The organism is Halopseudomonas nanhaiensis, assembly GCF_020025155.1.
GTDB classification, from domain to species: Bacteria; Pseudomonadota; Gammaproteobacteria; order Pseudomonadales; family Pseudomonadaceae; genus Halopseudomonas; species Halopseudomonas nanhaiensis.
In genome coordinates this window covers 1727742-1785412 of sequence record NZ_CP073751.1, presented here as the reverse complement: position 1 = coordinate 1785412, position 57671 = coordinate 1727742, and the positions used below count along the sequence as shown (strand labels likewise).

General features: G+C 60.0%; 53 protein-coding genes (2 of these 53 cut by a window edge). 23 read left to right on the top strand and 30 right to left on the bottom strand.

The genetic code is table 11. From position 1 onward, the window contains the following. The 8 genes from hflD to KEM63_RS08005 all read left to right on the top strand — a co-directional run. Positions 1–90 carry the 3' end of a high frequency lysogenization protein HflD gene (gene hflD, locus KEM63_RS08040; protein ID WP_223655731.1) on the top strand. Its footprint begins 531 nt before the window's first position, so 90 of the gene's 621 nt are visible here — the last part of the coding sequence; its start codon lies off the left edge, out of view; the stop codon is at positions 88–90. Then, positions 83–973 (top strand): DMT family transporter, encoded by an 891-nt coding sequence (locus KEM63_RS08035; protein ID WP_223655729.1) that lies wholly within the window; start codon positions 83–85, stop codon positions 971–973. The genes hflD and KEM63_RS08035 overlap by 8 nt, the downstream gene beginning before the upstream one ends. A 38-nt stretch (positions 974–1011) precedes the next feature. Then, a complete protein-coding gene (purB, locus tag KEM63_RS08030; protein WP_223655727.1) occupies positions 1012–2382 on the top strand; it encodes an adenylosuccinate lyase in 1371 nt (456 codons plus the stop codon). A gap of 85 nt (positions 2383–2467) precedes the next feature. Further along, the gene (locus KEM63_RS08025; protein WP_223655725.1) at positions 2468–3640 is read left to right on the top strand and encodes a ribosomal protein uL16 3-hydroxylase; all 1173 of its coding nucleotides are present in this window, start codon (positions 2468–2470) and stop codon (positions 3638–3640) included. Beyond that, entirely contained in the window at positions 3633–4643 is a 1011-nt protein-coding gene (locus KEM63_RS16920; protein WP_228744801.1) for a GNAT family N-acetyltransferase, read from the top strand. The genes KEM63_RS08025 and KEM63_RS16920 overlap by 8 nt, the downstream gene beginning before the upstream one ends. Beyond that, positions 4640–5449 (top strand): secretin N-terminal domain-containing protein, encoded by an 810-nt coding sequence (locus tag KEM63_RS08015; RefSeq protein ID WP_223655723.1) that lies wholly within the window; start codon positions 4640–4642, stop codon positions 5447–5449. Before KEM63_RS16920 ends, KEM63_RS08015 begins: the two co-directional genes overlap by 4 nt. Positions 5450–5880: 431 nt before the next feature. Continuing rightward, positions 5881–7479 (top strand): isocitrate lyase, encoded by a 1599-nt coding sequence (locus KEM63_RS08010; protein ID WP_223655721.1) that lies wholly within the window; start codon positions 5881–5883, stop codon positions 7477–7479. A 165-nt stretch (positions 7480–7644) separates the two neighbouring features. Beyond that, on the top strand, positions 7645–8091 hold the full coding sequence (locus KEM63_RS08005; protein WP_223655719.1) for a thioesterase family protein: 447 nt from the start codon (positions 7645–7647) through the stop codon (positions 8089–8091). A 55-nt stretch (positions 8092–8146) separates the two neighbouring features. On the opposite strand, the gene KEM63_RS08000 is transcribed toward KEM63_RS08005, so the two are convergent. From KEM63_RS08000 to ppsA, 6 genes are all read right to left on the bottom strand, one after another. After that, positions 8147–9142 (bottom strand): OmpA family protein, encoded by a 996-nt coding sequence (locus KEM63_RS08000; RefSeq protein ID WP_423747840.1) that lies wholly within the window; start codon positions 9140–9142, stop codon positions 8147–8149. A gap of 91 nt (positions 9143–9233) precedes the next feature. After that, positions 9234–9815: an RNA polymerase sigma factor SigX gene (sigX, locus tag KEM63_RS07995; RefSeq protein WP_223655717.1), complete on the bottom strand. Its 582-nt coding sequence runs from the start codon at positions 9813–9815 to the stop codon at positions 9234–9236. A gap of 30 nt (positions 9816–9845) precedes the next feature. Beyond that, a complete protein-coding gene (locus KEM63_RS07990; protein WP_223655714.1) occupies positions 9846–10667 on the bottom strand; it encodes a mechanosensitive ion channel family protein in 822 nt (273 codons plus the stop codon). Positions 10668–10669: 2 nt separating this feature from the next. Continuing rightward, positions 10670–10921: a hypothetical protein gene (locus KEM63_RS07985; RefSeq protein WP_223655712.1), complete on the bottom strand. Its 252-nt coding sequence runs from the start codon at positions 10919–10921 to the stop codon at positions 10670–10672. Positions 10922–11027: 106 nt separating this feature from the next. Beyond that, complete coding sequence (gene rraA / locus KEM63_RS07980; RefSeq protein ID WP_223655710.1) at positions 11028–11513, bottom strand: ribonuclease E activity regulator RraA; 486 nt, start codon at positions 11511–11513, stop codon at positions 11028–11030. 21 nt (positions 11514–11534) lie between these two features. Further along, entirely contained in the window at positions 11535–13904 is a 2370-nt protein-coding gene (ppsA, locus tag KEM63_RS07975) for a phosphoenolpyruvate synthase (RefSeq protein ID WP_223655708.1), read from the bottom strand. Between the two features lie 153 nt (positions 13905–14057). Here ppsA and ppsR point away from each other — a divergent pair, with 153 nt between their 5' ends. From ppsR to KEM63_RS07955, 4 genes are all read left to right on the top strand, one after another. Further along, entirely contained in the window at positions 14058–14876 is an 819-nt protein-coding gene (gene ppsR, locus KEM63_RS07970; protein WP_223655706.1) for a posphoenolpyruvate synthetase regulatory kinase/phosphorylase PpsR, read from the top strand. A 102-nt stretch (positions 14877–14978) separates the two neighbouring features. After that, on the top strand, positions 14979–16169 hold the full coding sequence (locus KEM63_RS07965; protein ID WP_223655704.1) for a benzoate/H(+) symporter BenE family transporter: 1191 nt from the start codon (positions 14979–14981) through the stop codon (positions 16167–16169). Positions 16170–16254: 85 nt separating this feature from the next. Next, a complete protein-coding gene (locus tag KEM63_RS07960) occupies positions 16255–16413 on the top strand; it encodes a YqaE/Pmp3 family membrane protein (RefSeq protein WP_223655702.1) in 159 nt (52 codons plus the stop codon). Positions 16414–16524: 111 nt separating this feature from the next. Then, positions 16525–16953 carry a DUF411 domain-containing protein gene (locus KEM63_RS07955; RefSeq protein WP_223655700.1) on the top strand — a complete coding sequence of 143 codons (429 nt, stop codon included), beginning with the start codon at positions 16525–16527 and terminating at the stop codon, positions 16951–16953. A 22-nt stretch (positions 16954–16975) separates the two neighbouring features. On the opposite strand, the gene KEM63_RS07950 is transcribed toward KEM63_RS07955, so the two are convergent. From KEM63_RS07950 to iscR, 10 genes are all read right to left on the bottom strand, one after another. After that, the gene (locus KEM63_RS07950) at positions 16976–17326 is read right to left on the bottom strand and encodes a YkvA family protein (protein ID WP_223655699.1); all 351 of its coding nucleotides are present in this window, start codon (positions 17324–17326) and stop codon (positions 16976–16978) included. Between the two features lie 35 nt (positions 17327–17361). Beyond that, a complete protein-coding gene (locus tag KEM63_RS07945) occupies positions 17362–18417 on the bottom strand; it encodes a GGDEF domain-containing protein (protein ID WP_223655698.1) in 1056 nt (351 codons plus the stop codon). Positions 18418–18574: 157 nt separating this feature from the next. Further along, entirely contained in the window at positions 18575–18994 is a 420-nt protein-coding gene (locus KEM63_RS07940) for a SufE family protein (protein ID WP_223655697.1), read from the bottom strand. 10 nt (positions 18995–19004) lie between these two features. After that, the gene (gene sufT / locus KEM63_RS07935; RefSeq protein ID WP_223655696.1) at positions 19005–19538 is read right to left on the bottom strand and encodes a putative Fe-S cluster assembly protein SufT; all 534 of its coding nucleotides are present in this window, start codon (positions 19536–19538) and stop codon (positions 19005–19007) included. 72 nt (positions 19539–19610) lie between these two features. Beyond that, a complete protein-coding gene (locus KEM63_RS07930) occupies positions 19611–19982 on the bottom strand; it encodes a HesB/IscA family protein (protein ID WP_223655695.1) in 372 nt (123 codons plus the stop codon). A 10-nt stretch (positions 19983–19992) separates the two neighbouring features. Next, a complete protein-coding gene (locus KEM63_RS07925) occupies positions 19993–21234 on the bottom strand; it encodes an aminotransferase class V-fold PLP-dependent enzyme (protein WP_223655694.1) in 1242 nt (413 codons plus the stop codon). After that, the gene (gene sufD / locus KEM63_RS07920; RefSeq protein WP_223655692.1) at positions 21227–22534 is read right to left on the bottom strand and encodes a Fe-S cluster assembly protein SufD; all 1308 of its coding nucleotides are present in this window, start codon (positions 22532–22534) and stop codon (positions 21227–21229) included. The genes KEM63_RS07925 and sufD overlap by 8 nt, the downstream gene beginning before the upstream one ends. Positions 22535–22537: 3 nt before the next feature. Beyond that, the gene (gene sufC, locus KEM63_RS07915; protein ID WP_223655691.1) at positions 22538–23287 is read right to left on the bottom strand and encodes a Fe-S cluster assembly ATPase SufC; all 750 of its coding nucleotides are present in this window, start codon (positions 23285–23287) and stop codon (positions 22538–22540) included. A gap of 50 nt (positions 23288–23337) precedes the next feature. Continuing rightward, positions 23338–24774, bottom strand: coding sequence for a Fe-S cluster assembly protein SufB (gene sufB / locus KEM63_RS07910; protein WP_223655689.1), 1437 nt, complete (start codon positions 24772–24774; stop codon positions 23338–23340). A 108-nt stretch (positions 24775–24882) separates the two neighbouring features. Beyond that, positions 24883–25368 (bottom strand): Fe-S cluster assembly transcriptional regulator IscR, encoded by a 486-nt coding sequence (gene iscR, locus KEM63_RS07905; RefSeq protein WP_223655688.1) that lies wholly within the window; start codon positions 25366–25368, stop codon positions 24883–24885. A gap of 236 nt (positions 25369–25604) precedes the next feature. On the opposite strand from iscR, the gene KEM63_RS07900 reads away from it, so the two are divergent. Next, positions 25605–27038, top strand: a complete 1434-nt coding sequence (locus KEM63_RS07900; RefSeq protein ID WP_223655686.1) for an aldehyde dehydrogenase family protein — start codon at positions 25605–25607, stop codon at positions 27036–27038. A 224-nt stretch (positions 27039–27262) separates the two neighbouring features. Here KEM63_RS07900 and KEM63_RS07895 read toward each other — a convergent pair whose 3' ends face one another. The 4 genes from KEM63_RS07895 to KEM63_RS07880 form a co-directional block, all read right to left on the bottom strand. Next, on the bottom strand, positions 27263–28684 hold the full coding sequence (locus tag KEM63_RS07895) for an NAD(P)(+) transhydrogenase (Re/Si-specific) subunit beta (protein ID WP_223655684.1): 1422 nt from the start codon (positions 28682–28684) through the stop codon (positions 27263–27265). Between the two features lie 3 nt (positions 28685–28687). Continuing rightward, a complete protein-coding gene (locus KEM63_RS07890) occupies positions 28688–29017 on the bottom strand; it encodes an NAD(P) transhydrogenase subunit alpha part 2 (RefSeq protein WP_223655683.1) in 330 nt (109 codons plus the stop codon). A 9-nt stretch (positions 29018–29026) separates the two neighbouring features. Next, positions 29027–30145, bottom strand: a complete 1119-nt coding sequence (locus KEM63_RS07885) for an NAD(P) transhydrogenase subunit alpha (protein ID WP_223655681.1) — start codon at positions 30143–30145, stop codon at positions 29027–29029. 202 nt (positions 30146–30347) lie between these two features. Then, the gene (locus KEM63_RS07880; protein WP_223655680.1) at positions 30348–31175 is read right to left on the bottom strand and encodes a metal-dependent hydrolase; all 828 of its coding nucleotides are present in this window, start codon (positions 31173–31175) and stop codon (positions 30348–30350) included. A 199-nt stretch (positions 31176–31374) separates the two neighbouring features. Here KEM63_RS07880 and KEM63_RS07875 point away from each other — a divergent pair, with 199 nt between their 5' ends. Beyond that, positions 31375–32787 (top strand): alanine/glycine:cation symporter family protein, encoded by a 1413-nt coding sequence (locus KEM63_RS07875; protein ID WP_223655678.1) that lies wholly within the window; start codon positions 31375–31377, stop codon positions 32785–32787. Positions 32788–32823: 36 nt separating this feature from the next. Here the strand turns inward: KEM63_RS07875 and KEM63_RS07870 are convergent, their stop codons facing one another. Genes KEM63_RS07870 through KEM63_RS07860 form a run of 3 tightly spaced genes read right to left on the bottom strand, consistent with a single transcriptional unit; the run spans position 32824 to position 36664 of the window. Next, positions 32824–33609, bottom strand: coding sequence for an SDR family NAD(P)-dependent oxidoreductase (locus KEM63_RS07870; RefSeq protein WP_223655677.1), 786 nt, complete (start codon positions 33607–33609; stop codon positions 32824–32826). Positions 33610–33611: 2 nt separating this feature from the next. Beyond that, positions 33612–34997 carry a cysteine--tRNA ligase gene (gene cysS / locus KEM63_RS07865; RefSeq protein WP_223655675.1) on the bottom strand — a complete coding sequence of 462 codons (1386 nt, stop codon included), beginning with the start codon at positions 34995–34997 and terminating at the stop codon, positions 33612–33614. Beyond that, positions 34997–36664, bottom strand: coding sequence for a glutamine--tRNA ligase/YqeY domain fusion protein (locus KEM63_RS07860; RefSeq protein ID WP_223655673.1), 1668 nt, complete (start codon positions 36662–36664; stop codon positions 34997–34999). Before KEM63_RS07860 ends, cysS begins: the two co-directional genes overlap by 1 nt. Positions 36665–36796: 132 nt before the next feature. On the opposite strand from KEM63_RS07860, the gene KEM63_RS07855 reads away from it, so the two are divergent. Together KEM63_RS07855 and KEM63_RS07850 are read left to right on the top strand one after the other, a co-directional pair. Further along, a complete protein-coding gene (locus tag KEM63_RS07855; protein WP_223655671.1) occupies positions 36797–37291 on the top strand; it encodes a peptidylprolyl isomerase in 495 nt (164 codons plus the stop codon). A gap of 7 nt (positions 37292–37298) precedes the next feature. Beyond that, positions 37299–38036, top strand: a complete 738-nt coding sequence (locus KEM63_RS07850; RefSeq protein ID WP_223655669.1) for a UDP-2,3-diacylglucosamine diphosphatase — start codon at positions 37299–37301, stop codon at positions 38034–38036. A gap of 577 nt (positions 38037–38613) precedes the next feature. On the opposite strand, the gene KEM63_RS07845 is transcribed toward KEM63_RS07850, so the two are convergent. Further along, complete coding sequence (locus tag KEM63_RS07845; RefSeq protein WP_223655667.1) at positions 38614–39543, bottom strand: electron transfer flavoprotein subunit alpha/FixB family protein; 930 nt, start codon at positions 39541–39543, stop codon at positions 38614–38616. 2 nt (positions 39544–39545) lie between these two features. Further along, a complete protein-coding gene (locus KEM63_RS07840) occupies positions 39546–40295 on the bottom strand; it encodes an electron transfer flavoprotein subunit beta/FixA family protein (RefSeq protein ID WP_223655665.1) in 750 nt (249 codons plus the stop codon). A gap of 298 nt (positions 40296–40593) precedes the next feature. Here KEM63_RS07840 and KEM63_RS07835 point away from each other — a divergent pair, with 298 nt between their 5' ends. Then, positions 40594–42258, top strand: coding sequence for an electron transfer flavoprotein-ubiquinone oxidoreductase (locus KEM63_RS07835; protein ID WP_223655664.1), 1665 nt, complete (start codon positions 40594–40596; stop codon positions 42256–42258). A gap of 182 nt (positions 42259–42440) precedes the next feature. On the opposite strand, the gene KEM63_RS07830 is transcribed toward KEM63_RS07835, so the two are convergent. From KEM63_RS07830 to KEM63_RS07820, 3 genes are read right to left on the bottom strand one after another with little or no spacing between them, the layout of a single operon-like run. Continuing rightward, positions 42441–43364: a transglutaminase family protein gene (locus KEM63_RS07830; protein ID WP_223655662.1), complete on the bottom strand. Its 924-nt coding sequence runs from the start codon at positions 43362–43364 to the stop codon at positions 42441–42443. A gap of 11 nt (positions 43365–43375) precedes the next feature. Next, positions 43376–45967 carry a circularly permuted type 2 ATP-grasp protein gene (locus tag KEM63_RS07825; RefSeq protein ID WP_223655661.1) on the bottom strand — a complete coding sequence of 864 codons (2592 nt, stop codon included), beginning with the start codon at positions 45965–45967 and terminating at the stop codon, positions 43376–43378. 57 nt (positions 45968–46024) lie between these two features. Continuing rightward, a complete protein-coding gene (locus KEM63_RS07820; RefSeq protein WP_223655659.1) occupies positions 46025–49354 on the bottom strand; it encodes a transglutaminase family protein in 3330 nt (1109 codons plus the stop codon). Positions 49355–49625: 271 nt separating this feature from the next. On the opposite strand from KEM63_RS07820, the gene KEM63_RS07815 reads away from it, so the two are divergent. The 3 genes from KEM63_RS07815 to KEM63_RS07805 are packed head-to-tail and all read left to right on the top strand — an operon-like array spanning position 49626 to position 53244. After that, positions 49626–51080: a circularly permuted type 2 ATP-grasp protein gene (locus KEM63_RS07815; RefSeq protein WP_223655658.1), complete on the top strand. Its 1455-nt coding sequence runs from the start codon at positions 49626–49628 to the stop codon at positions 51078–51080. 2 nt (positions 51081–51082) lie between these two features. Beyond that, positions 51083–52048 (top strand): alpha-E domain-containing protein, encoded by a 966-nt coding sequence (locus KEM63_RS07810; RefSeq protein ID WP_223655656.1) that lies wholly within the window; start codon positions 51083–51085, stop codon positions 52046–52048. 44 nt (positions 52049–52092) lie between these two features. Continuing rightward, positions 52093–53244: a zinc-binding metallopeptidase family protein gene (locus KEM63_RS07805; RefSeq protein WP_223655655.1), complete on the top strand. Its 1152-nt coding sequence runs from the start codon at positions 52093–52095 to the stop codon at positions 53242–53244. Between the two features lie 3 nt (positions 53245–53247). Here KEM63_RS07805 and KEM63_RS07800 read toward each other — a convergent pair whose 3' ends face one another. Next, complete coding sequence (locus KEM63_RS07800; protein ID WP_223655653.1) at positions 53248–53622, bottom strand: YkgJ family cysteine cluster protein; 375 nt, start codon at positions 53620–53622, stop codon at positions 53248–53250. Between the two features lie 206 nt (positions 53623–53828). Here KEM63_RS07800 and KEM63_RS07795 point away from each other — a divergent pair, with 206 nt between their 5' ends. Further along, positions 53829–55049 (top strand): serine hydrolase domain-containing protein, encoded by a 1221-nt coding sequence (locus KEM63_RS07795; protein ID WP_223655651.1) that lies wholly within the window; start codon positions 53829–53831, stop codon positions 55047–55049. Here the strand turns inward: KEM63_RS07795 and KEM63_RS07790 are convergent. Next, entirely contained in the window at positions 55028–55201 is a 174-nt protein-coding gene (locus tag KEM63_RS07790; RefSeq protein WP_223655649.1) for a hypothetical protein, read from the bottom strand. The two genes, KEM63_RS07795 and KEM63_RS07790, sit on opposite strands and share 22 nt — an antisense overlap. 116 nt (positions 55202–55317) lie before the next feature. Here KEM63_RS07790 and KEM63_RS07785 point away from each other — a divergent pair, with 116 nt between their 5' ends. Both KEM63_RS07785 and KEM63_RS07780 read left to right on the top strand, forming a co-directional pair. Then, positions 55318–56364: a M14 family zinc carboxypeptidase gene (locus KEM63_RS07785; RefSeq protein ID WP_223655647.1), complete on the top strand. Its 1047-nt coding sequence runs from the start codon at positions 55318–55320 to the stop codon at positions 56362–56364. A gap of 86 nt (positions 56365–56450) precedes the next feature. Continuing rightward, positions 56451–57671: the 5' portion of an alkaline phosphatase D family protein gene (locus KEM63_RS07780; RefSeq protein ID WP_223655645.1), read on the top strand. 549 nt of this gene lie beyond the right edge of the window; 1221 of the gene's 1770 nt are visible here — the first part of the coding sequence; its start codon is at positions 56451–56453; its stop codon lies beyond the right edge, outside the window.

Below are 57671 nucleotides of genomic sequence, written 5' to 3'. Positions count from 1 at the left end.
CTGTGGCGTCAGCTTGGGGGGCACCGCTGGCAGATGTTGCTGTCGCGCCGCAAGCTGCTCGATGCGGTGCAGAACGTCGGCTATGGTTGAAGCCGTACGACTGGATCATCCTCGGCGTGGAGCCGCGATGCTGGCAGTGTCGGCCCTTCTGTTCGCAGTGATGGGTGTGCTGATTCGGGAAGTATCGCAAACCGTCAACAATGAAACGGTCGTATTCTTCCGCAATCTGGTGGGGGTGTTCTTCTTCCTGCCGATGATCGCCTATCGAGGCTTCGGCCCGTTCCGCACAGAGCGACTGACCAATCATTTCCTGCGGACCTTCTACGGCCTCGGGGCGATGTACTGCTTTTTTTACGCCATCGCCCATCTGCCCCTCGCGGACGCCATGGTATTCACCTACGCGGCGCCGGTTTTCACCCCGCTCCTGGCCTGGTGGTGGCTCAAGGAAACACTGACATCCCGAATGGTGTTCATGGTACTTCTGGGCTTCGTCGGCGTGCTGCTCGTGGCCAAGCCTACGGGCGCGTTGTTCGAGGCCAAGGCTCTGGCGGGCGTCGGTGCAAGCCTGCTTGCTGCGTTCGCCTTCGTGTCGATCCGTGCCATGAGCAATACCGAACCGGCGAGCCGCATCGTGTTTTATTTTTCAACGTTTTCGGCGCTGCTTTCGTCGATACCGCTGCTGTGGGCCTGGCAGCCTCTTTCCCTTCCCGAGCTGGGGCTGTTGCTGGCTATCGGGTTGGTCGCCACGACCAGCCAGCTGGTGATGTCCAGAGCATACGCACTGGCGCCGCCGGGGAAGATCGGCCCGCTGAGCTATCTGGCCATCGTGTTCTCCGGCCTGTTTGCGTGGGTGCTATGGGGCGAAGTACCCGGGCTTTCGTCCTGGCTGGGCGCTGGCCTGATCTTCGCGTCAACGCTGATCAGCATGAGCATGCCTGCGAGCCGGCCCAAAAAAACCTCAACTGATGTATGATTTCGCCCTTTCTGCCAGCACATTGACGAGAGCCTCCTATGCAACTCACCCCCCTGACCGCCGTCTCCCCTGTTGACGGCCGCTACGGTAGCAAGACCAGCAGCCTGCGCAGCATATTCAGTGAGTATGGCCTGATACGGTTTCGCGTGCAGGTCGAGGTCCGGTGGTTGCAGTGCCTTGCCAATCACCCGGGCATCCCGGAGGTCAAGCCGTTCTCGGCGCAGGCCAACACGCTACTGGACTCGCTCGCGGAAGACTTCCAGCTGGAATGGGCCGAACGCATCAAGGAAATCGAACGCACCACCAACCACGACGTCAAGGCGGTCGAATACCTGCTCAAGGAGCAGGTCGCGGTGCTGGACGAGCTCAATGCCGTCAACGAGTTCATCCATTTTGCCTGCACTTCCGAAGACATCAACAACCTCTCCCATGCTCTCATGCTGCGCAGCGGGCGTGATGACGTATTGCTTCCGTTGATGCAACGTATCGCGGATGGCATCCGTCAACTCGCCGTCAGCTTTGCCGATGTGCCGATGCTGTCCCGCACCCATGGCCAGCCCGCTTCGCCCACTACGCTGGGCAAGGAAATGGCCAACGTGGTGTATCGCCTCGAGCGGCAGATTCAGCAGATTGGCGCGATTCCTCTGCTGGGCAAGATCAACGGCGCTGTCGGCAACTACAATGCGCACCTGTCGGCGTACCCCGAGATCGACTGGGAAGCGAACGCCCGCCAATTCATCGAAGGCACCCTTGGCCTGAGCTTCAACCCGTACACGACCCAGATCGAGCCGCACGATTACATCGCCGAACTGTTCGATGCCGTGGCGCGCTTCAATACCATCCTGATCGACTTTGACCGGGATATCTGGGGCTACATCTCTCTTGGCTATTTCAAGCAAAAAACAGTTGCCGGCGAAATCGGTTCCTCGACCATGCCGCACAAGGTCAACCCGATCGACTTCGAAAACTCCGAAGGCAATCTCGGAATCGCCAACGCCATTCTCCACCACCTCGCTTCCAAGCTCCCGGTATCCCGCTGGCAGCGCGATCTGACCGACTCGACTGTTCTGCGCAATCTGGGTGTCGGCTTCGCGCATAGTGTTATCGCATACGAGTCTACCCTCAAGGGAATCAGCAAGTTGGAGCTGAATTCTCAACGTATTTCAGAGGATCTGGATAACTGTTGGGAGGTCCTTGCAGAGCCGGTCCAGACGGTTATGCGGCGCTACGCAGTGCCCCAGGCCTATGAGAAGCTCAAGGAGCTCACGCGGGGCAAGGGTATCACCCCCGACGCCCTGCTCTCCTTCGTCGACGGACTGGAAATACCGGATGCCGCCAAGCGCGAGCTCAAGGCTCTGACTCCCGCCGGCTACGTCGGCAACGCGGCCGATCAGGCGCGCCGAGTCTGACCTGTCAGCGCTTCGCAACCCGCAGCGGCGACGTCATCCGACGTCGCCGTTTTCGTTCATGAACATGTATTTTTGAGGTAACGCCATGACCACTTCCCTCGCAGACGTATTGGGCGGCATGTCCACAGAACAGTTTCTGCTTGAATACTGGCAGAAAAAGCCGTTGCTGATTCGTCAGGCGTTTCCGGACTTCGAGAGCCCGCTTAGCCCGGATGAGCTCGCTGGCCTCTCGCTTGAGGAAGAGATTGAGTCGAGGATCGTGCTCGAGCATGGCGAGCAGCCCTGGGAACTGCGTCGCGGGCCGTTTGCCGAAGATGACTTTAAGACGCTTCCGGAGCGGGACTGGACCCTTCTGGTACAGGCAGTCGACCAGTTCGTTCCGGAGGTGGGTGAACTGCTCAGGGCATTTGATTTTCTCCCGAGCTGGCGTCTGGACGACGTGATGGTCAGCTATGCAACGCCCGGCGGCAGTGTCGGCCCACATTACGACAACTACGACGTCTTCCTGCTTCAGGGGCACGGGCGGCGTCGGTGGAAGGTAGGCCAGTTCTGCTCGAACGACACCTCGATGCTGGATCACGCTGATTTACGTATTCTCGCCGACTTTGATCAGCGTGATGAATGGGTGCTGGAGCCAGGCGATATGCTCTATCTGCCCCCGGGTCTCGCGCACCATGGCATCGCCGAGGACGAGTGCATGACGTACTCGATCGGCTTCCGCGCTCCCGCCCATCAGGACATCCTCGCCCATTTCACGGATTTTCTGGGTCAGTACCTGAGCGACCAGGACCGCTATAGCGATGCGGACATGGCACCACCGACCGATGCCGCCGCCATAGATGATGCTGCCGTTGAGCGACTGCGCGAAACGATCCTGGGATTGGTGGATGATCGCGCGGCCATGGCGGTCTGGTTCGGCCGCTTCATGACCGAGCCGAAATACCCTGAGCTGGTCCAACCGCAGCCCATCGAAACCGGGGAGTTACTGGAAGCGATCCAGGATGGACACGCTCTTGTACGCAATCCCAGCTCACGCCTCGCCTACCGTCTGGAAAACACCGACGACCTGATTCTGTTCGCCAGTGGCGAACACTGTCTGTTGACTGCTTCCCTGTTGCCCCTCGCTCAACTAATCTGCAATGAGGATTATCTGGATCCCGAGGCGTTACTGGCCTGGCAGCAGGACGAGGACGGCTGGATGCTGATAGAGCAGCTGTTCGCCAAAGGAGACCTCTTACTGGAAGAAGACGATGGCTGAGACATGGGTTCAGGTGGTCGACTGGGAAGAGTGCGGGTGGCTCCGCACGATTCGCCAGGCGGTATTCATCGATGAACAGCATATCGAACCCGAGCTCGAATGGGACGATGACGATGCGGTCGCAGTCCATTTTCTCCTGATCCATGACAACCACCCGGTCGGCACGGCAAGACTGCTCGCTGATGGGCACATCGGTCGCGTGGCGGTTCTGCCCGAATTTCGTGGCCGGGGACTTGGTGACGTATTGATGCGGGAGGTCATGGCACGGGCGCGGGCGCTCGGCCATGAGCGCTTGCTCTTGTCAGCCCAGACCTATGCGCTGGACTTCTATCGGCGGCTGGGTTATTGCCCTCAGGGCGACGAGTATCTCGAGGCCGGGATTCCGCATCGAGCGATGATCTGGGAAAGCGAGCCGGACGCGCTTCCTCCGATCGAGTTTTCCTCACCGGGGCGCTTCGCCATTCACAATCCGGAAGAAGAGCCGCGGCAGCGCTTTATCGCCGATCTCCCCTGCCGGCTCGGCGAGGGCCGTGATCTGATCGAGTGTGACGAAACAACCGCGCGTCTGCACGTGTGCCATATGGCGCAGCAGACGCGTCGCAATCTGATCATTCATGCTGCCGATCAGGCCGTCTGGCTGTTCAATCAGCGTGATTTCATCGACAGCTGCGAGCAGCTCATACTCGCCCAGCCCAAAGCGCGCATCAGGGTGCTGCTGCAGGACGTTCCGCAAGGCTTCACGCTTGGCCACAGTCTGGTGAAACTCGCTCAGCGATTTCCCAGCATCTGTGAGATTCGTCGAGCTCATCCGGACGTGCCCCGCGAACCACAGATTTACATGCTCGCCGACAGCGACGGAATCGTCATGCTGCCGCAACGGCATACGCGCACCGGCTTCGCCCGTTATCAGAGTCCCGACCAGGTGCGCCGCTGGAGCGGCGCGTTCGAAGAGTTATGGGCAACCAGCCAGACCGACCCGGCGCTACGGAGATTTCTGCTATGAGATATGTCTTCGGCTACCTCATGCTCAGCTCGGTGATAGCCATGCCCCTCGCGGCCGCGCCTACCACTGAGGTCATCACCCTTAATCACACGCTCGCAGAAGCCCTGTTGCCGGCAGTCGAAACCATGCTTGATAACAGCGAGCGCGCATCTGCTTACGGAAATCAGCTGATCATCCGTGCAGAACCGGACCGCATCGGCGCCATCCGTGAGGCAGTCAGCGAGCTGGACCGTCAGCCCGGGCGCCTGAGGATCAGCGTGGCGAGCGCCGAGACCGTGGATCTTGATCAACGGGGCTACGAGCTTGACGGGCGGATTCGGGCCGGCGGCGTAGATGTCATTACCCGCACCGACCGTAACGGCAACCAGGCGCGAATCATCCAGCGGCAGACCCGCGGCAGCAGCGATGGTGTGCGTCAGATAACGGCCAATGAAGGATATCCGGTCATGATTCAGCGCGGCAGCAGCGTGCCGATTACCACGACCAGCGAGAATGCCTACGGACAGGTCGTCCAGCAGACACAGTATCGCGATGTCGCCGAGGGTTTCTACGCGACGGTGCGGATCAGCGGTAATCTCGCGACAATCTATCTCAACGCCAACAATGACCGACTCAACCGCAACGACAACCGGGTCGTGGATATCCAGCGGGCAGATACGGTCGTTACGGCCCCGCTGGGTGAATGGATCACCATCGCCGGAACCGGCGATGCCCGGTCTGGCGATGACAGCGGCATAGGCCGGAGCCTGTCCACCCGCGGCGCCGACCAGAGCAGCCTGAGGCTGAAGGTGGAACGTCTCGATTGAGGATGTAGTGCAGCGATAAAAACACTACATGCGATTGACTTCTCCACGCTTTGGTCCCATTATTGCGTCGCTCCCGCTAGCCAGAGCCCTTGTAAGAGGTGCTCCGAGTCGTCTCCCCAACCACCGGAACGATTCGTGTCCTGACAGCCCAAAAGGCAGATTGACGAGGTTGCGACTGGAACGAAGTTGTCCTGAGGGACGGGGAAGCGATTTAAACGTATCAGCCTGAGTGACGGATCAGCGCCTGCTGTCGGACCTGCTCGTTCGGCTTGCAACGCCATTGCACGTCATCCACTCTGTTCGTCCACACCCCTCTCAGTTTCACTTCTCTTCTTCGCAACCTTTCGAGTCTTTTGCTGTCTCACACCGGCGCCTATGCGGGTTCAGGGTCGCAATCGTGCAGAACCAATCGCAAACTTGAAGGATTGACCATGTCAGCTTACCAAAACGAGATCAAGGCTGTTGCCGCGCTGAAAGAAGCCGCTGGTAGCACCTGGAGCGCAATCAACCCGGAATACGCTGCTCGCATGCGTATCCAGAACCGCTTCAAGACCGGACTGGACATCGCGAAGTACACCGCCGCCATCATGCGCAAGGACATGGCCGAGTACGACGCCGACACTAGCGCTTACACCCAGTCGCTGGGTTGCTGGCACGGTTTTATCGGTCAGCAGAAGCTGATTTCCATCAAGAAGCACCTGAAGACCACCAACAAGCGTTACCTGTACCTGTCTGGCTGGATGGTTGCTGCGCTGCGTTCCGAGTTTGGTCCGCTGCCTGACCAGTCCATGCACGAAAAGACTTCCGTTGCCGACCTGATCGAAGAGCTCTACACCTTCCTGCGTCAGGCTGACGCCCGTGAACTGGACCTGCTGTTCGTTGACCTGGACGCCGCTCGCAAAGCCGGCGACAAGTCGAAGGAAGCTGAAATCCAGGCGAAGATCGACAACTATGAAACTCACGTGGTGCCGATCATCGCCGACATCGATGCCGGCTTCGGTAACCCGGAAGCTACGTATCTGCTGGCCAAGAAAATGATCGAAGCAGGCGCTGCCTGTATCCAGATCGAAAACCAGGTTTCTGACGAGAAGCAGTGTGGTCACCAGGATGGCAAGGTTACCGTTCCGCACTCCGACTTCCTGGCCAAGATCAATGCTGTCCGTTACGCGTTCCTCGAGCTGGGCGTTGACGATGGCGTCATCGTTGCCCGTACTGACTCCCTGGGTGCCGGCCTGACCAAGGCCATCGCTGTGACCAACGAGCCGGGCGACCTGGGCGACCAGTACAACAGCTTCCTCGATGGCGACTACATCGAAAGTGCTGCAGACATTCAGAACGGCGACGTGGTCATCAAGGCCAACGGCAAGCTGCTCAAGCCCAAGCGTCTGGCTTCCGGCCTGTTCCAGTTCCGCAAGGACACTGGTGTCGAGCGTGTTGTTCTGGACTGCATCACTTCGCTGCAGAACGGTGCCGACCTGCTGTGGATCGAGACCGAGAAGCCGCACGTTGGTCAGATCGCCGACATGGTCAACAAGATTCGTGAAGTCGTGCCGGACGCCAAGCTGGTCTACAACAACAGCCCGTCGTTCAACTGGACCCTGAACTTCCGCCAGCAGGTATTCGATGCCATGCAGGAAGAAGGCAAGGACGTTTCCCAGTACGATCGCGCCAAGCTGATGAGCGTCGATTACGACGAAACCGAACTGGCCAAGCTGGCTGACGAGAAGATCCGTACCTTCCAGGCAGACGCTGCCCGCGAAGCTGGTATCTTCCATCACCTGATCACCCTGCCGACGTATCACACCGCTGCGCTGTCTACCGACAACCTGGCCAAGGGTTACTTCGCAGACCAGGGCATGCTTGCCTACGTCAAGGGCGTTCAGCGTCAGGAAATCCGCCAGGGTATCGCGTGCGTCAAGCACCAGAACATGGCTGGTTCCGACATCGGCGACAACCACAAGGAATACTTTGCTGGTGAAGCCGCACTGAAAGCCGGTGGTGCTGACAACACCATGAACCAGTTCCACTAAGAACTGAGTCATCCGGGATCATCCCGGCGTCAGAAAGAGGCCGCCCCAGGGCGGCCTTTTTTATTGTTCGGCTGCACTCTCCTCTCCACTCGCGTAGAATGCGCCCTCGAATTTACTCCCTCGCTTCGGCGACCTCTGTTTCTAGCACATCAAATCAGGTTACGTATGGCCCGCCTTCATCTCGAATTTCCCGAAGACCAATTCTATTTCACCACGCAGCTGACGGTGCGCATTACAGACATCAACGCGGGCAAGCATCTCGCCAATGATTCGATGATCTCGATGATCTCGGAGGCTCGGGCGCGTTTTCTGTATCAGTTTGGAATCGAGGAAGTAAGCGAGAATGACACCGGAATTATCGTTACGGATCTCGCAACGACATACAAGCGCGAAGCGTTCGCTCGCGATCCACTGATCTTTGAAGTGGGCCTGATGGATCTGAACAAATATGGCGGGGATATTATTTTTCGCATCACCAAGGCGGTGGGTGGCGAACTCGTTGCACTGGCGAAGTCGGGGTTTGTGTTTTACCACTTCAGCAGCTCACGGGTCGCACCGATGCCCGAGGACTTCCGGCTGCGCTTCCCGGGTGTGAATTACATCGCAGAATGAAGAGAGCATAAAAAAAACCCGGTCGATGACCGGGTTTCTTCAAACGGATTCGCGATTAGCGAACCTCTACCTCAGTTTCCACGTCAGCTTCTACGCGACGGTTCATCTGACGGCCTTCTTCGGTGTCGTTGTCAGCAATCGGACGGGCTTCGCCGTAGCCAACTGCTTCCAGACGCGAACCGTCAACGCCTTCTTCGATCAGAGCCTGGCGAACCGACTTGGCACGCTCTTCGGACAACTTCTGGTTGTACTGGTCGCTACCGATGGAGTCTGTGTGACCGGCAACGGAAGTGGAGACGTCCGGATAGGTCTTCATGAACTCAGCCAGGCTGCGGATATCATCACGATATTCCTGGCGGATAGTGGCCTTGTCGAAGTCGAACTTCACGTCGAGCTCAACCCGTACGTTCTGCATTTCCGGCTCGGGGGCAGGAGCAGGTGCTGGGGCAGGAGCCGGCTCGGGAGCAGCCTGAGCTACCGGGGCGGTGCTGCTGCCAAAATTCAGACCCAGACCTACGCCAGCCATCCATTCGGTGTTGGAGTGATCCAGACCGTGAAGGACGTCTACACCAGCGCGAACGAAGAAGTTCTCGTTGAGGTAGTTTTTGACACCGGCACCGGCAGTCAGCATGGTGGTCTTGTCGCGACCATCACGATCCCACTGATCCAGCTCCTGGTGACCAACACCACCGGAGATGTAAGGACGTACCGCACCTTCGCCGAAGTGGTAAACAGCTTTCAACGTAGCCAGACGGCCGTCAATGTCTTCGCCGGTGACATCGCTGTCCAGGTTGCGGTATTTGCCCAAACCCAGGTTCAGCGAGACGTCATCCGAAAGGAAGTAGCCCAAGCCACCACCTACCAGAGTGCCGTGGCTCAGATCATGAACGCTGTCGTCGGTGAAGTAGCGCTCAGCGAAGGCTTCCGCTTCCACGGAGCCTGCGCGGCTCACTTCGCCGCCACCCATGCCATATTGCGCCATCACAGGCATGGCGGAAGCCGAAATGACTGCGCCTACAACGAGACCAACAGTATTCTTCAATTTCATCATTCAATCCCCGTTTAATCCATTAGGATGTTAGGTTTGCGCAAAACACGGGCTCAGTATAACAGAAATACAAGAATTCCAATACCGAACACTTCTAAGCAGGCAGATCTATATGCTTGCGCAATTTTTCAAGCGCCCGTTTGTAGCGCATCTTTGTCGCACTTAGTCCCATTCGCATGATATCGGCAATCTCCTGAAACTCGAGTTCCGCTACGAAGCGTAATACGAGTATCTCTCGATCTACCGGATTCACATGAACCAACCAGCGGTCAAGGCCCCCGCGAGAGGCAAGCGGCTCTTCCGGTTCGTGAGCCTCTTCCTGGGTTTCAAGACTAAGTGCATCGGAAAGCCGCTTCTTGCGTTTTTCCTTCCTGTACTGAGTTATGCACTCATTATAGGTGATGCTGTACAACCATGTTTTGAACTTCGCCTTGCCTTCGAACTGCTTGAGTCCATGAAGGACCTTTAGCATTACTTCCTGACAGACATCGTCAGCGTCTCTTTCGTTCCCCAGGTAGCGGGCGCAGACATTGAAAAGTGTGCGCTGGTACCGTCGCATCAATTCTTCGTAGGCGATGGTGGTATGAAACAGCTCCCCGGCCGCCCGACCGGCCAGTTCCTCATCCGAAAGCTCGGCCGGCACATATCGGTTACGCGGTGCGCTATAGCTGGTCAAAACAGGTCGCCGTACAGGTTATCGGAAGAATCAACGCGACACGCGCTGATCGAGCAGCGTCGTGTTCGGAAGCGAGACTACCCGCCCCTCGTCGTCGATTAGCGACGTCTTGACCGTACCGATCTCGTCAATGACCCCTTCGGTTTCACCAACGCTGATTCGATCACCCACCTCGTAGAGCTCGCGAATGTAGATACCCGCCAGTATCTGCGAGACGACGGACTTGCTGCCCAGGCCCAGGGCCAGTGCAGCGGCCGCTCCAAACGAGACCAGCACAATGGCCACAACGGTGTTGAGCAGCGCCGTCTCGATCTGCAACTGGCCGATCACCAGCGACGCGGTGATGATCACCAGCAGCCCCTGCGCCAGTCGGCCCAGGCCCGCCGCGTAGTCGATACCGATACTCTCGCCGGCACCACGCACAACGCCGTTGGCGAAATGCGACAGCAACAGACCCGCCAGCAGGATCAAGGCTGCGCCAAAGACCTTCGGCAGATAAAGAACGAATGCATCGAGCGTGGACGACACACGGGCCAGCCCGAGCGACTCGGCTGCGGATATGAGGAAGGTCAGAACGATGAACCAGTAGACGACCTTGCCGATCAGCACCGACGGCGGTGCCGTGATACCACTACGGGCGATCATCTTGCTGACCCCTACCCCGGCCAGAAGCCGATCCATTCCCAGTTTGGCCAAGCCCTTGCTGAGGATGGTGTCGATCAGCTTGGCGACCAGAAAGCCGAGTACGACGATGAGTATCGCCGCGATCAGGTCGGGTATGAATGAAGCAAGCTTCGTCCACATGGTGGTCATGGCAGCAAGAAAGCTCTGGCTCCAGGTATCGAGTTCCATTCCTATTCCTCTTTCCGCGATGTCACAGTGGCGTCCTGCTGCGCCCGGCCTGCCGCGCGCGAGCGTCGTACCGAACGTGTGCCGGCTTCGGACAGCACCTCTCCCCAGTGGGCGAACAGCGTCAACAGATCAAGCGCTCCCCCGCGGACATGGGCCTTGTGCAGTACACGTTCCAGGCGTTCGTCGTCATCGCTCACGTCCTGCCCGCCATCGCGCATCAAACTGCGCAACCGCTCTTCCAACGGATCGCTCACGTTTGGCGCCTCCTCAAAGTGGATACCAATTTCAGACGCACCAAAGCCGGACGATGTCACCATCGTCCGGCTTTGTTCCTGATGCAGTTGGAATGCTGGCGGGAGATTACTCCGGCATGGACAGTGCAGCGGGTGAAACGATAATGCCGTTGTTATCGGCGTACACGTACTCACCCGGCCGGAAGGTCACCCCGGCGAACGTCACCGGAACGTTGAGATCCCCGATGCCTCGCTTGTCGGTTTTCATCGGGTGGCTGGCCAACGCCTGGATTCCAAGCGGAGTCTGCACCAATACGTCGACGTCGCGTACGCAGCCATAAACAATGATCCCTTCCCAGCCGTTCTTGGCGGCCTTCTCGGCGAGCATGTCACCCAGCAGCGCACGACGCAGAGAGCCGCCGCCATCGACAACCATGACCTTGCCTGTGCCGTCCTGATCGACCTGCTCCTTCACCACGGAATTGTCTTCGAAGCACTTCACCGTGACGATCTGGCCGCCGAAGGAATCATGGCCACCGAAATTGCTGAACATTGGCTCGACAACGTGAACATCCGGGTAGGCATCGCATAGATCGGGCGTGACGTAATGCATGGCGTTCTCCTTGATGTGAACTCAGACGTTGTTTTCCGCGAGGAAGAACCAGGTATCCATCACCGAGTCCGGATTCAAGGAAACACTTTCGATCCCCTGCTCCATCAGCCATTTCGCCAGATCCGGGTGATCCGAGGGACCCTGGCCGCAGATACCAATGTACTTGTCGGCCTTGCGGCAGGCGCTGATCGCGTTGGACAACAGTTTCTTGACCGCCGCGTTTCGCTCGTCGAACAGGTGCGCGATGATACCCGAGTCGCGATCGAGGCCCAGCGTCAGCTGAGTCAGGTCATTCGAGCCGATGGAGAAACCATCGAAGTGCTCAAGGAACTCGTCAGCCAGCAGGGCATTGGCCGGTAGCTCACACATCATGATCAGACGCAGCCCGTTCTCGCCACGCTTGAGCCCGTTTTCGCCCAGCAGCTCGACTACCTGTGCCGCCTCTCCGACCGTCCGTACGAACGGCACCATGATCTCGACGTTGGTCAGCCCCATCTCATCGCGCACGCGCTTCATCGCGCGACACTCGAGTTCGAAACAGTCGCGGAAGGATTCACTGATATAACGCGAAGCGCCGCGGAAACCGAGCATTGGATTTTCTTCTTCCGGCTCGTACAGGCGGCCCCCGATCAGGTTGGCGTACTCGTTCGACTTGAAGTCGGACAGGCGCACGATCACCTTTTTCGGCCAGAACGCGGCGGCCAGGGTGCTGACACCTTCGACCAGCTTGTCGACATAGAAGTCGACCGGGCTCGCGTAGCCGGCAATTCGCTTCTGCACGCTGCCCCTGACGTCATCAGGCAGGCTGTCGAAGTTGAGCAGCGCCTTGGGGTGCACGCCGATCATGCGATTGATGATGAACTCCAGTCGCGCCAGACCCACACCTTCATTGGGCAGGTTGGCAAAATCAAACGCCCGGTCCGGATTGCCCACGTTCATCATGATCTTGAACGGTAGTGTCGGCATGGCGTCGACGCTGTTCTTGCGAATATCGAATGACAACTGACCGGCGTAGATCAGACCGGTGTCACCCTCGGCACAGGACACGGTAACTTCCTGACCGTCCTTCAACTCGCTGGTGGCGTTGCCGCAGCCGACAACCGCCGGGATCCCAAGCTCGCGAGCGATGATAGCGGCGTGGCAGGTCCGACCACCGCGGTTGGTGACGATAGCGCTGGCGCGCTTCATGACCGGTTCCCAGTCCGGGTCGGTCATATCCGAGACCAGCACGTCACCCGGCATGACCTTGTCCATCTCCGCCACATCATTGACGATCTTTACCCTGCCTGCTCCGATACGCTGGCCGATTGCACGGCCTTCGACCAGGATCTGACCCTTTTCCTTGAGCAGATAACGTTCCATGACGTTGCCGGTCGCGCGGCTTTTCACGGTTTCCGGGCGCGCCTGGACGATATAAAGCTTGCCGTCGTCACCGTCCTTGGCCCATTCGATGTCCATCGGACGCTCGTAGTGCTTCTCGATAATTAGCGCCTGCTCTGCGAGACTGACGACCTCGGCATCGCTCAGGCAGAAGCGCGACCGGTCTGCGCTGTCGACGTCGACGGTCTTTACCGAGCGGCCAGCCGATGCGACTTCGCCGTAGATCATCTTGATCGCCTTGCTGCCGAGGTTACGGCGCAGAATCGATGGCCGACCCGCCTCCAGCGTGGGCTTGTGCACATAAAATTCATCGGGATTCACTGCGCCCTGTACCACCGTCTCACCAAGGCCATAGGCACCGGTGATGAATACCACGTCACGGAAACCGGATTCGGTATCCAGCGTGAACATTACCCCGGCGGTACCGGTTTCCGAGCGCACCATGCGCTGGATGCCCGCCGACAGCGCGACCAGCTTGTGATCGAAGCCCTGGTGGACGCGGTAGGAAATAGCGCGGTCGTTGAACAGGGAGGCGAAGACTTCCTTGACGGCGCGGATGACATTGTCCACGCCGCGGATGTTCAGGAACGTTTCCTGCTGACCGGCAAAAGACGCATCGGGAAGGTCTTCTGCTGTAGCGGAGGAACGCACGGCGACCGCGAGATTGTCATTCCCGTCCGAGAGCGAGGCAAAGGCGTCGCGGATGGCCTGATCCAGCGGAGCGGGGAATTCGGTTTCCATGACCCACTGGCGAATCTGAGTACCGGTGCGAGCCAGCGCAGCGACGTCGTCGACATCGAGCGCATCGAGCGCCGCGTGGATACGGTCATCGAGGCCGCTTTGTTCCAGAAATTCACGGAAGGCATCTGCTGTAGTGGCGAAACCGCCCGGGACCGACACCCCGGCATGAGCCAGATTGCTGATCATTTCTCCCAGTGAGGCGTTCTTGCCGCCCACACGTTCAACGTCTCCAGCACCTAGCTGTTCGAAGGACACTACGTACTCTAACAAGGTGATCTCTCCGTAAATCAATGAATTGAGCAGCGCATCCGGCAGACCATCTGGCCTGCATGTCACAAATGCGCCACAATGCCGAAAGTGAAGCCCGACAGGGTTCCCGATACCGCTGCACTCAGCCAATTACGACATATCAAGGCTACGCGCATGAAACGCACCGCTTTCTTCATATCCGATGGCACTGGTATTACCGCCGAGTCACTTGGCCAGAGCCTGCTGTCCCAGTTCGAGAACATCGAGTTCACAAAGCGGCTGCGTCCCTATGTGGACACCATCGAAAAAGCGCACGACATGGTACAACAAATCAACACGGCTGCCGAGCAGGACGGGGTTCGCCCGATCATCTTCGACACCGTTGTCAACTCGGATATCCGTAAGGTATTGGCTACGAGCAACGGGTACATCGTAGACATCTTTTCTACCTTTCTTGCTCCGCTCGAGATGGAATTAGGTGACGGTTCTTCGTATTCGGTGGGCAAATCCCACTCGATTCAGCACAACGCGCACTACAAGGACCGCATCGATGCCGTGCACTTTGCCATGGACAACGATGACGGCGCGCGCACGCTGCATTACAACGAAGCGGATGTCATTCTGGTCGGCGTCTCGCGTTGCGGGAAGACACCAACCTGCCTGTACATGGCGCTGAAATACGGGATTCGCGCCGCGAATTACCCGCTGACCGAAGAGGACATGGAGCGCCTGCAGCTTCCGCCCGCACTGCGCGAACACAAGGAGAAGCTGTTCGGCCTGACCATTGACGCGGAGCGTCTCGCCAGCATTCGCCACGAACGGCGACCCAACAGTCGCTATGCCAGCTTCGCGCAATGCGAGTTCGAAGTACGCGAGGTGGAAAATCTGTTTCGCCGCGAAAACATCTCGAATATCAACTCGACGCATTTTTCGGTCGAGGAAATCTCCGCGAAGATCCTCGTTCACAAGGGCATCGAAAGGCGCCTCAAGTAAGCCCCAGCAACTGTTGCGGCCAGTCGCCAGCCGGCTGTACCGCTCACCGAAACTGCCCCTCGATTAAGCTGTTGCGGTCATTCACCGCAGCAGGCTGGAACCATGCGTCAACCACTCTCCATGATGTCGAAGGTACTGGCCGATTTCAGCGCGTCTGCCGCTACTGCAGGCTTCATCGCCGTGGTCACCGGATATACCAGCTCGCTGGCGTTGATGGTCCAGGCCGGGCGCAATGCAGGCCTCGATGAACACCAGATCGGCTCCTGGGTCTGGGCGATATCCGTGGCTATGGGCCTGACAGCGATCGCCCTTACCTTTCGCTACCGGATGCCCGTGGTGGTGGCCTGGTCAACCCCGGGCGCCGCCCTGCTCGTGACGAGCCTCAGCGGCGTGAGTTACCCCGAGGCGATCGGCGCGTTCGTCGCCACCGGTCTGCTGCTCACGCTGACCGGGCTGTTCAGGCCACTGGCTGAACTGGTCCGGCAGTTGCCATCGTCGATTGCCGCGGCGCTATTGGCCGGGATTCTGTTTTCCATCGGGGTGGAGCTGTTCAGAGCCGTGGAAGACCAGACCGGTCTGGTTCTGGCCATGCTTGCGCTGTTTTTCCTTACCAGGCGGTACCGCCCAGTACTGGCGGTGCCGGTCGCGCTTCTGGCAGGCTGCACACTCGCCTGGTTCAACGGACTGGTCGTCTGGCCGCCCATTGACTGGACGCTGGTACGTCCGATCTGGACCACACCCGAGTTCTCATTCTCCGCAATGACCAGCATCGCCCTGCCGCTGTATGTCGTGGCGATGGCTTCGCAGAACCTGCCCGGGCTTGCCGTCCTGCGTGCCGACGGCTACGAGCCACCGCCTGCTCCGTTGATCGCGACAACCGGGCTGGCTTCGCTGATCTTTGCTCCGTTTGGATCGCATGGCGTCAATCTCGCCGCAATCAGCGCTGCACTCTGTACCGGTCCGGGTGCCCATGCGGACACGAAGCGACGCTACCCTGCCGCCCTGGTGTTCGGCGTTCTCGCCATCGGCGTTGGCTGCTTTGCCGTTGCGCTCACGGCCGTATTCATGGCACTTCCCCACGCCCTGGTGATGTCTGTCGCCGGCCTGGCTCTGCTCGGCTCGATTGGTAACGGGCTGGCCCAGTCGATGGGAGATCACGATCGGCGTGAAGCAGCGCTGGTCACCTTCATGGTCACTGCCTCCGGGGTGTCGCTATTCTCCATCGGCTCAGCATTCTGGGGCCTCGTTGCCGGGCTGGCTGTCCTGCTTCTGGCCCGACCACCGAATCACTGAACTGGAACGGCTCCGACTCCCGGCGGTCACAGCAGTAACCCTGCTGGTACTGCGGCAGATCAAATACTTAGTCCGGGAGCTGACCATGGATATCATTCGACTTATTTTCGCCATCATTCTTCCCCCTGTGGGCGTGTTCCTTCAGGTGGGCTTCAGTGGCGCATTCTGGCTGAACATCCTCTTGACCCTGCTGGGGTATGTGCCCGGGATCATCCACGCGGTTTACATCATCCTCAAGCGTTAAGACCGCCGCCCGACCCTTGCGCCTGGTACAGATTGACTGTAACCGGGCGTTGCACAGTCATTGTTCAGGCGTCCTCGCGGGATTATGCTCTCGGCTCTTCAAGGGGGGCGCATGAGAAAACTACTCGCATCTTTACTGTTGTTTGCAGGCAGCGTGCAGGCCGCCGATGCCTTGCAGATCGATGTGTACCGTGACCCCAACTGCGGGTGCTGCAAAGCCTGGATCAGCCATATGACCGACAACGGGTTTGTCGTGTACGACCACGTCAGGTCCGACATGCCTGCGCTGAAGCACCAGCTCGGCATACCGGCCGAGTTGGCGTCCTGCCATACGGGCGTAATGGACGGGCGCTATATCGAAGGTCACGTCCCGGCCAAAGACGTCAAACGCCTGGCAGAGATGCCGGAGGCCGCGGGCCTTGCCGTACCGGGCATGCCGATCGGGTCCCCGGGGATGGAGATGGGCTCGCGCCAGGACCCTTATTCGGTTGTCGTCATCGGCAAGGATGGTGATCGCGCGGAATTCTCGCGCTACCCCTGACCTGCCCCCCTCCGCCTGATCTTTACCTATCGGCCTCGATGATTTCGGGGCCGAACCATTTTTCGGTAGTCGCTCGCGCCCTGCGCTTGACCTCGTCATTGATATACAGGGAAACCAGTGCCAGAGCGGCAGCCATGACGGTCAGATCGTCGCTGAACCCAATGAACGGAAGCAGATCCGGGATGGCATCGATTGGCGATATGAAGTAGGCCAGAGCACCGAAGATCGTTGTCTTTGCCCATGTGGGGGTCTCCGGGCGCCTTGCCGCGTAATACAGGCACAATGCACGCTCGACTACCTCACGCCCTGCCTTGCGGGCATAACGATGAAGTTTGTCCCAGAATTGGCTGTCGGAGAAGGATTGCCTGGACATGTGGTCTCCTGGAAGCATGGTAAGCACAATCAGGGTCAGTCCTGAACGGCTGCTTCCGACGGATTCGACAGCGACGTTGATGAATTCGATCCCTGATCGAAAATGATCGCCTGGTCGCGGCCCAGTGCCTTGGCCCGATACAGCCGCTCATCGGCCTCGTGCAACCAATCCTCGATAGTCGAATGTCCGGATAACAGTGCGCCGCCGATGGATACGGTGACCGGCCCACCGGGACCGTTCAACCGCCGACGAATGTCCGCAAGAACGTTGTTCGCCAACCGGGACAGGCCCCGCTCATCAACCTGGGGAACCAGCAGCACGAACTCTTCGCCGCCAAGACGAAAGAGTCGGTCCGATTGCCGGCAGGCGGCCCGGACTACATCGACAAAGTCGACCAGTACCTCGTCGCCAGCCCGATGGCCGTACCGGTCGTTGACCAGCTTGAAGTGATCGAGATCAAGGATGAGCAACCCGTAACCCACCCCATAGCGCTTGTGCTCGTTGAATGCGATCTCCAGTTCGCTATCCATGGTGCGCCGATTGCTGGCCCCCGTCAGCGGATCGATGGTCGCCAGCTCGCTCAACTTCTGGCGCTGCTCACGGCCGCGGTAGGCGAAGGCAAAAGCGAAAAGACTGCACAGCAGACTGGTTACCAGGAAGGACGTCAACTGGAAAGCCGAGTCGAACAACGCGCCGGGCTTCGCAACGCCGTAAGCGCATAGAATGCCCAGAACCGACACGGTGGCAATCACGCTTTGCAGGGGCGGTACGACGAAGAAGTTGAAGAGAATCAGGACGTAGACCCAGAAGAGGCCGTTCATGCCGAGCTTCGTGACGATGACGATTGTGCCGATACAATAGAGCAGCGCCAGATACTGACCGGGTCGAATGGTGTCCCCGGTGCGCCAGGCGTAGATCACCGCAGCCAGCGTATTGAGCACCAGCGAGGTGTCCACGAGGCTGACCAGCCAGTTGCCGTCGTACAGACGATAAACCGCGTAGGGAGCAATGCCCGCTACGGAGCATACGCCCACCATGGTAATGATCGACAGCTGGAAATCGTCGCTCAGCCGCTTCCAGGCATTGTGCATGGGGTCGCCAGTATTATTTTCGGGTCTCGGGTCAAACAGATTGACCCGCCGAGACTGTAGCGGCTAAACGGACGACAGGCAATATCTATATGCCATCACTCAGCGGCTCACTGGCGAGACAGCAGCGATTCGTGAACAAGTCGATGTTTTGTGTCGATCAGGCAGCGCTAGCCGTGCCCTGTATGCGGGTAACCATGGCACGCAGCCCGTTTCCACGGGTAACACTGAGGTGCTTCATCAGGTTCAGCTCCTCGAAGTAGCCGTCAACATCGAAGGCGAGAATCTGTTCTGGCGTTTTGCCGTTGTAGGCTGCGAGAACCACTGCAAGCAGACCTTTGACGATGAACGCATCGCTGTCTGCGTCAAAATACAAGCGATCGCCTTCCCGTTTGCTCACCAGCCACACCTGGCTCTGGCACCCGCGCACGATGTTCTCATCCGTGCGCTGATCGGTTTCAAGTGGAGGCAGCTCTTTTCCAAGGTCGATGATGTACTTGTAACGGTCTTCCCAGGAGTCGAAGAAGGACAGCGAATCGATAATGTCTTCGCTGGTTATATCGGTGCCAAACTGGCTCATGAAACACTCCTCAAAAGAACATTCCGGTCTCGAGCTGAGCCTCTTCACTCATCATTTCTCGGCTCCAGGGCGGATCGAACACCAGTTCGACCTTGACCGACTCGACGTTGGGAACCCTCTTGACGCGATACTCGACGTCTCCAACCAGCACGGGCCCCATGCCGCACGCCGGCGCGGTCAGCGTCATCTTGATGTCGACTCGCTTGAGCGCCTGATCAACCGAAACACTGTAGATAAGGCCGAGATTCACCAGATCGACAGGAATTTCGGGATCATAGACAGTGCCCAGTGCTTCCCAGACCTGATCTTCATGGATCCGGTCGTCGACCGGCTCCGGAAAACTCAGCAACTCAGGCTCAAGCCCGAGACTCGCCGCATCCGTCCCGTCGACGCGGACCATCTGGCCATGATAGGTCACGGTATAGTTGCCACCAAGCGCCTGGGTGATGGTCACAAAAGTGTCCTTGGGAATGGTCAACGGAGTACCATCCGGAACACGGCGTGCAGGACAATCCGCCTGCGCCACTACCATGCGTCTTTCCATCTCGAAGCCTGGCTCCTCTTGCCAACCGACCTTCGCGGTCAGTCGGCCGTGTTATACGGTTGAGTTCGGCGGTCAGGCAACGTTGAAGCTTTCGCCACAACCGCACTCATCTTTCACATTAGGGTTGAGAAACTTGATCTGGCGATTGATGCCTTCCTTGACCAGGTCGATCTCCGTGCCACTCACGATAGGAAGCGCATCGCGCGCCACGCGCAGTTCAACCAGATCGTCCAGCTGATACCGGACATCGTCATCCGGGCCGCTCTCGACCAGGTCGATGACGTACATGAAGCCGGTACACCCGCTTTTCTTGATGCTCAGCCGGACCGATTTTTCGCTTTGAGCGGCAAGCTGGCGACGAAAGTGCGCCAAAGCCGCCGGCGTAACGGTGACCGCTGGGCTGCCAGTGGCAGCAGATTGCGGATCAAACGATTCTACGCTCATGCTTCGACTCCTATAGGAGAAACTGCCGGGCCTTGTCGAGCGCTTCGAACAGCCGATCGACGTCGCCCCGGGTGTTGTAGAAACTGAAGCTCGCCCGCACGGTACCCGGAATGCAGAACTGGTCCATGATGGGCTGGGCGCAATGATTGCCGGTGCGTACAGCCACGCCCTGTTGATCCAGCAGCATACCGACGTCATGCGGATGCGCGCCCTCAAGCAGAAAACTCATGACACTTGTCTTGCGAGCCGCGGTGCCGATCAGTTTGATGCCTGGGGTGGCACGCGCACGCTCTTCGGCGTATTCAAGCAAATCCTGCTCGTGTCGCGCCGCTGCCTCTCGATCGATGGTCTGCAGATAGTCCACTGCTGCACCGAATCCGATCACCCCGGCAATATCCGGCGTGCCGGCTTCAAACTTGTAGGGCAACTGATTATAGGTGGTGCCCTGGAAGCTGACCGTTTCGATCATTTCTCCACCGCCTTGATACGGCGGCATGCTCTCGAGAATCTCTAGCTTCCCGTACAACACGCCCAGGCCAGTCGGCCCGAACATCTTGTGCGCCGAGAACACGTAGAAGTCGCAATCGAGGGCTTGCACGTCCACGGCCCAGTGACTGATAGCCTGAGCCCCATCAATCAGACAGAGCGCACCCACCGAATGGGCAAGGGCCACGATCTCCTCCACCGGATTGATCGTGCCCAACGCGTTGGACACGTGACCGCAGGCCACCATGCGAACCCGCTCATCAAGCATCTCTCGCAGAGCATTCAGATCAAGTGTCCCCGAAGCGTCGACCGGTATCGGCTCGACTGTCGCGCCCTTTTCGGCCGCCACCATCTGCCATGGCACGATGTTGGAGTGATGCTCCATCGCCGGGACCAGAATACGGTCGCCGCTTTTCAGCTCGCTACGGCCCCAGGTCGCCGCGACCAGATTGATGGACTCCGAGGTACCGCGTGTCCAGATGACCTGACGCGAGGCCGGCGCATTGATCAGACCCGCAACCTTCGTGCGTGCGGACTCGAACTTCTCGGTGGCCCGGTCGGCCAACGTATGGGCGCCACGATGAACGTTGCTGTTGTCGTGGCGGTAGTAGTCGACGATCGCCTGGATCACCGCTTCCGGCTTTTGCGTCGTGGCGGCATTGTCCAGATACACCAGCGGGTGTCCGTTGACCTCCTGATGCAGGATCGGAAAGTCCAGTCGTATCCGCTCGGCATCGAACGGTTCAGGTCGCCCGAGATCATTCATAGGCAAGCTGCCCGACCTGTTCATTGCCTTCACCAAACAGGGAGGTCAATCGAGGGCGCAGGTAGTCACGCACTGCGGCCTCCGGGGCCTGGTTGATTACCTCATTGATGAAGCCAAAGCTGAGCATGGTTACGGCATCAGCGCGAGACACGCCGCGGCTCATCAGATAAAACAGCGAGGTTTCATCCAGCTGGGTGATGGTCGCGCCGTGCGCGCAGCGCACGTCATCGGCATAGATTTCCAGCTCCGGCTTGGTGTCGATCTCAGCCGTACGCGAGGTCAGGAGGTTGCGGTTGCTCAACTCGGCCAGCGTTTTCTGCGCCTGCGGGTGGATATGAATACGCCCGTTGAAGACGGCCCGCGCCGAGTCACCGACGATCCCTCTGAACACTTCGTTGGTAGTGCAGCAGGGCACACAGTGTTCGACCGTTGTGTGATAGTCGATCAACTGGCGATTGCGCGGCAGATAAACGCCGTTCAGATCAAGATGCGCGCCCTGGCCACGATGGTACACGTGGTAGTCGATGCGCTTGAGTCGGCTGCCCTGGGCTATGGTGAACCCATGGAAACGAGCGTCGCGCTGGAGTGCGACGTGTACGCCGCCAACGTGCAACAGGTCTTCCTGTTCGAGGTTCAGGCGGTAGTGCTGAACCTGAGCATTGGCGCCGACGACCACCTCGGTCAGGCTGTTGACGAAACCATTCTGCTGGCGATCGCTGGACACATAATGCTCGATCAGTTCCGCCTCGCCACCCTCTTCCACCACGACCAGCAAACGCTGATTGCTGGCTGCGGGCTGCGCTTCGGGAACCGAAACATTCACTACATACAACGGCTTGGCCAGGCGCGTATTGCGAGGAACGTACAGCAGGACACCATCAGCGGCCCAGGCGTTACTCAACGCCGCAAACAGATGCCGCTCACTATCCACCACCGAGCCCAGATGCTGGCGTATCAGATCCTGCTGCGGGGCACTGGCATCGGCAAAGCGGACCACCTCGGCGGGCAAGGCACTTGAGTCGGACGGCGAGAACTGGCCATTGACGAAAACCAGCCGGGTGCAGTCAAGATGCAGGGTCTCGATCTCGTCCTGCCAGGCGGACTCGACAACCGTAGCCCATCGAGCCGGGTTGTCGTTCTGCAGCGGTGCGAGAGACGTGTACTTCCACGCTTCGGTCTTGCGCCCCGGCCAGTTGGCCGCGGTCCACCGGGAAGCGCCGAGCTGGCGGACGTCAGCGAGCCAGTCAGGACTGTTCTGCTGAGCAGCCAGCTGCAATGCGCTTTGCTTGAAGTCTGTCATGCGTCAGGCCACCTCGTTTTCGATCCAGCCATAGCCCTTGGCTTCGAGCTCCAGCGCCAGGCTCTTGTCACCAGACTTGACGATCCGACCACCCGCGAGCACGTGGACGTAGTCGGGCACGATATAGTCGAGCAAACGCTGATAGTGGGTGACGACGATGAAGCTGCGCTGGCCATCGCGCATGGCGTTGACCCCATCAGCGACAACCTGCAGCGCGTCGATATCCAGGCCGGAATCGGTTTCATCGAGTATGCAAAGCTGGGGTTCAAGCAGCATCATCTGCATGATCTCGTTGCGCTTCTTCTCGCCACCGGAAAAGCCTTCGTTAACGCCGCGCTTGAGGAAGCTCGCATCCAGATTGACGCGCTTGCTGGTTTCGCGGGCCAGCTTCATGAACTCGACCGACGACAACTCGGGCAGACCCTTGTGCTTGCGCTTGGCATCGACCGATGCCTTGAGGAATTCCATGTTGCTTACGCCGGGAATCTCGACCGGGTACTGGAATGCCAGGAACAGCCCGTCACGCGCACGCTCCTCGGTATCCATTTCCAGCAGATCCTGACCATTGAACATAATGCTGCCGGCAGTGGCTTCGTAACCGGGGCGACCGGACAGGATGTTGCCCAGGGTGCTCTTGCCCGACCCATTGGGGCCCATGATCGCGTGCACTTCGCCTGGCTTTATCTCCAGGTCAAGGCCCTTGAGGATATCCTTCTCTTCAACTTTAGCGCACAAGCTTTTGATAGATAACATAATTAACGCCTGATCCTGTGTATTCGTTTGCATCGCCAAGGTGGAGCCGATCAGCCCACCGAGCCTTCAAGGCTGACTTCAAGCAGTTTGCCGGCTTCAACAGCGAACTCCATGGGCAGCTCCTTGAATACCTCACGGCAGAAGCCGTTGACGATCATGGAAATGGCTTTCTCCGCATCCAGGCCCCGCTGCTGACAGAGGAACAGCTGGTCGTCGCTGACCTTCGAGGTGGTCGCCTCATGCTCGATCACCGCGGTCGGGTTCTTGCTCTCGATGTACGGGAAGGTATGCGCTCCGCAGCGGTCGCCGATCAACAGCGAGTCACACTGGGTATAATTTCGCGCGCCTTCGGCGCCCGGATTGATGCGCACCAGACCGCGATAGGCGCTGTCGCTGCGCCCGGCCGATATGCCCTTGGCGACGATGGTCGACCGGGTGTTCTTGCCGAGGTGGATCATCTTGGTACCGGTGTCGGCCTGCTGGAAATTGTTGGTCAACGCGACTGAATAGAACTCACCCACGCTGTTATCACCCTTGAGGATGCAGCTGGGATACTTCCAGGTGATGGCCGAGCCGGTTTCGACCTGGGTCCAGGAAATCTTCGCATCGGTGTGAGCAACGCCGCGCTTGGTGACGAAGTTGTAAATGCCACCCTTGCCTTCCGCGTTGCCCGGGTACCAGTTCTGCACCGTGGAATACTTGATCTGTGCGCCGTCCAGCGCGACCAGTTCCACCACTGCGGCATGCAACTGATTCTCGTCGCGCATCGGCGCCGTACAGCCTTCCAGATAGCTGACGTGCGAGCCTTCGTCCGCGACGATCAGGGTGCGCTCGAACTGTCCGGTGTTCATTTCGTTGATGCGGAAATAGGTCGACAGCTCCATCGGGCAGCGAACACCCTTCGGGATGTAGACGAACGATCCATCGGAGAAGACCGCCGAGTTCAGCGCCGCGTAGTAGTTGTCGCGCTGCGGCACGACGCTGCCGAGATACTTGCGGACCAAGTCAGGATACCGCTTTACCGCTTCGCTGATCGGACAGAAGATCACACCCGCTTCCTCGAGCTTGGCGCGGAAGGTGGTAACAACAGACACCGAGTCGAATACCGCATCGACGGCTACACCCGCGAGCATCTCCTGCTCGTGGAGTGGAATGCCAAGCTTCTCGTAGGTGGCGATCAGCTCGGGGTCGACTTCGTCCAGACTCTTGGGTTTGTCCGCCATGCTCTTGGGCGCGGAATAGTAGGACACGGCCTGGAAGTCGATTTCCGGATAGTGTACGTGCGCCCAGGTCGGCTCTTCCATTTCCAGCCATGCGTGATAGGCCTTGAGGCGCCACTCGAGCATCCACTCCGGCTCTTCTTTCTTGCCGGAGATGAAGCGGATGACGTCTTCGTTCAGTCCCGGTGGAAGCGTGTCAGACTCGATGGTCGAATGAAATCCGGCCGCGTAGTCCTTCCTGATGAGACTTTCGACTTGTTCGCTCACGGTATCACCTCATTCTGCGGCCATGTCATTCCCGACATCCCGCGCTTTGTCTCAGGCTAGCGGCAACCTCCCTGGGCTACCGCACTGTTCGGACGGCTCTGGGGCCGCTTAGATGATGCGTTCCAGCTCGGCTACGGCCTGCCTTGCGCCATTGCAACCACGGCTATCCTGGCGGGTGCGCACTCGCTGAATATCGTCACGCGACACCAGTTCGGCGAGCGTGATTTCGTTGAGAAACTGACGCAGTCTGTTACTCAGATCGGACCACAGGTGGTGCGTCAGACACACCTCGCCGTGCTGGCAGTCGCCCTTGCCCAGGCACCGCGTCGCATCCATCGAATCATTCACCGCTTCGACGATCTGCGCGACGCTGATCGAGTCGGCCCCGCCGGCCAGCCGATAACCGCCACCGGGGCCACGCACACTCTGCACCAGCTTGCCGCGGCGAAGCTTGGCAAAAAGCTGCTCCAGATAGGAAATGGACACACCCTGGCGAGCGGAAATATCGGCGAGAGTAATAGGTCCCTGCTCCTGGTGCAGAGCGAGGTCGAGCATGGCCGTGACGGCGTAGCGACCCTTGGTGGTAAGACGCATAGATGCTCCCGGAGCCGGTTTTACATGGGCGCAACTATGCAATATCCAACTGATTTAGTCAACTATTACACCAGAGATGGCGCACGTATTATAAGGCCATTCGCGCGCCGGCTTGAAGCCGACCCGATGCAGGAAAATCACCGCAACTGATCGAAGACAAAACGGATGATACAAAACGGCGTACAGTGCTATCGTTTCGCCTATTACTCGAACGGTCAGACAGGAGCCTTGTAGCTATGAGCCATCACAGACAATTCTACATCAACGGCCAGTGGGTAGAACCCAAAGGTCAGGGAACCGTTGATGTGGTCAACCCCGCCACCGAGGAAGCGGTCGCCACCATCGCGCTGGGCAACCATGAGGATGTCGACCTTGCTGTCGCCGCGGCGCGCAAGGCGTTCGAAACCTATTCCCAGACCAGCCGCGAGGATCGCATCGCATTGCTGGAAAAGATCATCGCTGTGTTCCAGAAGCGCATGGGTGACGTAGCAGAGGCCATCTCGCAGGAAATGGGCGCGCCCGCAAAGCTTTCGAAGATGGCGCAAGCCCCTTCCGGACTGGGTCATTTCGCGGTCGCTCTGGAAGTGCTCAAGGATTATCAGTTCGAAGAGCAGATCGGCAACACCATGGTGGTCAAGGAGCCGATCGGCGTCTGCGGCCTGATCACCCCCTGGAACTGGCCAATGAACCAGCTGACCTGCAAGGTCGCTCCGGCGATCGCTACCGGCTGCACCATGGTCCTCAAGCCTTCGGAAGTGGCTCCGCTGTCAGCCCTGCTGCTTGCCGAGATCCTTGACGAGGCTGGCGTTCCGGCTGGCGTGTTCAATCTGGTCAACGGCGACGGCCCGACCGTGGGCGCAGCGATGTCGGGGCATCGTGGCATCGACATGATGTCCTTTACCGGCTCGACCAATGCGGGCCGTCATGTCATGCAAAACGGCGCGAACACCATCAAGCGTGTGGCTCTGGAGCTGGGCGGCAAGTCGGCCAACATCCTGCTGGACGACGTCAACTTCGAGAAGATGGTCGCCCATGGCGTGATGTCGTGCATGAACAACAGCGGCCAGTCGTGCAACGCACCGACGCGCATGCTGGTACCAAGCAGCCGGATGGATGAAGTAGTGGCAATCGCTCAGGCAGTCGCTGGCAAGGTCAAGCCGGGTGATCCGAACGCGGAGGACACCGTCATCGGGCCGGTTGCTTCTAAGGCGCAATGGAACAAGATCCAGGATCTCATCGCCAAGGGTATCGACGAGGGCGCCAAGGTCATTGCCGGCGGGCCGGGACGTCCCGAAGGCGTGAGCAAGGGTTACTACGTCAAGCCTACTGTATTCGCCAACGTCACCAACGAGATGACCATTGCGCGCGAAGAGATCTTTGGACCGGTACTGTCGATCATTGGCTATGAGAGCGAGGATGAGGCAGTACGCATTGCCAACGACACACAGTACGGTTTGTCCGGCTACGTCTCGTCCGGCGACATCGAACGAGCCCGCAAGGTGGCCCGTCGCATCCGGACCGGCATGGTCCACATCAACGGTGCGCCGTTGGACAACCGCGCTCCGTTCGGTGGATACAAGGAGTCAGGGAACGGTCGCGAGTGGGGTCACCATGGCTTCGAAGACTTTCTGGAGATCAAGTCGATCTTCGGCTACGTCGCGAAGGGCTAGCGCTTCGCAGCGGCAAGCTTCAAGCTGTAAGCGACAAGCTAGAAGTTCCAAGCAGCAAGCAAAAACCCGGCGAAAGCCGGGTTTTTTGTGAGCGTGCGTCCGTCTGATACGGTGATGCGCTTTCCAAACATCATGCAAACAAAAGCCCCGGTTCGATACCGAGGCTTCTGCGCTTGCACTTTCAGCTTGCTGCTTGTGGCTTGCAGCTTGCCGCTTCCCTGGGCTTAGCCCAGGGATTTGACCGCTTCGATCATCTGCACCATGACTTTCTGTGCGTCGCCATAGACCATGGACGTGTTCTCGGCGAAGAACAGCTCGTTCTCCACGCCGGAGTAGCCCTTGCCCTGTCCGCGCTTGACCACATAGGCCTGCTGCGCGTAGTCGACGTTCAGAATCGGCATGCCGTAGATCGGGCTGGACTTGCGGTGACGGGCGGCCGGGTTGACCACGTCGTTGGCGCCAAGAACAATCGCCACATCCGCCTGCGCGAAGTCTTCGTTGATGTCTTCCAGGTCAAAGATGATGTCGTATGGCACGCCGGCTTCGGCGAGCAACACGTTCATGTGACCAGGCATCCGGCCGGCAACCGGGTGGATCGCAAACCGCACGTCCACGCCCTGCTTCTGCAGCAGTTTCACGAACTCATAGAGCTTGTGCTGAGCCTGAGCCACCGCCAGACCGTAGCCCGGGACGATGATCACCTTGCTGGCGTAGTACATGGCAATCGCCGCATCGGAAGCTTCAGCCGACTTCATGGAGCCTTCGATGTCACCCTCATCACCATCCCCGCCTTCACCGAACTGGCTGAAGATGACGTTGGAAACCGGACGGTTCATCGCTTTGGCCATCATCAGCGTCAGCAGTGTACCGGCCGAACCCACCACGGTACCCGCGATGATCATTGCCGGGTTCTGCAGCACGAAGCCTTCGAAAGCAACCGCCAGACCGGTGAACGCGTTGTACAGCGAGATCACCACCGGCATATCGGCACCGCCGATCGGAGTGGTGAGCAGTACGCCGAGAATCAGAGCCAGTACAAAGAATACCGCGATGAGCAGCATCGGCACGCCGGCTTCTGCACCCATGGTGGTGATCGCCGCGCCCAGGGCAAGCGAAGCAAGGAACAGACCGGCATTGATCCACTGTTGAGCAGGCAGACGCAGCGTCTTGTTCATGCGCCCATCGAGCTTGGCCCAGGCGATCAGCGAACCGGACAACGCAACCGAACCGATCAGACCGCCGAGCACAGCGAGAATGGTGACAACGGTGCCGTGCGCCTGAGCATTTCCGGAGAACAGCTCGCTGGCAGCAATGGCGGCCGCAGCACCGCCGCCCATGCCGTTATACAGCGCAACCATCTGCGGCATGTCGGTCATGGCGACCTTCTTGCCGCTGAACCAGGCCCAGCCGGTACCCAGGGCGAGCGCCACGATGACCAGGATGATGTTGACGGTCAGATGCTCTTCGGCACGCGGAGCGACGTCGAGGCCGTAGAGAAAAGCGGCGACGACCGCAATGATCATGCCCCAGCCGGCAACGACAATACCGGAACGCGCAGTGACCGGACTGGCCATGCGCTTGAGACCATAGATGAACAGCAGCGCGGCAATGAAGTAAGCCGCTTCGATAATGAAGTTCGCGTACATTGATTAATCCTTGTCGGCGGTCGCTTCTGGCTTGCGCTTGTCGCTCGCCTTGAACATTTCCAGCATGCGCTCGGTTACCACGTAACCACCGGCTGCGTTACCCGCGCCAAGCAGTACACCGAAGAACCCGATCGCCTGCTCCAGCGGAGTGCCTGCATTGAGCAGCGCCCACATTGCGCCAACAACCACGATGCCGTGAACGAAGTTCGAGCCCGACATCAGCGGAGTGTGCAGAATGGCTGGCACGCGGCCGATGATCTCGTAGCCGGTGAAGGCTGCAAGCATGAAGATGTATAACGCTACGAAACCTGTAATGGCTGTAGTGACGTCCATGGGTGCTCCTTAGCTCAGCTCGACGGCTTTGCGCGCCGTTTCGTTCTTGATTTCGCCGGCGTGCGTGAGAACAGCCCCGGCCAGAATGTCGTCTTCCCAATCGAGATTGAGTTCGCCGTCCTTGATCATCAGGCCGACCAGATTGAGCAGGTTGCGCGCGTAGAGCTCAGACGCGTGCTCGGCCAGATGGCTAGGCACGTTCAGCGGAGCGACGATGGTCGCCGGTCCCACCTCGACCGTTTCGCCAGGCTGGGTCAGCGGCGTATTACCACCCCCTTCAGCAGCCAGGTCGATGATCACTGCGCCCGGCTTCATGCCGCGAATCTGCTCTTCGCTGATGATCTTCGGGCTCGGGCGGCCCGGGATGGATGCAGTGGTGATCACCGCGTCAGCGTTCTGGATGTGGCGCGTCAGTACTTCGGCCACCTTGGCCTGCTCTTCGGCGGTAAGCTCGCGCGCGTATCCACCGGTGCCGGCAGCCGAGACGCCGGTGTCGACGAATTTGCCGCCCACGGACTCGACCTGCTCCTTTACTTCCGGACGCACGTCGTAACCCTCAACCATTGCACCGAGGCGCTTGGCTGTCGCCAGTGCCTGCAGACCGGCCACACCCGCCCCCATCACCAGAATCTTGGCCGGACGCAGTGAGCCCACAGCCGTCGTCATCATCGGAAGAATTCGGTTGAGGCTGGAGGCAGCCAGCAGCGCTGCGTAGTAGCCAGCCAATGCGGCCTGGGAAGACAGCGCATCCATCGCCTGGGCGCGCGTGGTGCGTGGCACCAGTTCCATCGCAAAGCAGGTGATGTTGCGGTCACGCAGTGCCCGGACGATCTCCGGCTCACGGTGTGCGTAGACGAAGCAGCACAACACGGTGCCCGGCTGCATCTGACCGATCTGCTCGACCGACGGCGGTTGAACGCTGAAGACAAGCTGCGGTGCAGCATCAACGCCGATCACGGCGCCTGCATCAACGAACGCGGAATCAGGAATACGGGCAGCTTCGCCAGCACCTGGTTGAAGGCTGGGCTCGATTCCGAGCTTGACCAGTTTGGCAGCAACAGAGGGAACCAGAGCAACGCGCTTTTCGTGCAGCCGCGTTTCCCGGGGGACGTACAGTTTTACCGGCATGGAGACTCCTGGGCAAATGACTAGCCGTTTTTTTGCGCTACAGCATAGCCGAAGCGAGACAGAAGCTCAGCATGGATTCGATGTGAACAACAAAAAATTACTTATCGAAGCGAGACAGCGTTGTTATTGCGCAACACTGTCTCGAGGCAAGCAGCAATTATGCAACGGTGGCGGAACGCCACCGTCAGGGTGGGCAACGACTTCAGCGCACCAGGCCTGCATTGAATTCTGCGGCGTGCGACTGCATCCGTTCGGCATTGTCATGCTGCCACGGATGGAAGCCGTCCTTGTAGAAGTCGCGATAAACGGGGATCAAACGTGTGAAGAAGCCATCACGCCCCCACAACCAGCGCATGCCCCTGGCCCAGGTCGAGAAACTGGCACAGCCATCACGGCGCAGCATGTGCCAGGTTCCGATGGTCACGTCCTTGAGAAAGAAGAAGGTCGCCTGACGCATCGCCTTGCGCAGCAGATCGCGATCACCGCAGACCTGCATGTAGACATCGAAAGCCACCGCCTTGTGTTCGGTTTCCTCCAGAGCATGCCAGCGCCAGATCTGCCTCATTTCCGGAATTGCCCCGTCTATCCAGTGCGGTTCGCGTAACAGCGCATCGGCGAGGATGGCGGTGAAATGTTCCATCGCCACGGTCCCGGCGAGCTGACGTTCGGGGGTGAACTGTTTCTGTACGAAGCGGATGCGCTTCTTGACCGGCAGTTCGAGACGGTCGATATCGTACCCCAGCGCGCGCAGCCGATTGTTGTACTCGACGTGTTCGCGGCTGTGGTGGCCTTCCTGTCCGATAAAGCCGCGAATCTGTTCCTGCAGCGCTGGATCGCTGACCCGGTCGCGGAACAACCGTACCGAGTCGATAAAATAGCGCTCCCCATCCGGGAACAGCACCGACATGGCATTGAAGAAATGCGTTTTGAACGGATCGTTGGAATGCCAATGGCGCGGCAACGGCTCAGGCAGCGCAAAATCCATGCGCCGGGGGACGATCTTGAGGTCGGCGGGCGTCAGCGATGTCATTGTTGGTGTCCTTTTGGAGATTGACGCAGATACACCAATATAGTCCCGCTGCGCGCAGGCCGATAGCACCATAAAGCGCCAAATCACATGGCTATCGCGGCCACCGGAGCGAACCGCGCCCGTTATTCTCTGGCGTAATCAATCGTGCCGACTACATTAAGAAGTGATTATTACCGTCAACGGGAATGGCGAGGCAGACATGACCGCAATTATCGATTTTCTCAACAACATTTTCTGGGGCTACATCCTTATCTACGGACTGCTCGGGGTGGGCATCTTTTTCACTATCCGGCTCGGACTGATCCAGTTCGTCCACTTCGGTGAAATGATCCGTGCGATCAAGGGTTCGCGACACAGTGACCAGAACGGCATATCGCCCTTTCAGGCGCTGTGTACCAGTCTGGCATCAAGGGTCGGCACCGGTAACCTGGCGGGCGTAGCGGTCGCGCTGTATCTGGGTGGAGCCGGTGCCATTTTCTGGATGTGGATGGTAGCGCTGGTGGGCATGGCTACCGCCTATGCGGAAAGCACGCTGGCTCAGCTGTACAAGGTTCGCGACGGCAAGGGGCAATACCGTGGAGGTCCTGCGTTCTATATAGCCAAGGGATTGCGCGCGCCGTGGGCTGCGGTGATCTTCGCGCTCGCGCTGATTCTGTCCTTCGGCCTGGTGTTCAACGCGGTGCAGGCCAACTCCATCGCCGATGCGATGGAAGGTGCGTTCGGCATACCCAACATCTGGGTCGGACTGGCCGTCGCGGTTCTTGCCGGCATCGTGATCTTTGGTGGACTGCGCTCGATCGCCCGTTTTGCCGAGCTGGTAGTTCCGCTGATGGCCGGCATCTATGTACTCATGGCCCTGTACGTCATTGTTGTGAACATCACCGAGGTGCCGGGCGTGCTGGCCACCATCGTGCGCAGTGCATTCGGTCTGGAAGAGGCCGCGGGCGGGGTGGCCGGATCGGTTGCCGCCGCGATGCTCAACGGCATCAAGCGCGGTCTGTTTTCCAACGAAGCCGGTATGGGTTCGGCGCCCAATATCGCAGCAACCGCGACACCCATGCCGCATCACCCGTCCTCCCAGGGGCTGGTCCAGGCCCTCGGGGTATTCATCGACACCATCGTCATCTGTACCGCAACCGCCGTGATGATTCTGCTGTCGGGCGTCCTCGAGCCCGGCTCAGGTGTGACGGGCACCCAGCTGACACAACAAGCGATGGAAGCCCATATCGGGCCTGCCGGCACCTACTTTATCGCCGTGGCAATCTTCTTCTTCGCCTTCACTTCCATCGTCGGCAACTACACCTATGCCGAGAACTCGCTGATCTATCTCGGGGCGGGCAATACACTGGGTCTGACCCTGCTGCGGGCTGCCGCGCTGGCGATGGTGGTGTGGGGCGCGTATGAGGCGGTCGGAACGGTATTCAACGCCGCCGATGCGTCGATGGGTCTGATGGCGACCATCAACCTCGTCGCAATCGTGCTGTTGTCGGGTACGGTAGCCAAGCTGACCAAGGACTATATGGCGCAACGAAAGAGTGGGGAGATTCCGAAGTTCCGTGGCAACGATTACCCGGAACTGCGTGAGAAGATCGATACCGATATCTGGCGCTGATTGCAGCGAGGCGCTCCGGGTACGGAGCGCCTCGTTTCAACCTTTCATTTCCTGGAGGCTGTTGCCACCATCTACCACCAGCATCTGGCCTGTGACATAGCTGCACCCTGGGCTGGCCAGAAACAGCGCCACCCGAGCAACTTCTTCAGGGGTGCCTGGACGCCCTACCGGCGTGCGTCGCCCGGCCTGCAGTTCATCTGGCAGACTCGAATGTGTGGCAATCCAGCCCGGCGCCACGGCGTTCACCGTGATGCCCTGCCCTGCCACCTCGTGGGCGATCGACCGTGTCAGCCCGACCATCGCGGATTTTGCGGCACTGTAGCCAGCGGTACCTGGAAAGGTCACCAATGGCCCCGTCACCGACGCGACATTGACGATGCGGCCGTACCCGGATTTGAGCATATGTGGAAGCACCGTCTGGGTTACATGCACACAGGTGTTGAGGTTGAGGTCGATCTCACGTTGCCAGTGTTCGAACGGCATTTCGTGAAAAAGCTTTGACTCGAATTCTTCCGCGCCGGACTGCGTCATGCCGGCGTTGTTGACCAGTACGTCGATGCGACCGAAACGCTCGATGATCCGATCGACCAGTTCCTGCGCCTGCTCCGGGTGAGTCAGATCGGCCACCAGGCCTATGCTGCGCTCGCCATTCGGATCCAGCGACTTCTGCCGTTCGAATATCCGGTTTGTGGTCGAGGTGAGCGCGACACAGGCGCCGGCCTCGAACAGCAGCTTCGCTGTGGCGAAGCCGATACCTTCCGCGCTGCCAGCGCCCGTCACCAGCGCTACGCGATCGCGCAGATCAATCAGAGAAGCAGGCATAGTCAGTCCGCCAGTCGCCATGTTGTACCGCCTTTGCCGTCTTCCAGCACCACACCCATGGCCGTGAGCTGATCACGTATCCGGTCCGACTCGGCCCAGTTTTTTTCCGCTCGGGCCGCCAGACGGGCCTGGATCAGACCGTCGATTTCAGCCGCATCGATCTTGCCTTCGGCGCCAGACTGCAGAAACGCATCGGCTTCAAGTTGCAGGATGCCTAACGTTTCTGCCAGTTCGCGCATACGTCCGGCCAGGCCGGCGGCAGCGCTCATGTCGGCTTCCTTGAGACGGTTGACCTCGCGCACCATTTCAAACAGCACCGCGCAGGCTTCAGGGGTATTGAAGTCATCGTCCATCGCTGCAGCGAAGCGTTCGGCGAAACTGTCTCCGCCTGCCGGCTGAGCTGATGGCAATCCCTTCAGTGCCAGGTAGAAACGTTCCAGCGCACCTTTGGCTTCACGCAAATTGTCTTCGGAGTAATTGATCGCGCTGCGGTAGTGACTGGACACCAGCAGATAGCGCACCACCTCCGGATGGTACTTTTCCAGCACTTCGCGAATGGTGAAGAAGTTACCCAGCGACTTGGACATCTTTTCGCCATCGACGCGCACAGCCCCAGCGTGCATCCACGCCGCAGCGTAGGGCTTGCCGGTAGCCGCTTCGCTCTGCGCGATCTCGTTCTCGTGGTGCGGGAAGACCAGGTCCGGGCCGCCACCATGGATGTCGAAGGTGTCGCCCAGGCAGCAGGTCGACATGACCGAGCACTCGATGTGCCAGCCCGGCCGGCCGGCACCCCATGGCGACTCCCAGCTTGGCTCGCCTGGCTTGGCCGCTTTCCAGAGCACGAAGTCCAGCGGGTCTTCCTTGGACTCGTCGACCTCGATCCGCGCGCCGATTTTCAGATCTTCGATGCGCCGGCGCGAGAGCTTGCCGTAACCCTCGAATTTGCCGACGCGATAATACACATCCCCATTCCCGGGCGCGTAGGCGTACCCCTTGTCGATCAGCGTCTGGATCATGCTGTGCATGCCGTCGATGTGATCACTGGCGCACGGCTCCTGATCAGGGCGCAATACGTTCAGCCGGGTCTCGTCCTCATGCATCGCCGCGATCATGCGACCGGTCAGCTGCTGGAACGTCTCGCCGTTTTCATTGGCACGCCGGATGATCTTGTCGTCGATATCGGTGATGTTGCGCACATACGTCAGTTTATAGCCGCGATAGCGAAACCAGCGGGCGATCACATCGAAGGCGACCATCACGCGGGCGTGACCGATATGACAGAAGTCGTACACGGTCATGCCGCATACATACATCCGCACCTGATTACCGACCAGAGGCTTGAAGGTTTCCTTGTTCTTGCTGAGCGTGTTGTAGATCGACAGTGTCATCAGCCGCCCCACGAGTCGCGCAGGGTGACGGTACGGTTGAACACCGGTGCATCTGCAGTCGAATCCTTCGAGTCAAGGCAGAAGTAGCCTTCGCGCTCGAACTGGAACCGGTCCTCGGCGGTGGCTTGAGCCAGCGACGGCTCGGCGCGGCAACCCTTGAGCACAACCAGCGACTCGGGATTGATGTTGTCCAGGAAGGTACCACCCTCCTCGCCCTTGTCCGGGTTCGGCGCACGGAACAGGCGATCGTACAGGCGCACTTCACACTCGACGCTTTCAGCGGCAGGAACCCAATGAATCACGCCCTTGACCTTGCGACCCTCGGGATTCTTGCCCAGGGTGTCAGGATCGTATGAGCATTTGAGTTCGACAATGTTGCCTTCGGCGTCCGTAACGGCTTCATCCGCGCGAATCACGTAGCTGCCGCGCAAGCGGACCTCGCCGCCCGGCTCGAGACGCTTGTAACCCTTGGGCGGATCGATCATGAAATCATCACGGTCGATGTACAGTTCGCGGCTGAACGGCAGCACACGCACGCCCATGTCTTCCTTCGGATGACGCGGCAGCTCCAGGCGTTCGGTCTGCCCCTCGGGGTAATTGGTAATGGTCACCTTCAGCGGACGCAGCACGCACATGGCGCGCGGCGCGTTGGCGTCCAGATCTTCGCGGATGCTGAATTCGAGCACGCCCATGTCGACCACGCCATCGGAGCGGGTGACGCCAATGCGCTCACAAAAGTTGCGAATCGATGCGGCTGTATACCCTCGGCGACGGAACGCGCTGAGCGTCGACATGCGCGGGTCGTCCCATCCATCCACGTGCCCTTCATCGACCAGCAGCTTGAGCTTGCGCTTGCTGGTCACGGTGTAATTGAGGTTCAGACGTGCGAACTCATACTGGCGCGGCGTAGCCGGCACCGGCAGATTGTTGATGAACCACTCGTACAGCGGGCGGTGATCTTCGAACTCCAGCGTACAGATGGAGTGGGTGACGCCTTCAATCGCGTCCGACTGGCCGTGCGTGAAATCGTAGCTGGGATAGACGCACCATTTGTCGCCGGTCTGATGGTGGTGGGCATGACGGATGCGATACAGAATCGGGTCGCGCAGATTCATGTTCGGCGCGGTCATGTCGATCTTGGCACGCAGCGCGCGAGCCCCGTCGGGGAATTCGCCAGCAGTCATGCGCGCGAACAGATCCAGGTTCTCCTCGACACTGCGATCCCGGAACGGGCTGTTCTTCCCCGGCTCGGTCAGCGTACCGCGGTATTCGCGCGCCTGCTCCGGCGACAGATCATCGACGTACGCCTTGCCGGCCCTGATCAGCTCGATGGCCCAGGCATGCAACTGGTCGAAGTAGTCCGATGCGTAGTGGATGTCGCCGGCCCACTGGAATCCCAGCCACTCGACGTCGGCCTTGATTGCGTCAATGTATTCCTGCTCTTCCTTCGCCGGATTGGTATCGTCGAAACGCAGATTGCACTCACCGCCGAATTCCTGCGCCAGGCCGAAGTTCAGGCAGATCGACTTGGCATGACCAATATGCAGGTAGCCATTGGGCTCCGGGGGGAACCGCGTGACGATCTTCGGGTGCTTGCCGCTCTCGACGTCGGCCTTGACGATCTGCCGCAAAAAATGAGCTGGCGGGGTGCTGTCCGGTTTGTTCATAGGGTTGAGCGACTCGTTACGGGCGAGCACCGAATAACGGCGCCCGCGGATTGTGGCTAGGCCATGCAGGCCAAAGCGCTTATCATACCGCAACAACGAACCCCTGTTTACATCCAGCCGAGGATTGCCTGCATGGTCAAACTGCACACGAATTATGGTGTCATCACCCTGGAACTGTTCGCCGACAAGGCGCCGGAAACCGTGGAGAACTTCAAGCAGTATGTCCGCGACGGCCATTACGACAACACCATCTTTCACCGTGTGATTTCCAACTTCATGATCCAGGGCGGTGGTTTCGAGCCCGGTATGAAGCAGAAGGAAACCCGCAAGTCAATCAAGAACGAAGCCAACAACGGCGTCTCCAACAAGAAAGGCACCGTAGCCATGGCGCGGACCATGGAGCCGCATTCGGCCAGCGCACAGTTCTTCATCAACGTCGCCGATAACGATTTCCTCAATCACAGCGCACCGACCGTCCAGGGCTGGGGCTATGCAGTGTTCGGTCAGGTGACCGAGGGGATGGACGTCGTTGAGAAGATCAAGTCGGTCTCGACCACCATGCGCAACGGCCATCAGGATGTGCCGGCCGAGGACGTGATCATCGAGCGCGCCGAACTGGTCGACTAAGCGCCGCATGCGCTACCTCTTCCTGTCGGATCTGCACCTGGAAGCTGAACGCCCGGACATAACCCGGGCGTTTTTGCGTTGCCTCGACGAGCGCGCACCCGCTTGCGCGGCTGTATACATCCTTGGCGATTTTTTCGAAGCATGGCTGGGCGACGACGACCCTAATCCGCTGGGAGACCAGGTCGCGGCCGCGCTGGCCCGACTTGCCGATACCGGCGTCGAGATATACTTCATGCACGGCAACCGGGATTTTCTGCTTGGCAAAGGGTTCTGCAACAAAGCCCGAGCCACCCTGCTTCCCGATCCGTCCCGCGTGACCCTCAACGGCGAACCGGTGCTTTTGATGCACGGCGACAGTCTGTGTGTGGACGACGTCGCCTACATGAAGATGCGCCGTTGGCTACGCAACCCCGTATCGGTTGCGGTACTCAATGCCCTACCCCTGTCCACCCGTCATCGCATCGGACGCAAGCTGCGCAGCGAGAGCCAGACGCGAACGCGGATGAAGGCCAGCGACATCACCGACGTGAACCAGCAGGCGGTCGAAGCCGTCATGCGCCGACACGGGGTGCGCACCCTGATCCACGGCCATACCCATCGTCCAGCCGTACATGAACTGCAGATCGAAGGCAAAGCGGCGCAGCGCATCGTGCTCGGGGACTGGGATCGCCAGGGTTGGGTGCTCGAAGTCGACCAGGACGGGTATCGGTTGGAGTCGTTTGAGCTGAACGGCAACGGTACGTGAAGAGGGGTACAGGTTATAGGCACCGTGCATCCTTGTTCACGGTCAGGCCTCCGCGGCCCCGCCCCTCCTACGGATAGGTGCAGCCCCCCTGATGTAGGAGCGCACCTGGGCGCGAAAGCGGCATCGCAGACACCGCCGGGGTATGATCCTGGATACCGTGCATCCTTCTTCGCGGTCATGCCCGCTCCTACCGGCCCAGGCACGATGTAGGAGCGCACCTGGGCGCGAAAGCGGCATTGCAGACACCGCCGGGGTATGGTCCTGGATACCGTGCATCCTTCTTCGCGGTCATGCCCACTCCTACGGGCCCAGGCACGATGTAGGAGCGCACCTGGGCGCGAAAGCGGCATTGCAGACACCGCCGGGGTATGGTCCTGGTTACCGTGCATCCTTCTTCGCGGTCATGCCCGCTCCTACAGGATTCGATATGCACACTCTGATGCAGGAGCGCACCTGGGCGCGAACGCGTCATCGCCGGCAGCGCGAAGTCCTGTGTTGGAATCGCGCTACCCATCGCCGTGCGCCAACAAAAAACCCGGCCAAGGCCGGGTTTTTCTTACTGCGTGCTGCGCACTGCTCAGATCTTGCTTTCCAGCTCGGGGATCAGCTCGAACAGATCGCCGACCAGGCCGTAATCGGCTACCTGGAAGATCGGTGCTTCTTCGTCCTTGTTGATCGCCACGATCACCTTGGAATCCTTCATGCCGGCCAGGTGCTGGATGGCACCGGAGATGCCGACTGCGACGTACAGGTTCGGTGCAACGATCTTGCCGGTCTGGCCGACCTGCATGTCGTTGGGGACGAAGCCTGCGTCAACCGCTGCGCGCGAGGCACCCACCGCTGCACCGATCTTGTCGGCCAGCTTGTACAGCATCTCGAAGTTCTCGCCGTTCTGCATGCCGCGCCCGCCGGAGATGACGATCTTGGCACCCGCCAGTTCGGGACGGTCGGACTTGGCCAGCTCTTCGCCGACGAAGCTCGATACACCGGCATCCTGCGCGCTGGAGACGTTCTCGACGCTGGCGCTGCCGCCTTCGGCTGCGACCGGATCGAAACCGGTGGAACGCACGGTGATGACCTTGATCGACGCGCTGGACTGCACGGTGGCCATGGCGTTACCGGCGTAGATCGGACGCACGAAGGTATCCGCGCCTTCCACTGCCGAGATCTCGGAGATCTGGTCGACGTCCAGCAGGGCGGCAACACGCGGCATGTAGTTCTTGCCGTTGGTGCTGGCGCTGGCCAGGATGTGCGAGTAGTTCTTGCCGAGTTCTGCGATCAGCAGGCCCATGTTTTCCGGCAGCTGGTGCGCGTAGGCCGCGTTGTCAGCCAGCAGGACCTTGGACACGCCCTCGATCTTGGCAGCAGCGTCAGCCACGGCCTGGCAACCTTCGCCAGCGACCAGCACGTCGATGTCACCGCCGATGGCCTTGGCCGCGGCGACGGTGTTCAGAGTCGAGGCGATGAGCTCGGCGTTGTTGTGTTCTGCAATAACCAGAGTTGTCATGTTCAGATCACCTTGGCTTCGTTCTTGAGTTTGTCGACCAGCTCGTCGACGCTCTTGACCTTGATGCCGCCCTTGCGTGCAGCCGGCGACTCGACCTTCAGAGTCTTGATGGTGGAGCTGGTGCTCACACCCAGGTCGTCAGGCTTGACGGTTTCCAGCGGCTTCTTCTTGGCCTTCATGATGTTGGGCAAGGAGGCGTAGCGCGGCTCGTTCAGGCGCAGGTCGGTGGTGACGATGGCCGGCAGCTTCAGGTCAACGGTCTGCAGACCGCCGTCGATTTCACGGGTGACCTTGACGCGCTCGCCGTCGACGGCCACTTCAGAGGCGAAGGTGCCCTGGGCGTAGCCGGACAGCGCAGCCAGCATCTGGCCGGTCTGGTTGTTGTCCGAGTCGATCGCCTGCTTGCCGAGGATGACCAGCTGGGGCTGTTCCTTGTCGACCACGGCCTTGAGCAGCTTGGCGATGGCCAGCGAGTTCAGCTCTTCGCTGCTCTCGACCAGGATCGCGCGGTCGCAACCCAGTGCCAGCGCGGTACGCAGCTGCTCCTGGGCAGCGGTCGGGCCAACCGATACGGCGACGATTTCAGTCGCCACGCCTTTCTCTTTCAGGCGCACGGCTTCTTCCACGGCGATTTCGCAGAAGGGGTTCATCGACATCTTGACGTTGGCGAGATCGACACCGGTGTTGTCCGCCTTGACGCGAACCTTGACGTTGTAGTCAACGACGCGTTTAACCGCTACTAGTACCTTCATGGCAGCCTCGTTTGAATGATTCGACACAGCAGTGAATGGAAGCGTGTGGCTAATTTGTGACTGAAACAGGATAATCGTTCACAAAACCAACGAACAGAAGCGCTTCATTCAAGATTTGTTATCATGCCGACCGCACTCTTTAGGGTCAAGTTGGGTCTAGATAAAAAGTCGTATTGAAGGCGCGACACATCTTTGCGTTGGAGCGACTTATTCGGGCTGATATAATGCCCGGCTAAACCGATCACGGAAGATCTCACGACAAATCGATTTTGATTGGGCCTAAAGTAGGAGATACATAGTGGAACGCGAATTCATGGAGTTTGACGTTGTCATCGTCGGTGCCGGCCCGTCCGGTCTCGGCGCGGCCTGTCAGCTCAAGAAGCAGGCAGCCGAGAAAGGTCAGGAAATCAGCGTCTGCGTTGTGGAAAAAGGCTCCGAAGTGGGCGCCCACATCTTGTCTGGCGCGGTTATCGAAGCCCGTGCACTGACCGAACTGTTTCCTGACTGGAAAGAGCTCGGCGCCCCGCTGAACACCGAAGTCACGCGCGACGACATCTATTTCCTGACCGGTCCGGAAAACGCCAGCAAGCTTCCGAATTTCCTGGTCCCGAAAACCATGCACAACGAGGGCAACTACATCGTTTCCCTCGGCAACGTGTGCCGCTGGATGGCCCAACAGGCGGAAAATCTGGGCGTAGAGATCTATCCCGGTTTTGCCGCGCAGGAAGCCCTCATCGATGAAGAAGGTATCGTTCGCGGGATCGTGACCGGTGACCTGGGCGTCGACCGCGAAGGCAATCCGAAGGAAGGCTTCTATACCCCGGGCATGGAACTGCGTGCCAAGTACACGCTGTTCGCGGAAGGCTGCCGCGGTCACATCGGCAAACAGCTGATGGCTCGCTATAACCTCTGCGACGAGTCCGATCCGCAGCACTACGGCATCGGCATCAAGGAAATCTGGGATATCGACCCGGCCAAGCATGAGCAGGGTCTGGTGGTACACACCGCCGGCTGGCCGCTGGACGTCATGGGTAACGAGAACACCGGCGGCTCGTTCCTCTACCATCTGGAAAACAACCAGGTCGTAGTGGGTCTGATCGTTGACCTGTCCTACAGCAACCCGCACCTCTCCCCGTTCGATGAGTTCCAGCGCTACAAGCACCACCCAGTGATCAAGCAGTATCTCGAAGGCGGCAAGCGCGTCTCCTATGGCGCTCGGGCGATCTGCAAGGGCGGCTACAACGCCCTGCCGAAGATGGTCTTCCCCGGCGGCGCGTTGATCGGCTGCGACCTTGGCACCCTGAACTTCGCCAAGATCAAGGGCACTCACACTGCCATGAAGTCCGGCATGCTGGCTGCCGACGCGATTCTCGAGGCACTGGCTGGTGGTAGCGAGGGCGGTGATCTGCTCAATGGCTACGTCGAGAAGTTCAAGAGCAGCTGGGTCTATGACGAGCTGTATCGTTCGCGCAACTTCGGCCCGGCGATCCACAAGTTCGGCGCCTTCTTCGGTGGCGCGTTCAACTTCGTCGACCAGAACATCTTCAGCGGCAAGAGCCCGGTCACTTTGCGCGACCTGACGCCTGACTACGCCTGCCTGAAGAAGGCCGACGAAGCGCCGAAAATCGAGTATCCCCGTCCGGATGGCGTACTGAGCTTCGACAAGCTGTCTTCGGTGTTCCTGTCGAACACCAACCATGAAGAAGATCAGCCCGTTCACCTCAAGCTCAAGGATCCGAGCATCCCGATCGAGAAGAACCTGCCGCTGTACGACGAACCGGCTCAGCGCTATTGCCCGGCCGGCGTCTACGAAGTTGTCGAGGCAGACAACGGTGGCAAACGCTTCCAGATCAACGCGCAGAACTGCGTGCACTGCAAGACCTGCGACATCAAGGACCCGTCCCAGAATATCAACTGGGTGGCACCGGAAGGTACCGGCGGTCCGAACTACCCCAACATGTAACGTTGGTGGCATAAAAAAACCCGGCGCAAGCCGGGTTTTTTATGGGCGAAGATGAAACGAGAGCTCACCGTACTCCCGGATTGAGGGCGCTCCCCCTGCAGCGGCGGGCAAGACCGTGATAAAGGTTGCACGACTTCGCTACGGCGCACCGGAGCGGACCGGGCCATGGAACACGCACCGGATCAGCTATTCGCCAACAATCCGTCAGCCGCTTGCTCGTAGACCGGCATGACGTCAACCGCCACGGTCAGGGTGTGTTCCCCTCCCCCTGTCATGACACCCTTGAGCGGGGTGACATCCGCAAAGTCTCGGCCCCAACCGAGAATTACGTAACGCTCATCCGGCAGGCAGCCATTGGTAGGATCGATCTCCAGCCAACCCCAGCCCGGTATAAACACTGCTACCCAGGCGTGGGTCGCGTCGGCTCCGACCAGTTTCTGCTGCCCCTCGGGCGGCATGGTCTCCATGTAGCCGCTGACATACCGCGCAGCCAGGCCCAGCGAGCGAAGGCAACCAATGGCCAGGTGAGCAAAATCCTGGCAAACGCCCCGCCGGTTGGCCAGAACCTCGCGCAGTGGCGTGGCCACCGTGGTCGATTCAGGATCGTAGGTAAACTCGCTGAAGATGCGATGGTTCAGCTCGAGTACGGCATCGAGCAGATAGCGTCCCGAGCCAAAGCTGATGATGGCCAGATCCGCCAGACTGCGATGCGCATGGACGAACGGCGAGTCGAGCGCGTACAAGCGCGCATCGAGACTGTCGCGGTTGCTGTGGATGGTGTCCTCGCGCATCTCCCGCACGGCATCTTCCCAGGCGATGCTGGAAAAGAAGTCCTGGGACGGCCGGGGCCGCGGTAGCGTCTGAATATCGCTGTTGACGTCAACCTGCAGATTCTCGTGCAGGCTCTCGATGGAAAAATACACCACGCGGTTGCCGAAGAAGTCGGTGCGCTCGCGCATCCGCTCGGGCTGCGGCGAGATCACCAGACTGGTGTTCTCGCACACCTGCCACGGTAACGAACGCGGAAGAATTCTCGCTTCATTATGGCTAAGGGTGACGGAGCCGCTGTAGTCGTAGCGCGTGGTATGGCGTAGATGATATTTCATGGGTCGCGGCGTCAGGTCAGGTTGTACTGGACGGTCACCAGCTGCCGCGGAGTTTCCACGTGACTGAAGTGACTGTGCGAAATGGCGTCGGACAGCTCGGCCATCGGCTCGATAAGCCCATCAAGCAGCTCAGTCAGGGCCTTGCGCGCTTCGGCCGAGCGCTCCAGATTGGTCAGCTTGTCGATATCGACCAGATGCAGCTGGCTGGTTGCCTGGATGATAAGCCGCGTCTCCAGATTACGATACGGTGAGCTCCCGGCCGATGGCAGCTTCTCGATCTGACGACCGAGCCGCTTGAGCATGTAGCCAATCGACCGCGGGTTGGTCTCGTCGAACAGCAGCAGATCGAGGATGGCCGACGGATGCAGCTGCGAGCGGTAGCGCCGTCGATAGACCGTGAAATTGTCGGTGGTGGATAGCACCACCTCCCACAACGGGATGCCCGGCTGGCTGGCGGTCAGCAGCGCGAGCTTCAGCAGCTCCAGACTGCCCAGGGCGCGTTCAATGAACCGCCCGATATCCAGGAAACGCCAGCCGTAATGGTGCGGCATGGTTTCGTTGCACAGGCCGAAGAATGCCGAGAGATCGATCATCATAGCTTCGAGATGCCGCTGACCCACCACTACCCCGCGAGTACGCGCAATCGTGTTGAAGCGCTGCCGCATGCTGTTGATGGCCCGCCAGGTGTCGTCGCCAAGATGGTCGCGGACGGCCCGGCTGTTGCGCACGAAGTGCGCGAAAAGGACCGGCAGACCATCTGGCTGATCATCGGCAAACAGCTGCAGCAGGCGATCCCGCGTGGCCAGATAATCACGACTGAAGCGTCCGTAACCCAGCGGCGGCACCGGCTCGCGCGCGTCTTCGCTGGGTTCGAGGGTAATGTCCAGCGCGGTAAGGAGGTCTGGCAGGACGTTCGAGCCGGATTCGTGCCGGTCTTCCTGCAGCAGCCGGGCGAGCGCCTCCCGCAACAAACGCGAGCGAGTATCCAGCCGCTCACCGTAACGCCCCATCCAGAACAGACTTTCGGCGACCCGGCACGGCAGATCCTTGCCATCGCGGGTCACCACAATCGGCCCCTGGGCCTGACGCAGCAGGCTGATATGCGGCTGTGGCACCGGAGCCAGCACCCACACGTCCTTCACCGTGCGGCTTTGCAGCAGCGGCGCGCCCGGTTCGCCAACCCAGGCCAGCCCACCGGGCATGATGCGGAAGTTGCGCTCGCTCACCGGCTTCTTCAAATCGTCCGGCTCCACCAGACTGAAAAAGCGCAAGGTCGTATGCTGACGCTCCAGCGCCTTGCTCTGCGGGTTGAATCCGGGGGTCACCGCCGATTCGAGCAAGCGTTGGGCAGTGAACATGTGTGGCCGGCGCACCAGATCAGCGCGCAGATCCTTTAGCGCATCAAGCCCCATCTGGTCCGGGCGCAGAATCTTGCCGGGTCGCGCGATGTCGCGCAGCAGCCAGTCGTCCATTGAGCGGTTGATGATGCCGATCGAGTCGGGGTCACCGCACCAGAGGGTCTCCCGGCACGGCAGAATCAGATCCTCGCCGAGGAAGTGCCGACACAACCGGGGCAAGAAGGCCGACAGGGCCGGATGCTCGAGCACACCAGCGCCCAATGCGTTGGCAATACGCACCTCGCCGTTTCGCGCAGCCTGCAGCAGGCCGGGGACGCCCAGCAGCGAATCCGCGCGCAATTCCAGCGGGTCGCACCAGGGGTCGTTTATCTGACGGACGATCACGTCCACCTGCATCAGTCCGCCCAGCGTTCGCATGGCGACCTGGCCGTCGCGCACGACCAGATCATCTCCTTCGACCAGAGCGAAGTTCATGTAATTGGCCAGCCAGGCATGCTCGAAATAGCCGGCGCTACCCGGGCCTGGTGACAGCAACACGATATTCGGCTGTTCCCGCTGGGTGTTGGCCAGGCTGGCGAGACAGCGGTGCTGCGCCTGTAGAAAGCCGGCCAGGCGCTTGATCGGCGCATCGCGGTAAATGCTGGGCAGCGCGCGGGCCAGAGTGATGCGGTTTTCCAGAGCGTATCCAGCACCGGACGGTGACTGGGTCCAGTCCGCCAGCACCTGCCAGCGACCGTACTGATCACGAATGACGTCCGTACCGTGAAAGATCAGCAGAGGGCGTTCGAGGTGCGAGGGGGTATCTGCGGCAGCGAACAGGAAACCGGGGTGGGTGAACACCAGTTCCGGTGGCAGCAGGCCCTCGTTGATGACCCGTCGTTCGCCATACAAATCGTCCAGCAGGTGTTCAAGCAGGCGGCTGCGCTGCTTCAGCCCCGCTTCGAGATCCTGCCACTCCTCGGTGCTGATGACCCACGGCATTGCATCGAGCTGCCAGGAACGCAGCTGACCGGGGTCGTCCTCGTAGGGATTGAAGGTAACGCCATTTTCGTGGAGCAGGTTCTGCGCTTCCTCGAACCGGCTCCCAAGCATCTCCGGGCCCAACTGGGCGAAGTCGTCCAGCAGGGTCTGCCAGTGCGCACGTGGCTGCCGCTCCTCGTTGAACACCTCGTCATGGGCGGTGTGCCCGGGATAGTCCCCGAGCAGCGTTTTGACCGCTGGGTCCGTTTTGCCGGTAGGCTGCATGTTATTGTCCGCTAGACCCTGACCGGGAGGCGCCTCGATGGTAGAACCAGGCCGGCATTATAGCCCGGGCGACCTGATCGCTGCACGGCGCAAATCCAGGGTATGCGGATATTCCTGACCAGGTGCCTGTTCGATACGCACGATGCGCCCCTGGGTGTGCCCGTGATCCCAGAAACGCGCCATGCGCCGCGCCTCTGCTTCGTTGGCGTTGACCGGGAACGTTTCGTAGTTGCGCCCGGCCGGGTGCACGACGTGGTAGGTACAGCCGCCCATGGAACGCTGGTTCCAGCGATCCACCAGATCGAACACCAGCGGCGCGTGCACCGGAATATTCGGGTGCAATGCCGACGGCGGTTGCCATGCACGGTAACGCACCGCTGCTACCGCCTCGCCCGGCACTCCGGTGAACTGCAATGGCACCTGCACACCATTGCAGGTCAGCACGTGCCGGGAGGCGTTGAAGTCACTGACCTTGACTTCGACCCGCTCCACCGATGAATCGACGTAGCGCGCCGTGCCGCCGCCAGCGGCCTCCTCGCCCAATACATGCCACGGCTCGATGGCCTGCCGAATCTCCAGACCGACACCCTGATAGCGCACGTTGCCAATGTGCGGGAAGCGGAACTCCAGAAACGGGGCAAACCACTGCTGCTCGAACGCGAACCCATGGGCCCGCAGATCGGCAATGACTTCACCCAGATCCTCCCATATGAAGTGCGGCATCATCCATTTATCGTGCAGGGCTGTGCCCCAGCGCACCAGAGGCTGACGGTAGGGCTCGGCGAAGAAGCGCGCGACCAGTGCGCGAATCAGCAGTTGCTGCATCAGGCTCATTTCCGGATGCGGCGGCATTTCAAAGCCACGCAGTTCGAGCAGACCCAGGCGACCGGTCGCCGAGTCGGGTGAATACAGCTTGTCGATGCAGAACTCGGCGCGGTGGGTGTTGCCAGTGATGTCGGTCAGCAGATGACGCAACAGACGGTCTACCAACCAGGGTTGCGGGACCTCCCCTTTGGGCATCTGACCGAGCGCTATTTCCAGCTCGTAGATCGCCTCATGACGCGCCTCGTCCACGCGCGGTGCCTGACTCGTCGGGCCGATGAACAGCCCGGAAAACAGATAGGACAGGCTCGGATGATGCTGCCAGAAGGTCAACATGCTCGCGAGCAGATCGGGCCGGCGCAGGAACGGTGAATCGGCGGGCGTCTGGCCGCCCAGGGTCACGTGGTTGCCGCCGCCCGTCCCGGTGTGGCGGCCATCGAGCATGAATTTTTCCGTACCCAGACGCGTCTGGCGCGCTTCCTCGTAGAGAATTCGCGTATTGCGAACCATGTCCTTCCAGCTCGCCGCGGGCATCACGTTGACTTCGATCACGCCCGGGTCGGGGGTGATCATGAATTTTTCCACCCGCGGGTCGGACGGCGGCGGGTAGCCCTCTACGCATACCGGCATGTTGAGGTGCGCAGCGGTCTGCTCGACGGTCGCCAGCAGTTCGATGTAATCCTCCAGCAGCACCAGCGGCGGCAGGAAGACAAACAGCTTGCCGTCACGCGGCTCGACGCAGAGCGCGGTACCGATCACCCCGCCATCGACCATGTCGGGCTGCTGCTCCTGCCAGTCCTGTCCGCTGCCCTGATGATGCCGGCCCATGTCCTTGATCATGGCCGCCTGCTGGTCGTTGTAGCGGCTGGCGACCTCGCCGTGGATATCCGCCAGCGCCGGCAACGGCTCGAACAGCGAGCGCGGGAGCAATTCATCGCGCTTGGCAATCGGCAAGGCCGACAGCGGCAACCGCAGCCCCATCGGCGAATCACCGGGGACCAGAAACAGATGGTTGCGCCGAACCGGCCAGGCGCCGCTTTCCCAGCCCTTGCCTGCGGTGCTCTTGGCCAGCGGCAGGGTCAGGCCCGTCAGCGAATCGAGCCCTCGCTCAAGCAACCTTGCCAGTCGGGCTCGGTTCTCGTCATCCTTCAGATCGCTTTCATGCAGATCAATATCCACCGGCTGGTTCTGCTCGAGCCAGAGGTAGTAGTAGGCATCCTCAAAACAGGGGATCAGGAAGCGATCGCTTATGCCCAGTCGGCCGACCAGTTCGCGCGCGAAGATCCGCGCGTCGTCCTCGTTGATGTCGTAATCGGTATCCATGTCGGCCAGCCAGCGATCGTCCTGCCACATCGGCTGGCCGTCACGTCGCCAATAGCAGGCCAGTGCCCAGCGTGGCAACGGCTCCCCCGGATACCACTTGCCCTGCTGGTAATGAATCAGCGAGCGCGGCGCGTAATGCGGGCGCAGACGCTTCAGCAGCTTCTCGGAGAGCCCTCTTTTGGTCGGCCCCTGCGCGGCAATGGTCCATTCCGGTGCATCCATGTCGTCGATCGACACGAAAGTGGGCTCCCCACCCATGGTCAACCGCACATCCAGTGCGTTCAGCTGAGCGTCGACCTTGTCGCCCAGCGCATCGATGCGCTGCCATTCATCCTCGGTGTACGGCTTGGTCACCCGCGGATCTTCGTGGACCCGCTCGACCGACATCTCGAAGCCGAACTCCACCTCGCAGGGTTCGGTGGCGCCGGTAATTGGCGCCGCGCTGGATGGCTCGGGCGTGGCCGCCAACGGCAGATGTCCCTCGCCGGCGAACAGCCCGGAGGTCGGATCGAGGCCAATCCAGCCGGCGCCGGGAATGAACACTTCGCACCAGGCGTGCAGATCGGTGAAGTCGACCTCGGTGCCCGATGGCCCGTCCAATGCCTTGACGTCGGCGGTCAGCTGGATCAGGTAGCCGGATACGAAGCGCGCGGCCAGGCCCAGCTGTCGAAAGATCTGCACCAGCAGCCAGGAGGTATCCCGGCAGGAGCCGCGCTTGAGCGTCAACGTCTCTTCATGAGTCTGTACGCCAGGCTCCATGCGGATCAGGTACTCGATGTCCTGCGACAAACGCTGGTTGATATCCACCAGAAAGCCGGTGATCGGCCGCTCCTCCTGCGATACCGACTCGAGCCATTTGTTGAGCAACGGGCCAGCCTCGGACTTTTCCAGATACGGGCCCAGCTCCTTGCGCAGCGCCTCCGGGTACTCGAACGGGAAATGCTCGGCGTACTCCTCGACGAAAAAGTCGAAGGGATTGACCACCGTCATGGGGATCTGCAGCTCCACATCCACATACAGGTGATCGATTTTCTCGGGAAACACCAGGCGCGCTACGTGATTGCCGAACGGGTCCTGCTGCCAGTTGAGAAAATACTCGCCCCCATCGATCTTCAGGCTGTAGGCCTCGATAGGTGTCCGGCAGTGAGGCGCTGGCCGCAGACGCACCTGGTGGGGTGCGACCGAGACCGGCTTGTCGAAGTCGTAACGGGTGGAATGCCTGAGTGCTACTCGGATCGTCATCAATCGGTTCCCGGTTGGATTCTCGGTCAATCGCTGGCTGGAACAGCTCCTTCGCGAAAGCAATGGCTGTGCCAACGGTTGGCGAAGGCTTTCTGGTTTGGCGACAGGCGCTTTCCGTCTCGGCTGCTAAGCTGGTAACACCAGCCTGTGACATTCACAGCATAGCCCTATTTGAAGGATCGTCTCGCTGATCTGCCGCTTCGCCGCACCAAGTCGCTGGTATGGCATTTGCAGCGTAACGTTCACCATTACCTGCCGACAGAGTAGATGAATGAGCAAAGTGAACTGGGACCAATACACCGCCAAAGGCTTCTACGACGAACTTATAGCCGCGCCGGGCAAGCCCCGACCGGAAGCGTCGATGTTATGCAGGTATCTGGCGGATCTTGACGCTCGCGAACTATCGGAACACAAAACCGCCGCTGAAGTGGCCATCCAGCTGATGGGCATCACCTTCACCGTCTACACCGAAGGCAACATGATCGACCGGGCCTGGCCGTTCGACATCGTTCCGCGAATCATTCCCCTTGCCGAATGGCAGAAGACCGAGGCCGGCCTCAAGCAGCGCGTACAGGCGTTGAACATGTTCATCGATGATCTCTACCATGATCAGAAGATCATCAAGGACAAGGTGTTTCCTGCCGAGATTCTCGAGCAGTCGGTCAACTTCCGTCCGCAGTGCGTGGGTGTGAACACACCGCACAATGTCTGGGCGCATATTTGCGGTTCCGATCTGGTTCGCGACAAGGACGGCACCCTGTACGTGCTCGAAGACAACCTGCGGGTGCCCTCGGGCGTGTCGTACATGCTCGAAAACCGCAACGTCACCAAGCGCGTCCTCCCCGACCTGTTCGCCACCGGCCGCATCCAGCCGGTCGACGACTACACCTCCCAGCTGTATGACATGCTCGCCTCGATGTCGCCGCGCCCGGGGGACGACCCGGTCATCGTCATCCTTACGCCGGGCATCTACAACTCTGCCTATTACGAACATTCCTATCTGGCCCAGCAGATGGGGATTCAGCTCGTGGAAGGCAGTGACCTGTACGTCGGCGACGATGACTGCGTGTACATGCGCATGATCGACGGGGTCTCGCGGGTCGATGTCATCTACCGCCGCGTAGACGACATGTTCATCGATCCGGAGGTGTTCAACCCCGAGTCGGCACTGGGTGTAAGGGGGCTGATGCGCGCGTGGCGCGCCGGCAACGTCGCTCTGGCCAACGCGCCCGGAGCCGGCGTGGCTGACGATAAGGTGGTGTATGCCTTCGTGCCGCAGATCATCCAGTATTACCTTGGCGAGGAGCCGCTGCTGCCAAATGTTCCAAGTTATTTGTGCATGTTCGACAAGGACAGAGAGTACGTCCTGGCCAACCTCGACAAGCTGGTAGTCAAGCCGGCCAACGAATCAGGCGGCTACGGCATGCTCATCGGACCGCATTCAACTGCCAAGGAGCGGGAGGCGTTTGCCGACCTGATCAGGTCCAATCCGCGCAACTACATGGCGCAGCCGACACTCAGCCTGTCGACGTCGCCAACCCTGTGCGGCGACGAGATGGAAGCACGCCATGTCGATCTCCGGCCGTTCATCCTGTCCGGCGAGAAGCCCTGGGTGACCACAGGTGGACTGACGCGCGTCGCCCTGACCAAGGGCTCGCTGGTGGTCAATTCATCTCAGGGCGGCGGCAGCAAGGACACCTGGATTGTCGACGGCGCGGGGAACTGATCATGCTTTCAAGAGTTGCAGAAAACATCTACTGGCTGGCTCGCTATCTCGAACGCACCGAAGATACCGCCCGGCTTCTCAGCGTCAGCAGCAACCTGATGCTCGATCTGCCACGGCCGACCAAGCTCGGCTGGGCAGAGATCATCGCGATCACCGGTAACGACGCACTGTTCGACGAGCACTACCAGACCCGTGACGAATCCAGCGTTCTGGCCTTCATGTGCGGTGATACCCGGTATTCCGGGTCGATCCTGTGCTCGCTCAACTCCGCGCGCGAGAACCTGCGCACCACCCGCGACATCATCCCGCGGGAAATCTGGGAAGAAGTGAACCACCTGTTTCTCAGCGTCAAGGAGCAGGTCGAGCATGGCATTACCCCGCGCCGTCGGGACGCTTTCCTGAGCCGGGTGATCCGCAGCTGCCAGACGGTGAACGGTCTCATCGAAGGCACCCTCAGCTACACCCAGGCGCGGACCTTTCTCATGCTTGGCCGGCAGATCGAGCGTGCCGACATGACCACGCGCATCATCGACGTACGCTCCGCCAATCTGCTTCCTCGCACTGCGGAGGAACTGACGCCCTTCGAGAATCTCCAATGGATGAGCGTGCTCAAGTCCCTGAGCGGATACCAGATGTATCGCCAGCATGTGCGGCTGCGGGTTCGCGGGCCGGACGTGTTGCGTTTCCTGTTGCAGGATCGCCAGTTCCCGCGCTCGGTATGCTGTTCGCTCGAGCGCCTGACGCTCGCATTGCGCAGTCTGCCGAGAAACGAGATGGCGTTGCAGGAAGTGGAAAGCTGCGTGGCCGACATATCGGCAGCGGAGATTCCGCGTCTCGCGGCCGAACCGGAGCGGCTGCATGCATTCGTCGATGAGATCCAGATCGACTTTACCGATTTGCACGAGGCCATCCGGCAGACCTATTTCGCCCGGCCGGATGAGACGACCCAACACCAGCAACAGTCATAGGAGCCATGCGATGCGCTCCGGTTGACCCTGTGGAGCGCATTTGAATGACCTACTTTGATCGACTGGTCAAACGTACCGACGGCAAGCAGCTGTTCGACTATCACCCGAACGGCCACGTCCAGCGTTGTCGGTGCGGCCAGGCGGTATTCTTCGATAATCTGTCCTGCGTACGGTGCGGCACCGGTCTCGGGTATCACCCCACCGCGGGCGACCTGTTGAGTATCGAGCCCGCTTCTGACACTACCTGGCGGGTCACCAGCGACTGCCCCCAGCATGGTCGCGAGTACGCTCGGTGCGCCAACGTCGAGGGGCCGGCGCAATGCAACTGGCTGGTGACCGATCCGGCCACCGCGCCCTTCTGTATTGCCTGCTCACTGAACATGACCATCCCCGACCTCAGTCTGAACGAGAACGCCGACCACTGGTCACGTATTGAGCAGGCAAAACGGCGTCTGGCCGCTCAGCTGATCCTGCTTGGCCTGCCTGTGGTGTCCCGAAAGCTCGATGAACAGCAAGGGCTGGGCTTCAACTTCCTGCGCCAGGTGCCCGGCGGCGACCCGGTCATGACCGGTCATGCCGACGGCGTCATCACGCTGAATATCGACGAAGCCGACCCCTCGCACCGCGAGAAGGTACGCGAGAACATGCACGAGCCCTATCGCACCCTCCTCGGCCACTTCCGGCATGAGTCGGGGCATTACTACTGGGATCGTCTGGTCCGCGATTCGAAATGGCTCGAGCCGGTGCGGCAGTTGTTCGGCGATGACCGCATGGATTACCAGGAGGCGCTCAACCGCCATTACAACGACGGTGCGCCGGAAGACTGGAACCTGCATTTCATCAGCAGCTACGCCGCTACCCACCCATGGGAAGACTGGGCAGAAACCTGGGCACATTATCTGCACATGACCGACACCCTGAATGTGGCGCTGGATTATGGCCTCCAGGTGGAAACACTGGCACTGCAAACCGATCCATTCGACAGCAGCATACTCAGCGGCTGCGGCGCCGGCGATGCCGATCCGCTGGCGTTTCTCGCCTTCATCAACCGCTGGGTGCAGTTGTCCAGCGTGCTGAACGTGCTAGCACGCAGCATGGGCGTTCCGGATCTGTATCCTTTCGTGCTCAATGCCGACAGCCTGCGAAAACTGTTTCTGGTGCACGCCGTAGTCTCGGACTACGGCAGTGCCAGCTAAGCGTCAGGCGGCAATGGTCGGAATCAGTTCCGGTCCCTGAGGATCGAAAGGCAGCGGGGGCAGACCGTGCAAGGCCCTGGCGCGCTGACAGGCGGGACTGCTCTGACCGTTTTCGCCGTGATACGAGAAATCGCGGCAGGTGCTGGAGCGTTTCTCGTAAATGCTGCAGCGCACGCCCTCGCCAATGCTACCCAGAAGCGCGACGCATCGCGGGCTGGGCTGATTGGTTCCCTGCATGCAGCTGTAATGGAGATTGACCTGCTCGGTGAGAAGCGAAGGGATGATCCCTTCCGGGGCGGCGTCGGTCTCGCCCCAATAGAATGAAACCCTGAATGTGGCGCAGCAAGCACCGCAGTTCAGACAGGGCACGTCGCTCATTTCATCGGATACCTCAGGCAGCTTCGGAGCGCGATTTGTACAGCGCCGTACGCCTTGCGCACAAGAGCTCACGAGCCGCTTTGCAAAATATATTTTGCAAGCTGACGCGGCGCTTATGACCGCTCATAAACATTCACTACCTGGCCTTGGACTCGGACCTCGAACGGTTACTATCATCGCCTGACATACGCAAACGGGAATATCGCATGAGTAGCGCATCGGGCATCATCGCAGGGCTGGATACTGGGCGTCTGAGTCGGATCGGCGAGCACCTCCAACAACGCTATATCGATCCGGGCAAACTACCCGGCACATTGACCCTGGTCGCCCGTCGGGGCGAGATAGCCTATCTGGACATTCGCGGACAGATGGATGTGGAGCGAAGCAAACCGGTGCGTCGCGACACGCTATTTCGGGTGTACTCCATGACCAAGCCGATCACGTCCATCGCGCTGATGCAGCTCTACGAACAGGGTCGCTTTCTGCTCGATGACCCGGTGCACAAGTACATTCCGTCATGGAAGAACCTGCAGGTGTACAAGGCAGGCGTGCATCCGACGTTCATGACCACGCCACCTGCCCGGCCGATGACCATTCGTGATCTGCTCACGCATCAGTCCGGTCTGACCTACGGCTTCATGAACCGCACCAACGTCGATGCCGCCTATCGTGCGCTCAAGCTCGACGGAGGCGCGGGGCTGACGCTGGAGCGGTTGATCGACGAGCTGTCGCGCCTGCCGCTGGAGTTCTCGCCCGGTAGCGCCTGGAACTACTCGGTGTCCACCGACGTGTGTGGTTACCTGGTGCAGGTGATCTCCGGAATGGAGCTGACCGACTACTTCGCCGAGCATATCTTCGCTCCGCTGGGCATGCAGGACACCTTCTTCACCGTACCGGCAGACCGGATCGAACGCTTCGCTGCGTGCTACCAGTACAAGCCCGGCGACCGGTTCGACCTTCAGGATGACCCCCAGACGTCGAACTTCACCAGAGCCCACGGTTACCTGTCCGGCGGCGGCGGGCTTGTATCCAGCGTCGATGACTATTATCGGTTCGTGCAGGCGCTGGCCAACGGCGGCGAGTTTGACGGAGCACGCATCATAGGCCGCAAGACGCTAGCGTTCATGCGCATGAATCACCTGCCGGGCAATCAGGATCTGCCTACCGTTTCCGTGGGTTCGTTCAGCGAAACGCCCTACGAGGGCACCGGTTTCGGACTCGGCTTTTCTGTCAAGACCGATGTAGCCAAATCGCAGACCAATGGATCGGCCGGCGAGTACGGTTGGGGCGGCATGGCCAGCACGAACTTCTTCATCGATCCCGAAGAAGATCTGTCGATGATCTTCATGACGCAGCTGATTCCCTCCTCCAGCTACGCGATTCGCCAGGAGCTGCGGGCGATCATCTACGGCGCGCTGGTGGACTGAGCGACCCGGGCGGTAGGCGCGCGGCGGCGCGCCAGCGGCATGCGTGCATCCTTCTTCGCGGTCATGCCCGCTCCTACATCGACCCCACCCTGTAGAGGCGCACCCAGGCGCGAAGGCGGTTGACCCGAAATACGAGCGTTCTTCGCGGTCATGCCCGCTCCTGCATATCCCCCGGAATGGAACCATGCGGGCCCTGACATCAGGGTCTGTCACTCGCCTGTCACACCGCTTTGTCATGCTGTTGTCACAGAAAACGACGTGACCCGCCATGGCTGAAACGCTCCATCAGATTCAACGTCATCTTCCGGAACATCTGCAACTCGACAGCCTGCTCGATCAGGGTAGCCGTCATCTGCGCAGCCATGTGGCCGCGACGATCAAGGTCAATGGCATCGACATACCGCTGCGGGTCATCGAATTGGGCAGCCGCAGCGACTGCGCTCCGGTCATCGGCTTTTTCGGCGGCGTACATGGGGTCGAGCGGATTGGGACGCAGGTGCTGCTGTCCTGGCTGCATAGTCTGATCCATCGCCTCGAATGGGATGAAAGCCTTGCGCGTCAGCTGGAGTACGTGAGGCTGGTATTCATGCCGATGATCAACCCCGGCGGCATCTGGCATCGCACGCGCAGCAATCTCAACGGCGTCGATCTGATGCGCAACGCGCCGGTGGAAGCCATGGGGCCGGTCCCCTGGCTGGTCGGCGGGCATCGCATCAGCCCGCACCTGCCCTGGTACCGCGGTGAGCGGGACGAGCCGATGCAGGCAGAAGCCCAGGCGCTGGTCCGTACGGTGCAGGATCGTCTTCTGCGCGCCCCTTTCGCGCTGAGCGTGGATTGTCATAGCGGGTTCGGTCGCCGCGACCGCATCTGGTCAAGCTATGCGCGTAGCCACAGGCCCATCGAAAACATCGCCGAGGTCTTCGCGCTCAAGCAGCTCTACGAGCGAACCTTTCCCAATCACCATTCGTACATCATCGAGCCCCAATCGATCAATTACACCACCCACGGTGACCTCTGGGACTATCTCTACGATCATGCGCGCGAGGCTCATCCGCAGAACATGTTCCTGCCGTTCACGCTGGAAATGGGTTCGTGGCTCTGGGTGCGCAAGAACCCCAGGCAGATGCTCGACTACTTCGGCTACTTCAACCCGGTCATCAGCCATCGCAAACGCAGGGTGCTGCGCCAGCATCTGCCGTTGTTCGACTTTCTGACCAGCGCGGCGCAAAGCTGGCGCAACTGGATCCCGCGCGCTGGCCAACGTGAAGAACTTGAGCGTCAGGCCATTGCCCAATGGTTTCCACAGGGCCGCTGACAGACGTCTTCCTGTAACACGGCCCTGCCATTCTCGCTGCGTTTTCTTCAACCAGCCCCTGCGGGCGAGAGACGGAGTGTCGGCGTATGAAAGGTTTGTCACGGCGGGATTTTCTGCGTGTTTCCGGATTGGCGATTGGCGGGGTCGTCGTATCCACCGGGCTGCAGGGTTGCCTGAGCGGAAGCGGCTCGTCCAACCGCGCCGAACCAGCACCGACACCGGTGCTGCGCCAGGTTGCCTTTCGCCATGGCGTGGCCAGCGGTGACCCGCTTGCAGACCGGGTCATGATCTGGACGCGCGTCACACCCCTGGATGCACAGGCCGACGAGATCGCCGTTGAATGGGAAGTGGCGGCCGATGCGCAGTTCAAAGACTTGTTGCATAACGGCAGCACCCGAACCGGTGTCGCGCGCGACTACACGGTGAAAATCGATGTGCAGAACCTCGAGCCGGGCAAGCGTTATCACTATCGGTTCATCTCCAACGGCGTCACATCCTCCGCTGGCAGCATGAAGACCCTCCCGGCCAGCGGCGTTTCGCAGGTGCGGCTGGCCGTGCTGTCGTGTTCGAACTATCCGGCCGGGTACTTCCATGTCTACGCTGCCGCTGCACGGGAGGCTGATGTCGACGCGGTGGTGCATCTGGGCGATTACATCTACGAATACGCGATGGGCGGTTACGCAACCGAAGACGCCGACGCCCTGGGCCGCGCCCTGCCCGCCGACAACGACGTGGAAATCATCACGCTGGAAGACTATCGCAAGCGATATGCCCTCTACCGAACCGACGCGGATCTTCAAGCGCTGCACGCGGCGGCCCCCATGATCGCCGTATGGGACGATCACGAAATCACCAACGACACCTGGCGCGACGGTGCAGAAAATCACAATGAAGGCGAAGGTGAGTTCAGCGAACGCAAGCTGGCCGCGTTGCAGACCTACTTCGAGTGGATGCCGATCCGGCCGGCGGCGCCGGATGACGAACTGACCATCTACCGCAGCTTCGACTTCGGCGATCTCGTCAGCCTGCATATGCTCGACACTCGCGTCGTTGGGCGTGACGAACAGTTGTCCTATGGCACCTACATGACCGAATCGGGTTTCGATATGCAGGCTTTTGCCGCCGACGCCAGCGACGCCAGTCGGACGCTGCTCGGCCAGACGCAGATGGACTGGCTACAGGCACGCCTGGCCAACTCGACGGCCACCTGGCAGGTGCTGGGCCAGCAGGTGCTGATGGGCCGCATGTTTCTGCCTGCCGAGCTGCTGTCATCGCTTACCAACCCGGACGCCGACCTGGTGACACGT

Bases quoted from the DNA above. Each gene is read 5' to 3' on its own strand.
- KEM63_RS08035 (WP_223655729.1), top strand. From the start codon at position 83: ATGGTTGAAGCCGTACGACTGGATCATCCTCGGCGTGGAGCCGCGATG.
- purB (WP_223655727.1), top strand. From the start codon at position 1,012: ATGCAACTCACCCCCCTGACCGCCGTCTCCCCTGTTGACGGCCGCTAC.
- KEM63_RS08025 (WP_223655725.1), top strand. From the start codon at position 2,468: ATGACCACTTCCCTCGCAGACGTATTGGGCGGCATGTCCACAGAACAG.
- KEM63_RS16920 (WP_228744801.1), top strand. From the start codon at position 3,633: ATGGCTGAGACATGGGTTCAGGTGGTCGACTGGGAAGAGTGCGGGTGG.
- KEM63_RS08015 (WP_223655723.1), top strand. From the start codon at position 4,640: ATGAGATATGTCTTCGGCTACCTCATGCTCAGCTCGGTGATAGCCATG.
- KEM63_RS08010 (WP_223655721.1), top strand. From the start codon at position 5,881: ATGTCAGCTTACCAAAACGAGATCAAGGCTGTTGCCGCGCTGAAAGAA.
- KEM63_RS08005 (WP_223655719.1), top strand. From the start codon at position 7,645: ATGGCCCGCCTTCATCTCGAATTTCCCGAAGACCAATTCTATTTCACC.
- KEM63_RS08000 (WP_423747840.1), bottom strand. From the start codon at position 9,142: ATGATGAAATTGAAGAATACTGTTGGTCTCGTTGTAGGCGCAGTCATT.
- KEM63_RS07990 (WP_223655714.1), bottom strand. From the start codon at position 10,667: ATGGAACTCGATACCTGGAGCCAGAGCTTTCTTGCTGCCATGACCACC.
- rraA (WP_223655710.1), bottom strand. From the start codon at position 11,513: ATGCATTACGTCACGCCCGATCTATGCGATGCCTACCCGGATGTTCAC.
- ppsR (WP_223655706.1), top strand. From the start codon at position 14,058: ATGAAACGCACCGCTTTCTTCATATCCGATGGCACTGGTATTACCGCC.
- KEM63_RS07965 (WP_223655704.1), top strand. From the start codon at position 14,979: ATGCGTCAACCACTCTCCATGATGTCGAAGGTACTGGCCGATTTCAGC.
- KEM63_RS07960 (WP_223655702.1), top strand. From the start codon at position 16,255: ATGGATATCATTCGACTTATTTTCGCCATCATTCTTCCCCCTGTGGGC.
- KEM63_RS07955 (WP_223655700.1), top strand. From the start codon at position 16,525: ATGAGAAAACTACTCGCATCTTTACTGTTGTTTGCAGGCAGCGTGCAG.
- KEM63_RS07950 (WP_223655699.1), bottom strand. From the start codon at position 17,326: ATGTCCAGGCAATCCTTCTCCGACAGCCAATTCTGGGACAAACTTCAT.
- KEM63_RS07945 (WP_223655698.1), bottom strand. From the start codon at position 18,417: ATGCACAATGCCTGGAAGCGGCTGAGCGACGATTTCCAGCTGTCGATC.
- KEM63_RS07940 (WP_223655697.1), bottom strand. From the start codon at position 18,994: ATGAGCCAGTTTGGCACCGATATAACCAGCGAAGACATTATCGATTCG.
- sufT (WP_223655696.1), bottom strand. From the start codon at position 19,538: ATGGAAAGACGCATGGTAGTGGCGCAGGCGGATTGTCCTGCACGCCGT.
- KEM63_RS07930 (WP_223655695.1), bottom strand. From the start codon at position 19,982: ATGAGCGTAGAATCGTTTGATCCGCAATCTGCTGCCACTGGCAGCCCA.
- KEM63_RS07925 (WP_223655694.1), bottom strand. From the start codon at position 21,234: ATGAATGATCTCGGGCGACCTGAACCGTTCGATGCCGAGCGGATACGA.
- sufD (WP_223655692.1), bottom strand. From the start codon at position 22,534: ATGACAGACTTCAAGCAAAGCGCATTGCAGCTGGCTGCTCAGCAGAAC.
- sufC (WP_223655691.1), bottom strand. From the start codon at position 23,287: ATGTTATCTATCAAAAGCTTGTGCGCTAAAGTTGAAGAGAAGGATATC.
- iscR (WP_223655688.1), bottom strand. From the start codon at position 25,368: ATGCGTCTTACCACCAAGGGTCGCTACGCCGTCACGGCCATGCTCGAC.
- KEM63_RS07900 (WP_223655686.1), top strand. From the start codon at position 25,605: ATGAGCCATCACAGACAATTCTACATCAACGGCCAGTGGGTAGAACCC.
- KEM63_RS07895 (WP_223655684.1), bottom strand. From the start codon at position 28,684: ATGTACGCGAACTTCATTATCGAAGCGGCTTACTTCATTGCCGCGCTG.
- KEM63_RS07890 (WP_223655683.1), bottom strand. From the start codon at position 29,017: ATGGACGTCACTACAGCCATTACAGGTTTCGTAGCGTTATACATCTTC.
- KEM63_RS07885 (WP_223655681.1), bottom strand. From the start codon at position 30,145: ATGCCGGTAAAACTGTACGTCCCCCGGGAAACGCGGCTGCACGAAAAG.
- KEM63_RS07880 (WP_223655680.1), bottom strand. From the start codon at position 31,175: ATGACATCGCTGACGCCCGCCGACCTCAAGATCGTCCCCCGGCGCATG.
- KEM63_RS07875 (WP_223655678.1), top strand. From the start codon at position 31,375: ATGACCGCAATTATCGATTTTCTCAACAACATTTTCTGGGGCTACATC.
- KEM63_RS07870 (WP_223655677.1), bottom strand. From the start codon at position 33,609: ATGCCTGCTTCTCTGATTGATCTGCGCGATCGCGTAGCGCTGGTGACG.
- cysS (WP_223655675.1), bottom strand. From the start codon at position 34,997: ATGACACTGTCGATCTACAACACGCTCAGCAAGAACAAGGAAACCTTC.
- KEM63_RS07860 (WP_223655673.1), bottom strand. From the start codon at position 36,664: ATGAACAAACCGGACAGCACCCCGCCAGCTCATTTTTTGCGGCAGATC.
- KEM63_RS07855 (WP_223655671.1), top strand. From the start codon at position 36,797: ATGGTCAAACTGCACACGAATTATGGTGTCATCACCCTGGAACTGTTC.
- KEM63_RS07850 (WP_223655669.1), top strand. From the start codon at position 37,299: ATGCGCTACCTCTTCCTGTCGGATCTGCACCTGGAAGCTGAACGCCCG.
- KEM63_RS07845 (WP_223655667.1), bottom strand. From the start codon at position 39,543: ATGACAACTCTGGTTATTGCAGAACACAACAACGCCGAGCTCATCGCC.
- KEM63_RS07840 (WP_223655665.1), bottom strand. From the start codon at position 40,295: ATGAAGGTACTAGTAGCGGTTAAACGCGTCGTTGACTACAACGTCAAG.
- KEM63_RS07830 (WP_223655662.1), bottom strand. From the start codon at position 43,364: ATGAAATATCATCTACGCCATACCACGCGCTACGACTACAGCGGCTCC.
- KEM63_RS07825 (WP_223655661.1), bottom strand. From the start codon at position 45,967: ATGCAGCCTACCGGCAAAACGGACCCAGCGGTCAAAACGCTGCTCGGG.
- KEM63_RS07820 (WP_223655659.1), bottom strand. From the start codon at position 49,354: ATGACGATCCGAGTAGCACTCAGGCATTCCACCCGTTACGACTTCGAC.
- KEM63_RS07815 (WP_223655658.1), top strand. From the start codon at position 49,626: ATGAGCAAAGTGAACTGGGACCAATACACCGCCAAAGGCTTCTACGAC.
- KEM63_RS07810 (WP_223655656.1), top strand. From the start codon at position 51,083: ATGCTTTCAAGAGTTGCAGAAAACATCTACTGGCTGGCTCGCTATCTC.
- KEM63_RS07805 (WP_223655655.1), top strand. From the start codon at position 52,093: ATGACCTACTTTGATCGACTGGTCAAACGTACCGACGGCAAGCAGCTG.
- KEM63_RS07800 (WP_223655653.1), bottom strand. From the start codon at position 53,622: ATGAGCGACGTGCCCTGTCTGAACTGCGGTGCTTGCTGCGCCACATTC.
- KEM63_RS07795 (WP_223655651.1), top strand. From the start codon at position 53,829: ATGAGTAGCGCATCGGGCATCATCGCAGGGCTGGATACTGGGCGTCTG.
- KEM63_RS07790 (WP_223655649.1), bottom strand. From the start codon at position 55,201: ATGACCGCGAAGAACGCTCGTATTTCGGGTCAACCGCCTTCGCGCCTG.
- KEM63_RS07785 (WP_223655647.1), top strand. From the start codon at position 55,318: ATGGCTGAAACGCTCCATCAGATTCAACGTCATCTTCCGGAACATCTG.